This is a genomic window from Mangrovicella endophytica, from assembly GCF_002893625.1.
Taxonomy (GTDB): Bacteria; Pseudomonadota; Alphaproteobacteria; order Rhizobiales; family Rhizobiaceae; genus Mangrovicella; species Mangrovicella endophytica.
This window is the reverse complement of record NZ_PKMZ01000005.1, coordinates 1-57,338: the sequence shown is the minus strand read 5'-3', so window position 1 is coordinate 57,338 and position 57,338 is coordinate 1. Positions and strand designations below refer to the sequence as shown.

Sequence of the window (57,338 nt, the reverse complement as noted above, 5' to 3'; positions counted from 1 at the left end):
GAACGGTCTGCGGTGAGCATGCGCACCGCTTCCAGCATGGAGGCGAGTGGACCCTTGCAGTCGCAGGCGCCGCGGCCGAACAGCTTGCCGTCCCGCGCCGTCAGCGCGAACGGATCGCTGGACCAGCCCTCGCCGGCCGGCACCGTGTCCATATGGGTATTGAAGGCAAAGACCGGCCCTGCCCCGTTCACGAGCCGCGCTTCGACATTGACGCGGCCCGGCTTGTATTCGTCGAGCGCGACCTCCAGCCCCATCTCGCGCAGCCGCGCAGCGACGTAGTGCGCCGCCTCCGTCTCGCGCCCGGGCGGATTTTCGCTGCGGATGGCGATGAGGTCGGCGAGCTCGCGCTTCATGCGCGCGGCATCAGGCATGGAGGTCATGGTCTGGCTCATCTGCGGAAGGACGGAAGATCGGCGTCGCTCAGTGGAGGATCTGGTCGAGGAAGCGCCGCGCCCGGGCATTGACCGTGCCGCCGAAGAAGTCGTCGGCCTTCGCGGTCTCGACGATCTCGCCGGACTCCATGAAGACGATCCGGTCGGCAGCGCGCCGGGCAAAACCCATCTCGTGAGTGACGACGATGCTGGTCATCCCCTCCGCCGAGAGTTCGGCCATGACGTCCAGCACCTCACGGATCATCTCGGGATCGAGCGCCGAGGTCGGCTCGTCATAGAGCATCACCGCCGGTTTCATCGCCAGCGCCCGGGCAATCGCCACGCGCTGCTGCTGGCCGCCGGAGAGTTCGTCCGGATAGGCATCCGCCTTGTCCGGGATATGCACCTTGCCGAGAAGCTCGACCGCCACGTCATGTGCATCGGCGCGCGACATGCCGAGCACCTTCATCGGCGCCAGCATGATGTTCTCGGCCGCCGTCAGGTGCTGGAACAGCTCGAAGTTCTGGAACACCATGCCGATCTCGCGGCGGATCCGCGGCGCATCCTTCATCTCGTGGGTGATGTCCTCGCCGCGAAAGAAGATGCCACCCGTATCGGCCGGCGACAGGAGGTTGATACAGCGCAGCAGCGTCGACTTGCCCGAGCCGGACGGGCCGATCAGCACCACCGTCTCCTTTGCCTGGACGGTGAGCGAGCAGTTCTTCAGGACCTGCAGCGCCCCGAACCTCTTGCTGACGTCGACAACGTTCAGGAGCGGGGCGGCGGCCGGAAACGGTTCAGCTGTCATCGGCGTCTCCGGTTGGGCGGAGTTCATGGAAAGGCTCATCGGGCGTCTGCCGCGGGCGCGAGACGTTCGAGGAGCGGACGCGCCTTGCGGGTGCGGCGGCGCTTGTGGTCGAGCGAGCGCTCGAGCCAGGCCTGCGCGCCCATGAAGATCGTCGTCAGGATGAGGTAGTAGAGGCCGGCCGCTGTCAGCGCCTCGAAGTAGCGGAAGTTGGCGCTCGCCGTCTGGTTGGCGACGAGGAGCAGCTCCTCCACCGCCACGACGGAGACGAGCGCGCTGGTCTTCAGCATGCCGATCATCTGGTTGCCGACCGGCGGCAGGATGATGCGCACCGCCTGCGGCAAGACGATGTGGCGCATGACGCCCGCGCGGGTCAGTCCGAGCGCGAGGCCAGCGGTGCGTTGCCCCGTCTTTACGGCATTGAGGCCCGAGCGCAGGATCTCGGCCATATAGGCGCCCTCGTTGAGCGAGAGGGCGATCACCGCCGACAGGAAGGCCGACAGGCGGATGCCGAAGCTCGGCAGCACGTTGTAGATGAAGATGATCTGGAAGAGGACCGGCGTGCCACGGAACAGCCAGAGATAGGCGAGCGCCACCACCCGGGCTGGCGTGAACCGCGCCTCCTGCAGCAGTGCAATGACGAGGCCGGCCAGGATGCCGAAGACCAGCGACGTCACCGTGATCAGCAGCGTCATCAGCGCGCCGTGAAAGAAGACCGGCGACAGGAGGTAGTCGAGAACGAGCTGTAGCGACATGAAGGCCTCAGCCTGGAGCGGCGGCGGGCGCCTGGATCAGCGAGGCACGGGATTTTCGCCCGCGCCTCGCCGGCTGGATCGATCATTTGAAGATCGAAACGGACTCCGGCAGGTTCCACTTCTTCAGGAGCTCGGCATAGGTGCCGTCGGCGACAACATCCTTGATGGCGGCGTTCAAGGCCTCCTGGAGCGCGGCGTCACCCTTGCGGGTGGCGATGCCGATCGAGGTGCTCGACTCGAACTCCTCGCCGACCGTCTCGAACTCATCCGGCAGCTCGTTCAGGAGCTTGGCGACACCCGGCGTTGAATCGTAGATCGCGTCGGCGCGACCCTGGCGGAGCGTCAGCGTGGAATCCTGCGCCGTCGGCAGCGTCATCACCTTGACGCCGTCCTTTCCGGCGGTCTTGCAGCGCTCGTCGTCGGCACGGGCCTGGCTTTCCTGGATGCCGCCGAGCGTCACTGCGACGGTCTTGCCGCACAGCGTGTCGTCGCGGCCGGTGATCTTCGCCGGATTGCCTTTCTGCACCACGACCCGGTTGCCGATCTTCATATACGGCACGAAATCGACCTGCTCGGCCCGCTGTGGGTTCATGTACATGGCGGAGTTGATGACATCGAGCCGGCCGCCCTGCAGCGCCGGGATCAGGCCCTTGAATTCCATGTTCATGGCCTTGGGCTCGGCATTCAGCTTCTTGGCGATGGCACCGATGAAGTCGATGTCGAAGCCGGTCAGCTGTCCGTCCTTCTGGAACTCGAAGGGCGCGAAGGTCGCGGCCACGCCGTAGGTCAGCGCGCCATCCTCGACGAGTCCGCTCTTTGGCAGCTCGGCCGCAGACGCGGTCTGAATCAGCCCCGCCAAGGCGATAGCGCAAATCGATCGTCCAAGCATGCCACTCTCCATCGGAAAATTGATCTTAACTGCTACATCAGTACAATACAGCTAAATGACTGTGTCAATAAGCGGCTAAGCGAGCATCTGCGCAAATTGCAGGCAGACGTGATGACAATCCGCGAAAACTGTGGGCATCATCATCTCTGGGGTCGGATCACGGGGGCCGGACAGCTTCGGAGACGCTGACGGCGCTCGCATTCCTGTTGTATCGGACAGAGACAAGGATACAGGGGGTTCTTGCTGCGATGATCCGAACACCGACGCAGCGCCGTTACATGCTGGCCAATCAAATACTTGATCTGGTGCGCGACGCGCGATTCGAGCCCGGCCATCACCTGCGCGAGCAGGCGCTCGGCGACTTGATGCAGGTGTCACGCACGCCGATCCGCTCCGCGCTGCAGCTGCTGGCGGAACGCGGAATCCTCGAGGGACGGCGCAACCAGGGATTCTTCCTGCGCGCCCGCCCGGAGGAGCTGCATCATATCGACGTCGAAATTCCGTCGACCTCCGATCAGGATCTCTACACCCAGATCGTCCAGGACCGGCTGGCCGGGCGCCTCCCCGCATCCTTCCTTCAGAGCGAGATCGTCCGGCGCTACGACGTCGATCGCGCCGTGCTGCAGCGGACTTTGTCGCGCCTCGTCGACGACGGCCTCCTGCAGCGCAATGCCGGCCGCGGCTTCACCTTCATGCCGACCCTCGATACCGGCATGGGACTGCGTCAAAGCTATGAATTCCGGCAGATGATCGAGCCGGCAGCCATGAAGCTGCCGACCTTCCAGATCGATCGAAGCGCGATGGAGCGGGTCCGCCTACAGCATCTCTATCTGATCTCGCATTCCGACATCGATTCAGTGGATCGCCGTCAGCTCTTCGATACCGACGCCCAGTTCCACGAGATGCTCGCCGAGTTCAGCGGCAATCCCTTCCACCTCCAGGCGGTGCAGCAGCAGAACCGTATGCGCCGGCTCCTGGAGTTCGGCGGCTATGCCAACCGGCGCCGGGTCAAGGACTGGTGCCGTGAGCATCTGGCGATCCTCGACGCCGTAACGGCGGGAGAGGTCGAAAAGGCGGCGACTCTGATGGAGGAGCACCTCGCCAACGCGCTGTCCCTCGCCCCGTCATTGCGCAACGGCAAGCCCAAGAAGGCCGCCACGAAAGCCGCCGAGCCGCCGCCTGCCGGTGGTTAGCCTCTGACCGCGCTCACACCAGCGCGATATGACGGATGATCGAGGCCTTCACGGCATCGATATGCCGGAGCATTGCCTCGGACGCCGCGTGAGGATCGCCCATCTCGAGCGCCACCACGATCTCCAGATGCTCGCGATGAACCGCATCGGCACGTTGCGGCATGCGGCCGAGATTGAAGATGCGCGTGCGCTTGCGCAGGTCGTGGATCATCTGCGCCATCAGCGGATTGCCGGCAGCATCGGCGATGGACTCGTGGACGAGCGCGTCGATCCGGAGCGAATCCTCGGACTGCCGGTCGGATGAGTCCTCATCCGTGACCGAGAGCCGGGCGGACAGCTCCTCTCGCAGCGAGCCTAGAACAGTCGCGTCGATGCGGCCGATCGCCAGCCGCGCTGCCTCCGGCTCCAGGAGGCGGCGGATGTTGAGGATCTGCATATATTCCGGGACGGTCATCTCCCGGACTTCCAGATAGCGGGGGCCGCGCCGCCGCAGCAGGCCATCGCTCTCCAGCATCAGCAGCGCATCGCGCAGCGGCGTACGGGAGACCTCCAGCACATCGGCCAGCCGCCGCTCCGTCAGCACCTCGCCGCTCTTCAGCTGGCCGGAGAAGATCATGTCCTCCAGGCGCCGGTGGACGCTGCGGGCGAGCCGCCGCGGCTCGCCATCGTCGAGGAGACTGTCAGGCTTCGTCACATGCGCTTCCGATCAAGGCATGGGCTCTTCATCATCGGCGGCGATCCGGCGAGCGACGAGTTCGGCCGCCACCAGCAGATCCTCGATGCGCATCGCTTCATCGGGATTGTGGCTGCCATTCTGGTTGCGCACGAACAGAAGTGCGGCCGGAACGCCTTGATTGGCGAAGGTCGCCGTGTCGTGGCCGGCGCCGCTCATCATCTCGATTGTCGGGATCGATGCAGCCCTGGCTGTCGCGGCAAAGCTCTGGCGCAGCACCGGCGATAGAATGGCGGGCTGGCTCTGAGTGCGGGTGCCGAGCTCGAACCGCACGCCGCGGCGCGTCTCGATCTCCGCAACGATGGCGAGGAGCGACTGGTGCAGCCTTTCGACGCAGGCGGGCGAGGAACTGCGCACGTCGAGCGAGAAAGCGACCGCGCCCGGAATGGTGCTGAAGCCGTGCAGCGTCCGATCGGTGCCGACCTCGCCGAGCGTGACCGTCGCCTCCTCGCCGCCGGCCAGCGTCTCCCCCCACAAGCGGTCGAGGGCAGTCACGAGTTCGGCGAGCGCGAAGACGGTATCGCGGCGGTGGGCGCGCGGCACCGCGCCGGAATGGCCCCAGGCGCCGAGGCAACGCGCCTGGCGATAGCGGAAGCTGCCGGCGATCGCCGTCACCAGGCCGACCGGCAGCTTCGCCGCTTCGAGCACCGGCCCCTGCTCGATATGCACCTCGACGAAGGCGTGGATGCGCGCGGGGTCGAGATGGCGTTCGCCCGCAGCGACAGCCTCGGGGCGGAACCCCTCCTCAGACATGAAATCCGCCAGTGTCTGCCCGCTGTCCGAGCGCCTCAGGTGGAGGCTCTCCGGCGGCAGTACGCCAAAGGCGGCACGGCTGCCGAGATAGGACACCGGGAACCAGTTGCTCTCCTCCGCCCGGATCGCCATCACCGTGACGGAGCGTTGCGGATGCAGCCCGGCTGAGATCAGGGCTTCGACCGCCAGGAGCCCGGCGACGACGCCGGCCGCGCCATCATAGTTGCCGCCATGCGGGACGGAATCCAGATGCGATCCGACGATCCAGCCGGGCAGCGCGGGATTGCGTCCCGGCAGCGTCAGATAGAGATTGCCGGCAGCGTCGGTCGAAGCAGCAAGGCCGAGCGCCTCGCCCTCGCGGCGGACGAGCGCATGCGCGAACCGTTCACCCTCGCCATAGGCGGCCCGCGTCACGCCAGGCGCGTCCGCCGTTCGGGCAGCAAGTTCGTCGAGAAGGCGCGTGGCCATCCCGCCGTCGATCTGGATATCGTCGCCCGCCGAAGGGGAAAGTGCCCGGCTCATCACGCGAAGCGCTCGTTGACGAGATGCAGCGGTCGCCGTCCCGCGAGAACGTCGACCACCTGATCGGCTGCCGCACAGGCCATGCGCCGCAGCGCCTCCTCCGTGGAGCCGGCGCTGTGTGGGCTGAGGACGACGTTTTTGAGCGCGGCGAGCGGGGACTGCGGCGACAAAGGTTCGCTCACGAAGACGTCGAGACCGGCCCCGGCGATCTGCCCGGCCGTCAGGGCCTCGGACAGTGCCGCCTCGTCGATGAGCCCGCCGCGTGCGGTATTGATGAGGAAGGCGGACGGCTTCATCAAGCCGAGCTCGCGGGCGCCGATCAGACCGCGTGTCTCGGGCGTCAGCGACAGGTGCAGCGAGACGAAATCGCTGGCGGCGAGAAGCGCGTCGAGGCTCGGGCTGCGCTCGACGCCGGCCGCCGCGAAGTCCTCGTCGCTGCGCCGGGCCGAAAAGCCGATCGTGCGCAGTCCAAGCGCCCGCGCCAGCGCCGCCGTGGCCCGGCCGATCCCGCCGAGACCAACGATGCCGAAGGTCTTGCCGGCAAGTTCGGTGAAATGCGCTTCGTAGCGAAAGGCATGATCGCCTCGCCGCACCGACTGGTCGCCTGCGGGCAGCGCTTTCGCCAGGGCAAAGATGAGGCCGATCGCGTGCTCGGCGACCGACTGTGTGTTGGCGCCGGGTGTGTTGACGACGGGGATGCCCCGCCCTGACGCTGCATCGATCGACACAGCGTCCGTACCGACGCCATGCACTGCGATGACGCGCAGACGCGGCGCCGCGGTGATGGCGGCCGCCGAGAGACCAGCATTGCGCGTGATGACGGCGGTGGCCTCGCCGATCTCGGACGCCACTGTCGCCATGTCGCTGGCGCTGGCCAGGATCGGCCGAATGCCGGCGCTGCGCAGGCGCTCCAGCCCGTCATCATGGATCGGCTGGACGATCAGGCAGATCGGCGCGTCTTCGTTGCTCACTACTCGGTTTATCCTGTCATCGAAGAAGAAGCGCAGCTTCCAAACTCGACATCCGGATGAGGCCAGGTGCCGAATGCGCAGATTGGTATACCAACCAAACAGCCTGTGCCAGCCGGCTCATCCCGGCCGTCATATGCCGGCCGCGCGTCAGGTCCGGGTCTGTGATACCGTGCCGAACGGGGCGACGCCGATGCCGGCATCGGCAAGGCGCTGGCGGATGGTGCGTGCCATAGCCACGGCGCCGGGCGTATCGCCATGGACGCAGATCGTGTCGATGCGAACCTTCATCCGCTGGCCATCGACGGTCTCGACCGCCTGCTCCTCCACCATGCGCAGCGTGCGCACTGCTGCTTCCTCGACATCGTGGATGACGGCGCCCGGCGCCTTGCGGGAGACGAGATTGCCGTTCGCCGCATAGGCGCGGTCGGCATAGACTTCGCGGGCGAGCGGCAGGCCGAGCGCCTCGCCGGCGCGTTCGCATTCAAGCCCCGGCATGACGATGAAGATGAGATCAGGGTCCACCGCCTTGATCGCGCGGGCGACCGCCATGGCGAGATCCGCATCCTCATTGGCGATGTTGCCGAGCGAGCCATGCGTCTTGACGTGCTGCAGCCGCATGCCTTGAGCCTGGGCGAGCGCCTGCAGCGCACCGATCTGGTAGATCATGTGCTTCTCGATATCCTCAGGCTTCTCGCCGAGGATCGGCCGGCGCCCGAACCCCCAGAGGTCGAGGAAGCTCGGATGCGCGCCGACGGCAACGCCCTTCGCCTTGGCGTCGGCCAGCGTCTTGGCCATCACCAGCGGATCGCCCGCATGGAAGCCGCAGGCGATGTTGGCGGAGGTGATGACGTCGAGCATCGCGGCATCGTCGCCGAGTTCGTAGACGCCAAAACTCTCGCCCATGTCGCAGTTGAGATCGATCGTCGTCATGCTATTGATCCTCCTCGATTTTTCAGGCGCCGGCGCAGCCGCTCAGAGATCAAAGGGCTGCGTGACGAGGTCTCCCGCCTCCGCCGCGCGGCAGAGCCGATCGTATTCGGCTTCGGCGACCGGCTCGAAGCGGATGATGTCGCCGCTGCCGAACAGGAAAGTCCGCTCCCCCCGGCCCGGATCGTAGCTGCGCACGGGCGTGCGCCCGAGCAGATGCCAGCCGCTCGGCAGTTCGAGCGGCGGCGACACGGCGGCCTGCCCACCGCCGATCGAGATGCTGCGCGGCGGCGTCTTCATCCGCGGCGTCGTGCGCCGGCTGGTATGAAGCGCTTCCGGCAGGCCGCCGAGATAGGCGAAGCCGGGCGAGAAGCCGATCATGTAAACGCGATACTGCGCGCCCGAATGAAGCCGGATGACCTCTTCCGTCGTGATCTCGTGGAGAGCGGCGACGGTCTCGAGATCCTCGCCGGCCGCGCCGCCATAGAGAACGGGCACGATCCAGCCGCGGCGTGGCAGCGCATCGGCGTCGAGACCGCGCTGGACGAGATCCGCGATGTGCTGCTTCAGCACTGACCGCCGCAGGATCAGCGGCTCGAAGATGACGAGAATCGAGCGGTAGGTCGGGATCGTCTCCCGAACGCCATCGAGGTTCGCGGCAGCGATCGCGGCATCGAGAGCCATGACATCGGCATTGATTGCGGCGTCGATGGTCGTGCCGAACTCGACGACCAGGCCACAATCGCCGGCGTCGAGGAAGCGCGGCATGTCCTCCATGATCCCTGGCGTTCTCCAGACCGTCTTACGCGTCAGCTGCTCCGGCCCGCGAAGATGGCGACGGCACGCTGCTGATGTCAGTCGATATCACGGCAGCGGAGGATGGCAATGCGCAAATTATCGGCAGGTATTGCACAAAAGTTCCTCTTGCATTTCGTTGGTGTACCAAACAACGTTAGCCATCTCTCCGCCTCGGTAGCGCCCGGGGCCATCTCCTCCGCGCGATAGGGAGTATTGCGATGAGTTCGACACCCGCAGCCGCCGGCGAAGTCCTGCTGCCCGCCGCACACGGCGTGGCCCTCGGCGTCGCGGCCGGCACACTGGTCAAGGTGACGAACCCGTACGGAACGCAGGCGATCGACTTCTGGGTCTATAATGCCGCCGATCACTCCGAATTCCTGTCGATGGACAATCTGCGCTCGGTCAACAGCGTGGTGGCCGCGAACCGCGACACCCGTCTCGTCAGCACCCGCCGCCGCACGCTTGTGACGATCGTGGAGGACACCTCCTCCGGAAATCACGACACGCTGCTGTGCCCGTGCAATGCCGCCATCTATGCCGAGCATGGTTGCGAGGGCTATCATCGCAGCTGCTCCGACAATCATCACGAGGCGCTGGGCGCGCTCGGCATCACCGTGCCGACGACTCCGGCCGCTCTCAACCTCTTCATGAGTGTGCGCGTCGAGCCGGACGGCACGATCACCCGTCTCCTGCCCTCGTCGCGCCCGGGCTCGCACATCCTGCTGCGCGCCGAGATGGACATCGTGATGGTGTTCTCCAACTGCCCGCAGGACGTCACCACGATCAACGGTCCTGACCGAACGCCGCGCGATTGCATGCTCGAAGTCATTCCGGCTTCGAAGGCCGCTGCGTGAGCGAGACAAAGCCGCTCCTGTCCATCCGCGAGTTGTCGAAGAGCTTCGGCCCTATCGAGGTACTGAAGAACATCTCGCTCGATGTGCATGCGGGCGAGGTTGTCTCGGTCATCGGGGCGAGCGGTTCCGGCAAGAGCACCTTCCTGCGCTGCATCAACGTCTTGGAGCGGCCGAATTCCGGGTTCCTCGACTTCGATCGCTTCGCCTTCGATTTCCGGCCGGGCAGCCGGGCGGCGCCCAGTGCCGACGACCTGAAGGCGCTGCGCGCGCGCATCGGCATGGTGTTCCAGAGCTACAATCTCTGGCCCCACATGACGGTGCTGGAGAATGTCATCGAGGCACCGATCCGGGTACGCGGCATGCCCCGTGCCGAAGCGGTGGACCTCGCTACCACGCTGCTCGCCCGCATCGGCCTCGCCGAGAAACGCGACAGCTATCCGAACCGCCTCTCCGGCGGGCAGCAGCAGCGCGTCGCCATCGTCCGTGCACTCGCCATGCAGCCGCAGCTCATGCTCTTCGACGAGGTGACGTCGGCGCTGGACCCGGAACTTGTCGGCGAGGTGCTCTCGCTGATGGCCGATCTTGCCGCCGAGGGCATGACGATGCTGCTCGTGACCCACGAGATCGGCTTTGCCCGCGAGGTCTCGACGCGCACTGTCTTCTTCGACCGCGGCGTCATCGGCGAGGATGGCCCGCCCAGCGAGGTCCTGCGCCACCCGAACAGCGAGCGCCTGCGGCAGTTCCTGTCCCGCATCCTGCATGAGGGACTTGCCGCATCGGCGCACGGCGCGGCGGAAGGAGCGACGCCATGACCCTTACGGAATGGTGGGAGTTCTTCCTCCCCTATATTCCCGGCTTCCTCTATGCGTCCTGGCTGGTGCTCGTTCTCACTATCCTGATCATCCTGGTCAGCTGGATCTTCGGCCTCGCCGCCGCCTTGGCCCGGGCGTCCGACATCGCGGTGCTCCGGCAGATCGCGATCTTCTACATCTGGTTCGTGCGCGGCACGCCGGCGCTGATCCAGATCTTCATCATCTATTTCGGCCTGCCGGCGCTAGGTCTGCAGCTATCGCCCTTCACGGCCGGTGTCCTGGCGCTCGGCATCAACAGCGGCGCCTATGTCGCCGAGATCATCCGCGCCGGCCTGTCGGCGATCCCCCGCGGCCAGATGGAATCTTCCATGGCGCTCGGCATGGGCCGCCGGCACATCATGGCGAGGATCATCCTGCCGCAGGTCGTGCGCATCATCCTCCCAGCGATGACGAACGAGGCGATCTCGACCCTGAAGAATACCTCTCTTCTGTCGACCATCACCGTGGTGGAGCTGACGCTCTACGCCCAGACGATCATCGCCACGACCTTCCGCCCCTTCGAATTCTACATCGCCACCGCCCTTCTCTACCTCGTCCTGACGACGCTTCTGACCCGCCTGTCCGCCTGGGCCGAGCGGCGGAACGCCCGTTACGTCTGACACGCCAAGCCTTTGGATCAGCCCATGAGCGTCCTGCCGATCGACTCCCTGGAAACGCCCCGCTTCTGCGGCATCCCGACCTTCATGCGCCTGCCGCAGGCGACCTCACTGGATGGGCTGGACGGGGCGGTGATCGGCCTCTCCTCCGATTCGGGCTCACCCTTCCGCACCGGCGCGCGGTTCGGGCCGAATGCGATGCGCGCCATGTCGATCATGCTGCGGCCGATCAACCCCTATCGCGGCGGCATCAACGTCTTCGAGCGCCTGCGGCTCGCTGATGCCGGCGATGCGGCGGTGGTGCCCGGCTATCAGGAGGAGACGCTGGCGCGGCTGGAGCAGTCCGTCTCGGCCATCGTCGATGCAGGCCTCATCCCCTTCGGCATGGGCGGCGATCACTCGGTGACGCTGGCCGAGCTCCGCGCGGTGGCCAAGCGCCACGGACCGCTCGCCCTCGTCCAGTTCGACAGCCACAGCGACACCTGGGACAAGTATTTCGCCGGAAAGCGCTACAGCGCCGGCACGCCGTTCCGCCGCGCGGTGGAGGAGGCGATCGTCTCGCCCGAACATTCCATCCAGATCGGCCTGCGCGGCTCGCTCTTCACGCCGACCGACATCAGCCAGTCGCTCGACCTCGGCTACGACGTCGTCACAACCGACGCGATGTTCGAGATGGGCATCGCGGCCCTGGCCGATCGGATCGCCGAGCGCACCGCCGGCCGGCCGACCTTCGTCACCTTCGACATGGACTTCGTCGATCCGGCCTATGCGCCAGGCGTCCAGACGCCGGAGGCCGGCGGCCCCAGCGCCCGTGAGACGCTGGCTCTGCTGCGCGCCATGAAGGGCCTCAACCTCGTCGGCTGCGACGTCGTCGAGCTGAACCCGCTCTTCGAAGGGCCCTCGCAGATCACCGCGCTGCTAGCGGCGACCGTGATGGCCGAGCTGATGGCGCTCGTCGCCGAGACGCGCAGCCGCTGACACCTGAGGAAACCGTCCGAGAAGACCGGGACAACCGGCTCATGCCTTCCGTCAACGATCGATCCAGCCAGGAGATCACCATGCGCATGCCGACCTTCGTCCTCGCCGCGGCCGCCGCTCTCGGCCTCCTCGTTCCAACCCTTGGCCTGCCGACGGCCAGCTCCGCTCAGGAGCTCGAGCTGATCCAACCGGGCAAGCTCCTCATCGCCACCGAAGGCACCTATCCGCCCTTCTCCATGCGCGCGCCGAACGGCGAGCTCGACGGGCTGGAGATCCGCGTCGGCAAGGAGATCGCCAGGCGCCTTGGCCTCGAATACTCGCCCGTCATCATCAAGTGGGAAACGCTGCTGATCGGCCTCGCCGCCGACCAGTACGACTTTGCCAGCGACGCCATGGACATCACGCCGGAGCGCCAGAAGGAGGTGACCTTCGCCGATGGCTGGCTCGAGTCCGGCGGCCGCGTCGTGACCAAGAAGGACAGCGACATCAAGAAGTCGGACGATATCAAGGGCCGCACCGTCGGCGTCATCGTCGCCTCGACCTGGGAGAAGCTCGCGCGCGAACGCGGCGCCGAGGTGAAGACCTACAAGGCCGAGTCCGACGCACTGCAGGATCTCGTCAACGGCAATATCGATGCGGTCATCACCGACTCGATCGCGGCTGCCTACGCGATCGAGACGTCCAAGCTGCCGCTGACCATGACCGAGGACTATCTCAGCCACATCCAGAAGGGCTTCCCCTTCAAGAAGGGCAAGCCGAATCTGGTAAAGGCGGTGAACAAGGCGCTCGCCGACATGATCGCCGACGGCACCTACGAGAAGCTCACCGCCGAGATCGTCGGCTACTCCCCGGCTCCCAAAGAGCCGATCCGCAGCCAGTTCTAACGGCGCTGCCGTGCCGGCTCCTCTCCTGTGCCGGCACGGCATCCTAACGGCGGTCGCAGCCTACCCCGGCTGCCGAGCCCTGACATCATGAATACTGTCGACCCACCGCTTCGCACGCTGTTCGCTTCGCCAGGCAAGAGTCTCGGACAGAAGGCCTACGACCTTCTGCTCGACCGGCTGCTGCGCCGCGACATCCCGCCGGGCGCCGTAATCCAGGAGCGCCCGCTCGCCGAGATGCTCGAGATCTCCCGCACTCCGGTGCGCGAGGCGCTGAACCGGCTGGAGAGCGAAGGCTTCATCACCCGCAAGCCCGGCCGCCTGATGGTGGTCAAGGAGTTCTCGACGCGGGAGCTGATCGAGACGCTGCATGTGCGTCAGGTGCTGGAGGTCGAATGCGTCGGCCTTGCCACCGGTCGCGTTCCGGAGGCTGAGCTGGAGAGCGTCGAGGCCGCCATCAGAGCCCTCCTCGCCGGCGACAGGCCGAGCGCCGAGGAGGACTGGAATGTCGACTGCCGCTTCCACACGATGATCGCGACGGCCGGCGGCAACGGCGTTCTGGCCGACCTCATCGCCAATCTCCGCCGCAAGACGCACATGTTCAACCTGCACCAGGTTCCCGAACGATTCGAGATCGGCCACCGCGAGCATCTGGCCATCATCGCGGCACTTCGCGATAAGGACCGCGACGCCGCGCGCGAGGGTATCCGGACGCATATTGAGAATGTCCGCCTCAGCATCATCCGCAAGCTCAGTGATATATAGGATCAGGGAGGACCACCATGGCCGAGAAGATCAGCGAGACGACGCGGGGCGTCTATGTCATCGCCCCGACGCCGTTCACCGATACGGGTGCGGTGGATATGGCGAGCATCGACAGCCTGCTCGACTTCTACGGTGAGAAGGGCGTCACCGGCATCACCATCCTCGGCATCTTGGGCGAAGCCAACAAGCTGACGCCGGACGAGAGCCGGACGATCCTGAACCATGTGATGAAGCGCGTCGGGCGCGACCTGCCGGTCGTCGTCGGCGCCAGCAATCCGGGCACCGACAATCTCGTCCGCTTCGCCAACGAGGCGATGGAGGCGGGCGCCGCCGGCCTGATGATCGCGCCGATCCCCGGTCTCAAGACCGACGATCAGGTCTATGCCTATTTCGAGACCGTGCTGTCGCGGCTCGGGCCGGACATCCCGGTCTGCTATCAGGACTATCCGCAGACGACGACGGTCACGACCTCCGTCAGCGTTCTCGAGCGCCTGATCGACGCCTTCCCCAGCCTCGTGATGCTGAAGCATGAGGAGGGCTCGGGCCTTGGCAAGATCACCAGGCTGCGCGATCGCTCCGACGCCGGCAAAGGCCGGCGGATCAGCATCCTCATCGGCAATGGCGGCCTGTACCTGCCGCAGGAGCTGCGCCGCGGTGTCGACGGCGCGATGACTGGCTTTGCCTACCCTGAGATGCTGGTCGGTTGCGTCGAGCGCTTCTTCGCCGGCGATGCCGACGGCGCAGAGGACCTGTTCGACCTGTATCTGCCGGTTCTGCGACACGAGCAGCAGCTCGGCTTCGGCCTTGCCGTGCGCAAGGAGATCCTGCGCCGCCGCGGCGCCATACGCTGCTCGGACATGCGGCACCCCGGAGCGAAGCTGACGAAGCGCGATCACGAGGAGCTGGACAGCCTCCTCGCCCGGCTGGAAGCCAGGCTGGCGGCCGCTGATTGATGCCGCTGTTTAGGCACAATGCGGCGAGGCGTCCCGCCGCCCGATGAGGATCGAATGACGCGATGAGCGAGGACGTGCTGGCTGTCGTCGAGCCGGGCCTCTCCACGAGCGTGCAGGATTTCGGTCGCCACGGCAGCCAGCGCTACGGCGTCTCGGTTGCCGGTGCGGCCGATCCGATGTCCTTCGCCATCGCCAATCACCTCGTCGGCAACCCAGCCGGCGCGGCGGCGCTGGAGCTGACCATGACCGGCGGCGTCTACGACGTCCTGGCCGACGACCTCGCGATCGCGTTGGCCGGTGCCGACATGCCGATCTCGGTCGGCGACGCGGTCCTGGCGCCCTACCAAACCCATATCCTCGGGCGCGGCGACCGGCTGCGGATCGGCGCCGCGCGCTCGGGCTTGCGCGCCTATCTCGCCATAAGCGGCGGGATCGGCGTCCCCGCTATTCTCGGCAGCCGCTCCACCCATTGGCGCACCGGCCTCGGCGGGCTTGAGGGCCGTATGCTGACGGCCGGCGATCGGCTGCCGGGTCAGCCGCAGGATCTGCCGCCGCGCCGTCGCCTGCTGAAGGACCTGAGGCCTTATTTCGGCGGCTTTATCCCGATCGTCGCAGGTCCGCAGGCCGATGCCTTCGACCCGGCCGCGATGGAGATCCTTGTCCACGGCCGCTATCGCCTGTCGGCGCGCTCCGATCGCATGGGTGCGCTCCTGGACGGTCCGCAGCTGCCATTCCATGACGGCTTCAACATCGTCTCGGACGGCATCGTCGCCGGCAGCATCCAGGTGCCCGGCCACGGCCAGCCGCTGGTGCTTCTCGCCGACCGGCAGACCACCGGTGGCTACCCGAAGATCGCGACGGTGACGACGCCCGGCCTCTGCCGGATCGCCCAGCGCCGGCCGAACGAGCGGATCCGGTTCCAGCTGATGTCGGCCGACGAGGCCGAGGAGCGCTATCGCGCCTGGCGGACCCATCTCGACCGCCTGGCGGACATGCTGATGGCAATCTGACGACGCACCGGCACAAAACGGGAAGGCCGCCGGCATGTCGCCGACGGCCCTTCAGTCTTTCAGCGAGCCGACCGCGTTGCCGCGGCGGCACCTCACATCAGCTTCAGGAGGCTCTCCAGCGACGCCTTGGCGTCACCGTAGAACATCCGCGTATTCTCCTTGAAGAACAGCGGGTTCTCGATGCCGGAATAGCCGGTGCCCTGCCCGCGCTTGGAGACGAACACCTGCTTGGCCTTCCAGACCTCGATCACCGGCATGCCGGCGATCGGGGAGTTCGGATCCTCCTGCGCCGCCGGATTGACGATGTCGTTGGAGCCGATGACGATCGCGACATCCGTCTCCGGGAAGTCCTCGTTGATCTCGTCCATCTCGAGCACGATGTCATAGGGGACCTTGGCCTCGGCCAGCAGCACGTTCATGTGCCCCGGCAGGCGGCCGGCCACCGGATGGATGGCGAAGCGCACCGTCTTGCCCTTCGCCCGCAGCTTGCGCGTGAGCTCGGACACGGCTCCTTGAGCCTGCGCGACCGCCATGCCGTAGCCGGGCACGATGATGACGCTGTCGGCTTCCTCAAGCGCCGCCGAGACACCCTCGGCATCGATGGCGATCTGTTCGCCCGTCACTTCCATTGCCGGGCCCGTCGTGCCGCCGAAGCCGCCGAGGATCACGGAGACGAAGTTGCGGTTCATCGCCCGGCACATGATGTAGGACAGGATGGCACCGGACGAGCCGACGAGTGCGCCGGTGACGATCAGGAGATCGTTCGACAGGGTAAAGCCAATCGCGGCCGCCGCCCAGCCGGAGTAGCTGTTCAGCATCGACACGACCACCGGCATGTCCGCGCCGCCGATCGCCATGATCAGGTGCCAGCCAAGCGCGCCGGCGAGGATCGCCACCACGATCAGCGCCCAGATGCCGGCGCCGTTGAAGTAGAGGATGCCCAGGATCAGCGCGAGGACGAGCCCGGCGACGTTGATCATGTGCCGGTTCGGCAGCGTCAGCGGCTTCGATGCGATGCGGCCAGCGAGCTTGCCATAGGCGACCACGGAGCCGGTGAAAGTCACCGCGCCGATGAAGACGCCGAGGAAGACCTCGACCCGCATGATCGACAGTTCGACCGGCGCCTTATGCGCCAGCGTGGCGGCAAAGCCGGTGAGGACGTCGCTCGTGCCGGCGGCCTGCGCGGCCAAAACGCGGCCGGCCTCGATGTCGGCGTTGAAGCCGATGAAGACGGCCGCCAGGCCGACGAAGCTGTGCAGCGCCGCCACCAGCTCCGGCATCTGCGTCATCTGCACCTTGCCGGCGAGATAGCCGCCGACGAGCGCGCCGATGATGATCATCGGCAGGATCAGCCAGTGGGCCGAGACGCCGGGCGCGAGGATGGTCGCGAGGACCGCCAGCGCCATGCCGACGATGCCGTACCAGACGGCCCGCTTGGCGCTTTCCTGATTGGAGAGACCCCCGAGGGAGAGGATGAAGAGAACGGCAGCCGTGATGTACGCCGCCGTGACCAGTCCGATGCTCATCGATCGATCCCCGGGACTCAGCTTTTCTGGAACATCTTCAGCATCCGGCGGGTCACCATGAAGCCGCCGAAGATGTTGATCGATGCGATGAGGATGGCGATGGCGGCGAGCGCGGCCACGACCGCGCTGGTGGAGCCGACCTGCAGGATGGCGCCGAGGATGATGATGGAGGAGACCGCGTTGGTCACCGCCATCAGCGGCGTGTGGAGAGCGTGGCTGACGTTCCAGATGACGTGATAACCGACGAAGCAGGACAGCGCGAAGACGACGAAGTGCTGCAGGAAGCTGACCGGCGCCACCGAGCCGATGAGGAGGAGCAGCACGGCGCCGAGCCCCAGCAGCGCCATCTGGCGCTGGCCGTTCTTGCGCGCAAGCGCAGCTTCACGGACCGCCTTCTGCTCGGCCGTCTCCTCGACGACCTTGCGCGGCGCCTGTTTGGCGATCGCCTGGATCTTCGGCGGCGGCGGCGGGAAGGTGACGGCGGCGTCCTTCGTCACCGTCGCGCCGCGAATGACGTCGTCTTCCATGTTGACGACCGGCATGCCGTCCTTGGCCGGCGTCAGGTCGTCCATCATGTGGCGGATATTGGTGGCGTAGAGCGTGGAGGCCTGGGTCGCCATCCGGCTGGGGAAGTCGGTATAGCCGACGATCTTCACGCCGTTCGGCGTTTCGATCGCCTGGTCCGGGACGGTGAGGTCGCAGTTGCCGCCGCGCTCGGCGGCGAGATCGACGACGACCGAGCCCGGCTTCATCGCCGCCACCATGTCGGCGAGCCAGAGCTTCGGCGCGTCGCGGCCGGGGATCAGCGCCGTGGTGATGACGATGTCGATCTCCGGCGCCAGCTCCCGGAACTTTTCCAGCTGCTTCTCGCGGAACTCAGGTGACGACGGCGCGGCATAGCCGCCGGTCGTGGCGCCGTCCTGCTGCTGTTCCTTGAAGTCGAGATAGACGAACTGGGCGCCCATCGACTCGATCTGCTCGGCAACCTCAGGGCGCACGTCGAAGGCATAGGTGATCGCGCCAAGCGAGGTCGCCGTGCCGATCGCGGCCAGGCCGGCGACGCCGGCGCCGATCACCAGCACCTTGGCCGGCGGCACCTTGCCGGCGGCGGTGATCTGGCCGGTGAAGAACCGGTCGAAATTGTTGCCGGCCTCGATCACCGCACGGTAGCCGGCGATGTTGGCCATGGAGGAGAGCGCGTCCATCTTCTGGGCACGGGAGATGCGCGGCACCATGTCCATGGCGAGCGCGGTGACGCCCTTGGCGCGCAGCTGTTCCAGTAGATCGGCGTTCTGCGCGGGGTAGAGGAAGCTGATCAGGATCTGCCCCTCGCGCGCCTGCGCCACCTCGTCCTGGCTGGGTGCCCGGACCTTGGCGACGATGTCGGCCTCTCTCCACAGATCGGCGGCCGTCGGCACGACGGTGACGCCGGCCGTGCGATAGGCCTCGTCGGAGAAGCGCGCCCGCTCGCCGGCGCCGGACTGGATCAGGCACTCATAGCCGAGCTTGATCAGCCGCGCCGCGCTGTCCGGCGTCATGGCCACCCGGTTCTCGCCCGGATATGTCTCCTGAGGAGCGCCAATCTTCATGCGCGATAGTCTCCCTGCTCATGGCAAAGCGAGCGGAGCGGCGTCGCCTCCCGTCCACTCGCGGCCGGATCATGATGAATCGCCGGCGTCTCGCCAAGGGGCGGCGAATCGCCGGTCGGTTCCTCTCCGTCAGCTCTTTTCGGGCACTGGCTGCAAAAAGGCAAAGTCGCAGCCTTCGTCGGCCTGCAGCACCGCCTCGGCATAGACCTTGTCATAGCCGCGCCGCTCGGCGACGGGCTTCACTTCGGGACGCCAGGCCTGTCGCCGGCGCTCCAGTTCCTCGTTCGAAACGAGGAGCTCGATCGTTTTTGCCTTGACGGACAGGCGGATGCGGTCGCCGTTGCGCACCAGTGCCAGCGGACCACCGACCGCCGATTCCGGCGCGATGTGGAGGACGATCGTGCCGAAGGCCGTGCCGGACATGCGCGCATCGGAGATGCGGATCATGTCCTTGACGCCCTTGGTCGACAGCTTCTTCGGGATCGGCAGGTAGCCGGCCTCCGGCATGCCGGAGTCGCTCTTCGGTCCGGCATTCTGCAAGACCAGGATGTCGTCGGCCTCGACGTCGAGGTCGGGATCGTCGATCCGCGCCGCGAGATCCGCGAGCGAGGAGAAGACCACCGCCCGTCCCTCGGTCTCGAAGAGATTCTTGTCGGCCGCGGAGCGCTTAAGGATGGCGCCGCGCGGCGCCAGGTTGCCGAACAGCGCCACCAGTCCGCCCTCCGGCTCCAGCGGCGTTCCGGCCGAGGCGATCACCGTGCGGTCTACCCAAGCGGCCTCGTCCGCCTCCAGCCGCTCGCCGAGCGTCTGGCCGGTCACCGTCATGCAGTCGAGATGGAGGAGCGGCTTCAGCTCGCGCAACACGGCACCGACGCCGCCGGCGAAGAAGAAGTCCTCCATGTAATGCGCGCCGACGGGCTTCAGGTTCACCAGGACCGGCGTCTCGTCCGACAGCCTGTTCAGTCGCTCCAGCGACAACGGCACGCCGACGCGGCCGGCAATCGCGGCAAGATGAATGACGGCGTTGGTGGAGCCGCCGAGGGCCAGAAGGATGCGCACGGCATTCTCCACGGCCTTCTCCGTGATGATCTCGCTCGGCCGGATCGGCTTGTGGATCATCGCCGCGGCGGCGAGGCCCGTCGCTTCGGCGGCACGCAGCCGATCGGCATGGACGGCCGGGATTGCCGCGGTTCCCGGCAGCGACATGCCAAGCGTCTCGGCGATGCAGGCCATGGTCGAGGCCGTGCCCATCACCGCGCAGGTGCCGGAGGTCGTGGCGAGCCGCCCCTCGATGTCTTCGATGGTTTCCCGCTGGATCTCGCCGGCGCGGTACTTGCCCCAGAAGCGCCGGCAGTCGGTGCAGGCGCCAAGCCGCTCCGTGCCGTAGCGCGAGGTCATCATCGGCCCGGCAACGATCTGGATCGCAGGGATATCGGCGGAGGCCGCGCCCATCAGCTGGGCCGGCACGGTCTTGTCGCAGCCGCCCATCAGCACCACCGCGTCCATCGGCTGGGCGCGGATCATCTCCTCCGTGTCCATCGACATGAGGTTGCGGAACTTCAGGCTGGTGGGGCTGAGGAAGACCTCGCCGAGCGAGATCGTCGGAAACTCCAACGGCAGGCCGCCGCCGAGAAGGACCCCACGCTTCACCGCCTCCACCATCTCGGGAAAATGGCGGTGGCAGTTATTGAAGCCCGAATAGGTATTGGCGATGCCGACAATCGGCTTCTTCAGGACGTCCCGGCTGTAGCCCATCGATGCCGCGAAGGAATTGCGGAGATAGATGGAGAAATCGCGATCGCCGTAGTTGGTCAGTCCCCTCGCGAGGCCGTGCGGCTCGTCGGCTGCCATGATCAGTTCACCTGCGCCTGTAGCTTCATCTTGACGTATTTGGTTTCGAGATAGTCGTCGAGGCCGACCGAGCCGCCCTCGCGACCCATGCCGCTTTCCTTGATGCCGCCGAACGGCGCTTCCGCCGTCGCCAGCAGCATCTCGTTGACGCCGACCATCCCGACTTCGAGGTCCTCGTAGGCCCGCGTCGCCAGGCTGAGATCGTTTGCAAAGATGTAGCCGGCGAGGCCAAAGGGCAGCGCGTTCGCTCGCTCCATCACCTCGTCATAGCGGCTGAAGGAGGTCAGCGGCGCGACCGGGCCGAACGGCTCCTCCACCATGATGCGGGCATCGTCCGGCACGTTGCCGAGCACGGTCGGCTCGTAGAAGAAGCCGCGATTTCTTCCCGTCGGCACGCGGCCGCCCGTCAATACGGTGGCACCGCGGCCCTTGGCGTCATCGACCAGCTCCTGGATGAATTCGAGGCCGCGCCGATTGGCCATCGGTCCCATCTGGACGCCGTCGTCTAGGCCGCGGCCGACCTTCAGCGCACGCGCAACCTCGGCGAAGCGTGTGGCGAAAGCCTGATACTTCGATTCATGCACATAGAAGCGCGTCGGCGAGATGCAGACTTGGCCGCAGTTGCGGAACTTGGCCGCCGCGCAGGCTTCCGCGACCTTTTCCGCATCGACGTCGCCGAAGACCAGCACCGGCCCATGGCCGCCGAGTTCCATCGAGACCTTCTTCACCCCGTCGGCGGCCAGATGCAGGATCTGCTTGCCCACTGGCACCGATCCGGTGACCGACACCTTGCGCACGATCGGCGAGGCGATCAGGCGCCTGGCAATGGCAGCGGAATCACCGGTGAGGTAGTTGACGACACCGCTTGGGATGCCGGCATCGTGACAAGCTTGGACCAGCGCGGCGCAGGAGCCCGGCGCCTCCCCCGCCGGCTTGATGATGATGGCGCAGCCGGCGCCGAGCGCAGCGGCGATTTTGCGCGCGGGCAGCAGCGCCGGGAAGTTCCAGGCGGAGAAGGCGGCAACGACGCCGACGGGCTGGCGGATCACCGCCATCCGGCTATCACTGGCGCGCCCCTCGATGATCTGGCCGTAGATCCGCTTGGTTTCCTCCGAATACCATTCGAACTGGTCGGCCGCGGCGAGCGTCTCCCCCCGCGCTTCGGGCAGCGGCTTGCCGGTTTCCAGCGACATGACGGTCGCGATCGTCTCGACCCGTTCGCGGATGAGGTCGGCAGCGCGGCGGATCAGCTTGGCGCGCTCCCAGGTGCCGGTGCGGCGCCAGATCTGAAATCCGCGCTCGGCCGCGCTCAAGGCGGCGTCGATATCGGCTTCCGTCGCCGCGGCGATGGTGCCGATCGCGTCTTCCGTTGCCGGGTCGAGGACCGTCCGCGTGGCCTTGTTCGCGGCAGCGCGCCAGGCGCCGTCGATGAAGAGATCGAGGTCGTGATACATCTTGGATCGCCTCAGATGCTTTGTTCGAGGTAGCGGGCCTGGACGTCGTCCACCCAGTTCCCGACGTTCCACGAGCCGTAGGCGCCCATCTCGGAGATGGTCTCTCGGCCGGAATAAACGGGGATGTGCACGAGCGAGAGGCCTTTGTAGGCATGCGCCTCGGCGAGCGCGCGTTCGAGCTCCCCGGTGCTGGTCCCGCCCCAGATCGCCTTGACCCCGGCGACCGCGCCGGCCAGCGCGACATAGTCGACGGCAACGGAATCACTGGTGGCGAATTCGACGCCGTATTGCGCGTATTGCAGCCCGGTGATCGCCGCCATGCGGCGGTTGTCGAACAGCGCGATCGTGGCGTGGACGCCATGTTCGACGGCGTCGATCAGCACCTGCGGGTTCATCATGAAGGAGCCGTCGCCGGTGAAAGCGATGGCGAAGCGCGGGCTGTCCGCCGCCGCGGCACCGACGAGGGCCGAGACGGCAAAGCCCATATAGGAGGCGCCGGTCTCGGTGATCGTCTCGCCGGGCGCCTCGTCCTCGACGAGCTGGAAGCCGTTGGCCTGGACGTCGCCGGCGTCGAAGAACTTCGTCGCACCGACGCTCTTGGCGAAAGCGGCGACCGTGTGGATGGCGGCGGGCTGCGTCAGCACCGGCCGCTTCCACACCGGGTCGTGCAGCGGCGCGGCGCCGATGCGCGACGCCTTGAATGCGGTCCACTTGGCCTTGTGCTCGGCGCAGTCGGAAAGCCAGGCTTGCCGGTCGCTGACGATATCGCCTGCCCCATTGAGCCGGCCCAGCAGCCGCTCGATCACCGCCGAAATGTCGCCCGGCAGCGCCACCGTGTTGGCGTAGTGCGCGACGTCTGCAAGATCGCCGTTGATGTTGATGACGGCCCTGGCATTCGGATAGCCGACGCCCGAGCAGTCCGCCTGGCAGACGCCGCGCGAGCCGATGAAGACGACGAGTTCGGCCTTCTCCATAGCGTGGTTGCCGCTGATCGAGCCTTTCGATCCCCCGACATGCATGTTCTGCGGATGTCGGTCGGGCAGGACGCCGGTCGAGCCGGGCGACAGGACCACGGCCGCGCCGATCATCTCGGCGAGCCGGCGCACGGCCTGCGCATGACCCCGCGTGCCGCCGCCCGCCTTGATCACGATCTTCCCGTGTTGGCGGATCAGCGCCAGCGCTTCGTCGTAGGCCGCATCCTCGGCGGGCGCCAAGCGCGGCACCGCCAATCGGCCTGGCAGCGTCGCGACGTTCACCTGGGTGACCGCCGGCTGCGTGTTGATCGGCAAGAGGATGAAGAAGGGCCCGGCCTTGTACGGGTGGTGGACGCAGGCCGTGCCGCGGCGCATGCATTCGCGCAGGGCTTCGGGTGTGTGCAGCGTATAGGATTGCCCGAGCGTTGCCGCCAGCTGCCCGTAGAGTCCCTGACCCGGCTTCGGGATCTGCTGCATGTTGTAGCCTTCGCCGCGCGTCGTCTCGTCGCCATAGATGTGATAGACGCCGACGCCGTTGGACGCGGCCGCGAGCGAGCCGGCCATCGCCTGCAGACCGCCGGGGCCGATCGAGGTCACCACCGCCGGCGTCTCGCCATAGGCCCAGGCGAAGGCGGTCGCGGCATGCGCCATCTCCACCTCGTTGCGGCAGTTCACCACCCGCACAGCACCCTCCTCGCTGTAGATGCGCAGGATGTTGCCGAGATCGGTGGAGCCGTGTCCGAAGATGGCGAAGTAGCGGGACACGCCTTGTTTCAGGAGGCCGATGACGAGCGCCTCCGAAAGCGTGACGGTGAGAACCGTCCCGTCCGCCGCCCCGGACAGCGCACGCTGCACGTCTCTGCCTGCGCCAGCCAGAAGACGGGCCCGGTCGCGGATCTCGGCATCCGGATCGCGGTGTTTGGGATTGTCGAGCATGGCTTTCTCTCGTTTCGTCAGGCCGACGGATGATGACGAGCCGGGCACAAGGCAGTCCGTGTTCCAGACAGCGCCCGCCGTTGATGGGCTGGCCGAGCCAAGTGTTCGGCGGCAGATCGCAGGCACAAGCCCGGCAGGCCAGCCGAGCATGCGGCAGGTTCAGGCCGGGCGCGCTTCCCCCGCCGATCGGCTCCGGATGGAGCCGACAACGTGGAAGGCGACAATCAACAGGGCAAAGCCGAAGAAGACCAAAGCCGTCGGCGACTGTGAGAAGATCGACAGACTGCCTTCCGACATGATCATCGCGGTGCGGAACTCACGCTCCATCGTCGGCCCCAGCACCAGTCCAAGCAGGATCGGCGTCAACGGTATCCGGCATTTCTGCAGGACGTAGCCGAAGAAGCCGATGACGATCATCGCGCCGACGTCGAAGAAGGAATTGCGGATCGAGAAGGACCCGACAACGCACATGACGCTGATGATGAGGGCAAGGATCTGGTGCGGCACGCGCAGCGCCTGCACGAAGAGTCTCACACCCAGCAACTGCAGAATGGTGACGAGGACGTAGGAGAGTGCGAACAGGAAGTAGACGGTGTAGATGACGTCCGGCCTCTCGGTGAAGAGCAGCGGGCCAGGCTGGATGCCATGGATCAGGAAGCCGCCGAGGATGATCGCGGTGGCCGGGTCACCCGGAATGCCGAGACCGAGCATCGGGATCATGGCGCCGCCGGTGACCGCGTTGTTGGCGGTCTCGGGAGCGATCACGCCGCCCATGTCGCCCTTGCCCCACGTCTCGGGGTGTTTCGCCAGGCGCTTCTCCTGCGAGTAGGCAAGGAAGGCAGCGATGGGCCCGCCGGTGCCCGGGATGGCGCCGACTATCGTTCCCAGCAGACTGGAGCGTAGGATGTTCCAGCGATAGCTGAACAGGAAGCGGAGCGTCGGCAGTTGTACCTTGATCGAGCTCGTATCGATCTTCATCTGATGCCCCGCCCGGTGACCGGCCAGCGTCTCCACGACCTGGGGGATGGCGAAGAGGCCGATCATCGCGACGAGGAGATCGATGCCCTGCAGAAGCTGCACCGAACCGAACGTCATGCGAGGTACGCCGTCGATCGGATCCTGACCGATGGTCATCGCCATAAGGCCGAGCGCGCCGCCGATCATCCCGCGGACCATGGAGCGTTCCGCAAGTCCGCAGATCGTCGACATGCCGAAGATCACAAGAGCGAAGATCTCGGCCGGTCCGAAGCTCAGGGCTACCTGGGCCAGCAAGTTCACGGCGAACAGCATGATGACGAGGCTGAACAGGCCTCCAAGCGTGGAAACGATGGTGGCCGTCGCGATCGTCAGGCTGGCTTTCCCGGCACGCGTGAGCGCATGGCCGTCGGCTACAGATGCAGCCGAGGATGGCGTCCCCGGCACTCCGATCAGAATGGCCGCGACGGTCCCGCCACTGGCGCCCCCGATATAGGTCGATAGGAGCATGGCGATCGCCGCCGTCGGCTGAAGCGCGAAGGTGATCGGCAGCACCAGGGCAAGCGCCATGGTGAAGGTCAGGCCGGGAATTGCTCCAAAGACGAGACCGAAGGCTGAGCCGAACAGCGCCGCGATCAGGACGTCGACGGACGTTCCGGCCGACAATGCGGTGAGGACTGGTTCCATTTTACACCCCCAGACCCAGCATGCCAGTCGGCAGATAGACGCCCAGAAGGTGGCCCATCAGGTACCAGACCCCAACGCCGAGCCCGAGAGCGACTGCTCCGGTCGTGACCAGAGAGCGGCTGCCGAGAACGAAGTAGTTGAAGGTGGCTACAAGCAACACCGTCGCCAGCATGAAGCCGAGTACCTGCATCGCCACGAAATAGATGATGAGGAAGCCGAAGGTCGCCGCTGCTCCCCACATCTCGTCGCGTGTCGAGACCTTTGCAGGTTCGTCGACGGCATCGCTCGGTGCCGGCGGCGGCAGCGTGTCTCGCCGGCGAAATGTGCCCGCAATCAGGACCACCGCGAGAATGGCCAGTAGGATGCCAAGCCCCGTCGGGAAGGTTCTAGGCCCGAAGGCTGACCCCGAATAGCCGCTCGGAATGACATACTCGCTGCCGATGATCCATGCGATCGCCACCAGCAGTATCACCAGGCCGGTCCACCGATCGCGAAGTGCGGGCGTAGTCATCGATCTGCCCTCATTGGTTTTTCAGACCGAGCTGATCCATGAGCGACGCGATGGTGCTGTCGTCGGACTCAATCTGCTGACCGAACTCCGATGCCGGAAGAAAGGCAGGCGTGAAACCGAGATTGTGGGCGGCTTTCTTGAACTCCTCGGAGTCCGTTGCGGCTTTTGCAGCGGCCTCGAGCTTGGCGATCACCTCCGGCGGCGTGTTGGCGGGAGCGGCAAGGCCGCGCCACATGGTTACGTCAAGCCCTTCAGCCCCGGCCTCGGCGCAGGTCGGCGTGTCGATAGGACCCGCGGTCTTCTTCGCACCCGTTTGACAGAGCACCTTCAGCGCTCCGCTCTGGACGTGCGGCACAAACTGGCTCGGCCACTGTGCGGCGACGTCGATGCGTCCGGCCAGCAACTCCGCCGGTGCACGACCCTCGCCGTAGGGGATATAGACCACCTTCATCCCGAGCTTGTCGAACAGGGCGGCCGCCGTCAGGTGGGTAAAGGAACCGAGCCCGGAGATGCCGACCTTCAGAGGCCGGCCGGTGGCCTTCACCTTTTCCACCATGTCCTGCAGCGAGTCCCACCCCGACTGCGAGCGGACCGCAACCACCGGAACTTCCATGCCGATGCGCGCGATCGGCTGGAAGGCATCGTAGCCGAAAGGCAGATTGCCCTGATAATGGACGGTGGAGATCGAATTCGAATTCCAGACGATGTTGTAGCCGTCCGGCGCCGTATCCTTGACGTAGCTGTAGCCGATCGCGCCGCCGCCGCCGGGACGGCTGACCGCTACCACCGGCGAGCCGAGCTGCTTCGACATCTGGTCGGCAAGAACCTGCCCGATCGTCTGGGCGCTGCCGCCGAACAGTACGGTCATTTCAATCGGCTTTTCCGGGAACTCGGCCCGAGCCGGCGTATGGCCGCTCACCGCGAGCGCGGAAGCAGCAAGCATGACTGTCTTGATGGAAGCGACACGCATTGTTTTCCTCCCCAATTGACGTGCGTCCACGTCGAGCTTCGTCTCGTCCTTCTCTGTCCATCAATCGACGGGCTGCGCCTCCCAACGCAGCACCGCCGACGGAGCGCTATTCGGCCGCCAGGGCCGGTTCGGCGGCGCGCTCGGCCGCTGTCTTGGCTGCGAGCGCCGCGAGAACCTTCTCGGGCGTTGCCGGCAGCGAGGTGATGCGCACGCCGACGGCGTCGTAGATCGCGTTCATGATGGCAGGCGCGGTCGGCACCAGCGCCGGCTCGCCAATACCCTTGGCGCCAAGCGGGCTGCGGGGATCGGGATCCTCGACCAGCCGCGTGTTGATCTGCGGAATGTCGAGCGCCGTCGGCAGGATGTATTTGGCAAAGCCGTGTGTGGAGGTGTGACCCTCCTTCAGCTGATAGTCTTCCATCAGCGCCTGGCCGAGGCCCTGGACGATGCCGCCCTCGATCTGGCCCTCGACGCCGCGCGGATTGATGGCGCGGCCGACGTCGTGCACGGCCCACATGCCGAGCACCTGCACCTCGCCGGTCAGAGTATCGACCTCGACCTCGGCGACCTGGCAGCCAAACACATAGGCCTGCCACGGCGCGCCCGAGCCGTCGACCGGGTCTAGGCCGGTGCCGTGGGCGGTAAAGGAGCCGGAGCCGACAGGCACGACGCCGCGCCGCTTGCAGATAGCCACGGCCTCCTCCATCGGCATGCGCTTGTTGGTGCCCTCGGCCCAGATCTCGCCGTTGAAGGCCTTGAGGCTGGACGCCTCAACACCCCAGTGGCTGGCGATCTCGCCGTCGAGCTTCACGCGGGCATCGCGGCAGGCGATCGCGACGCTATTGCCGATCATGTAGGTCTGGCGCGTCGCCCCGGCATGCGCCGCTTCGGGCGAGCGTGCCGTGTCGTTGTCGCCGATGGTGACGTCCTCAGGTCGGACGCCGAGTTCTTCGGCGGCGATCTGCGCCAGGACGGTCAGGATACCCTCGCCGATCTCGGTAACGCCGGTGACGATCTTCGCCGTGCCGCCGTCATCGAGTTCGGCCCAGGCGCCGGCCCGGTCGATCGTTGCGGTGCGGGCGATGCCGTACCAGGAAGCGGCGACGCCGCGCCCTCTTGCCAGCCGGCCCATCACGCCACCTCCTTCGACTTGTTCTCGACGATCTCGCGGAAGCGGGCGCCGAGCGTGCAGGCATCGCGCACGTCGGGTCCGCCGAGATCGTTGCGGGTCGCGCCGCGGCTGGTCGGCGCGCCGCGCTCCCAGCGCGAGAAGCTCTCGGCAACGTCGAGCACCTGCCCGATCGAGACGTTCTCGAGCCGCTGCCGGGTGTGCGTCAGCGAACCCGGCACCATCATGTTGCGCCGGCGGATCTCGAACGGGTCGAGCCCGAGCTTCTCGGCGCAGATGTCGAGATGGCTTTCAGTGGCGAACTGCGCCTGCATGCCGCCAAAGGTGCGGAAGGCGCCCGACGGCGTGTTGTTGGTGTAGACGCCGATCGTGTCGATCGTGCAGTTCTCGATGTCGTAGGGTCCAAGCGACAGGATGGCGGCCTTGCGCATCACCCCCTCCGTCGACATGCCGTAGGCGCCGCCGTCGGCGAGCATCCGGAACGTGACCGCGGTGATCCGGCCATCCTTGGTCAGGCCCATCTTGTAGGTGACGATGGAAGGATGCCGCTTGGCCGTGGTCGCGATCGACTCCTCGCGCGAATAGATCAGCCGCACCGGCCGCCCGCTCTTCATCGCAGCGAGCGCCAGCATGCCCTGGTAGATCATGTCCTCCTTGCCGCCGAAGCCGCCGCCGACGGGGCTCATGATGAAGCGCACCTTGTTGATCGGCTTGGCGATGATCTCCGCCAGCATGTGCCTGTGATGCGTGATGTTCTGGCTCGGTGAGATCACCGTCACGACCCCGTCGTGGTCGACATAGGCGAGCCCAGCTTCCGGCTCGAGATAGGCGTGCTCGACCTGCTGGGTGGTGTAGGTGTTCTCGACGATGAGGTCGGCTTCGGCAAAGCCCTTGGCGACATCGCCTTTGCGCACCGGGATGTGCTTGACGATGTTGTCCGGCGCATAGTCGTGGATTACTGGCGCGCCCGGCTCCAGCGCCTTTTCCGCATCAAACAGGCCCGGCAGCGGCTCGTAGGCGACGTCGATCAGCGACAGTGCCTGGCGGGCGATCTCCACCGTTTCGGCCGCGACGGCCGCGACGGCCTCGCCGACATAGCGCACCTTCTCGCGCGCCATCACCGGCTGGTCGTGGACGAAGACGCCGAAACCGTCGATGCCGGGCACGTCCGCGGCGGTGACGACGCAGGCGACCCCCTCCAGTGCCTCGGCTCGCGAGGTGTCGATGGACACAATGCGGGCATGCGCATGCGGGCTGCGCAGCACCTGCATGTGAACCATGTCCGGCATGATCATGTCGCCGGCATATTTGAGTTGGCCGGAGACCTTGGATGGCGCGTCGAGACGCCGGACATTGTTGCCGATGAAGCTGTTGCCGGCACTCTCGGCATCGAGCGCCGTCGCCGGGATCTGGCCGTTCAGGATATCGCGGGCAAGCTCGACCGCCTCGAAAATCTTGGTGTAGCCGGTGCAGCGGCAGATATTGCCGCCGAGCCGCTCCTTGATCTCCTCGATATCGGCGAAGGGGTTGGCGCGCAGGGCTGAGGTTGCCGCCATCACCATGCCGGGAATGCAGTAGCCGCACTGGCTCGCGCCGGTCTTGTGGAAGGCCCGCTGCAGCACGGTCAGTTCGCCGCGCGGGGCCAGCCCCTCGACAGTCTGGATCTCGGCGCCCTCCGCCTTGGCGGTCGGCATCAGGCAGGACTTCACCAGCTTGCCGTCGACGAAGACCGAGCAGGTGCCGCATTCGCCGGCACCGCAGCCTTCCTTGGCGCCGGTCAGATGCAGCTCCTCGCGCAGGAAGTCGAGGAGCCGGTAATTGCCGTCCATAGGCCGGGAAATCTTGCGGCCGTTGACGGTCATGCTGAGCTTGCGGTCAGACACGTTGTCAGACATGGGCTTCCTCCCTGTCGGCATCGGTCGGCATCGGCGCGCCGCAGGCGACGAGTGCATCCTCGATCGCCGCCGCCACGAAGCCCGAGACGACGCGCTTGCGGTATTCCACCATGGAGCGAGAGGCGACGCGGTCCGCCGGGATTGCGCCGGCCTCGGCGACGAGCCGCCGCGTGATTGGCTGCCCGTTCAGCATCGCCTCGATATCGGTGAGACGCACCGGCACCGGGCCGACGCCGCCGATCGCGAGCCGCACGTCCTCAAAGCGCGTGCCGCTCGGGTCGGTCTTCACCAGCGCCGCGGCCGACACCTTGGAGATCACCAGCGACCGGCGCTGCCCGACCTTCTGGAACGAGCCGCCATAGCCGCGCATCGATTCCACCGTCACGGCGGTGATCAGCTCGCCCGGCGCCAGGGCCGACTTGCCCGGCCCCTGGATGAAATCGTCGAGCCGCAGGCTGCGCCGTGCGACCTCCCTACCCTCCAACCGGGCCAGTTCGACCATGCCGTTCATTGCGAGCAGCGGCGGCACGCCGTCGGCGGCCGGCGAGGCATTGGCGATGTTGCCGGCAAGCGTCGCCTGCTCGCGGACCTGATCATCGGCGAACCAGATCGCGCAATGCGGCATGCAGGGAAGATGCTCGCGCAGCGTCGCATCCTCCAGGAAGTCCTGGAAGACGAGGCTGGCATTGAGCCGCACCGTGCCCGGTCCAACCTGGTGACCCTTGAACTCGGCGACCCGGCTGAGATCCACCACGACCGGAAGATGGACGTCGCCGCCCCGCCCTTCCCGCGCATAGGGCACGATGTCGGTCGCGCCGGCGAGCACGCGGCCGCCCGGCGGCAGCGTCGCCACCGCCTCGAGGGCCTCCTTGAGCGTGCCTGGCAGGAGATAGGTGCCGTAGCTCAGCATGGTGACCGCTCCGCCCTTACTCGGCGGCCAGCGCCTGCGCCTGCGCAGGCCGGTTGCGCACCACCACCTTGATGGCATCCTCGACGCGGTCGCGCGCATAGCGCAGCGCTTCGGGCAGATCCTCCATCTGGAAGGTGTGGGTGTGGATCATCGTGGCGTCGAAGCGCTTCTGGCGCATGAAGGCCTCGGCGCGGTGCGTCGCCGACTTGCCCTCGCCGCGGATGCCGTAGACATAGATGTTGTTGCGCACGAGATAGGCGACGTCGATCGGCACCTGCTCGCCCGGGAAGGCCGCAAGGCAGATGCGCCCGCCCCGGTTCAGCATCTTGGCCGCCTCGTTGACGGCGTTCGGCGCGCCGGAGCATTCGACCACGTAGTCGACGCCCTTGCCACCGGTGATCTCGCGAACGGTCTCCACCGGATCGGCGTTGCGCACGTTGATGACGTGGTCGGCACCGAGCCGCCGGCCCATCTCCAGGCGGTTGTCACGCGTACCAGTGAGGATCACCGGCTGGGCACCAAGCGCCTTGGCGACCGCGACACCGAGAAGGCCGATCGGCCCCGGGCCGCTGACGACGACGCTCTCGCCGGCAACGAGCCCGCCGAGCTCGGTGAGGCCGTACATGGCGGTACCGGCGGTCACCACCAGCGTCGCCTCCTCATCGCTCATGGAATCGGCGACATGGACCAGCGTGTTGATGTTATTGACCTGGTATTCGCAGAAGCCGCCATCGGTGGTGAAGCCGTTGGCCCGGTGGCCCTTGTCGACGTCGCCGTAGTTCTTCCCGTAGTTGTGGCAGGACGTATACATGCCCTGCCGGCAGCGCTTGCACTGGCCGCAGCCGGCGTGAATCTCGACGGTGACGCGCTCGCCGATCTTGTACTCGTCGACGCCCTGCCCGAGCGCGACGACGGTGCCCATATATTCGTGGCCCGGCGTGAAGTTCTTGTTGAACGGCAGGCCGCCATGAATCTGCGCCGGTGGGCCATGCTTGATGATCTCGAGATCCGTCGCGCAGATCGCCACGGCGTCGATGCGCACCAGCACCTCGGCCTTCTTCGGCACCGGCACCGGCTTGTCGATCAGCGTCAGCTCACCTGGATCGCCGAGCACCCAGGCCTTCATCGTGTCGGGGATCGGGTACTGCGGATCGGTCTTGACGCTTTCGGGCATGGCCATCGGATGTTTCCTCGACGTTATCGTTGTTGGCAGCGGGCGGCTCAGGAGCGGCCGACACGCAGGCGGTAGGACAGCGTTCGGGCGCAGCCGGTGACCGCACGGGCGACATGCTGCCGGTATTCGACGCTCGCCCGGCTTTTCGGCACCGAAACGCTGATCGAGGCGATCACCGCACCGGTACCGTCGCGCAGCGCCGCGCCGATGCAGATCACCTCATTCTCCAGTTCCTCCTCGTCGACGGCGTAGCCGCGGCGGCGGACGAGGCGCAGATCCTCCATGAGGCTCGACAGCGTCGTGATCGTCTTCTCGGTGAAGGCCGCCAGGCCGTTCTCCGAGACGACACGCGCCATCTCCGTTTCCGGCAGCCAGGCGAGGATCGCCTTGCCGGTTGCGGTGGCGTGGGCCGCCCGCATCTTCTTGATCTCGTCCGCCTCGACATGCGTCGGCATCAGCGAGGCGAAGCGCAGCTGCGTGATCAGCGACGATCCCCGCAGGACCGCCAGTTGCACGCTCTCGCGCAGCGAGGTGTTGAGCGCCTCGAGATCGCCGCGTACGAAGTCGACGAGATCGAAGGCGCGACCAGCGCGCTCGGCAAGCTCCCCGACCTTGCCGCTCATCATGTAGCCCCGGCGCCCGGCATGGATGACGTAGCCGCGGGCGACCAGCGTCGAGACCAGGTGGTGGCACGTCGATGTATTCAGGCCGGCCGCCGCAGCAAGTTCGTTCAGGAGAACCGGCTTGTCCCGCAAGGACAGGATCTCCAGCAGGCTGAGCGCACGGTCGACGGACTGGATCAGCCGGCTGTCGCGGCCGACGAACTCTACGGAATTCTGATCGTCTATTGTGTTTTCGCCGCGAATGACCGCGCCAGCGTCTTGCTTTTTCGACAAGTGCCGTCTCCTCCCAGAGAACATCTGAAGATTAGCGAGCGGCTTGGAATGATGTCAAACTAGAATTGATATGATCGAACGCCGTTTCACGATGTGAGAATAAAGTGTCATCAGCTGCGGAACTTGCAACCCGCTGATATCGGAGCGCCGTCGCTCGCTTCGCAAAGCCGACGCCGTGCGGCGCCTGAACTGCGCAGGGCTGAAGGCAATTCAAGGAATGCGACCATCTGCTACCGAAGGGGTGTGAAAGTCGGCGCTTGCAGTGCAGCAAGGACGGTCCATAATCCCTTGATCGGTCTTCGCCAGGGAATTTCGACCATGACGCATCCGCCCCGTCGCCTCGTTTCAGCAGCACTGCTGTCAGCCGCGCTCCTCCTTTCGGCCGGGTCCGCCGGTGCCGAGGTGGTGCTCCATCGTGGCAATGGCGGCGAACCGCAGACGCTCGACCAGGCCCATACGTCGATCGACGTCGAAGCCAATGTCCTGAAGGACCTCTATGAGGGCCTGACGATCTACGACGCCGCCGGCAAGATCATCCCGGGTGCTGCCGAAAGCTGGACCGTTTCGGACGATGGCACCGTCTACACCTTCAAGATCCGCGATGCCGCCAAGTGGTCGAACGGCGAGCCCGTCACGGCGGAGGACTTCGTCTTCTCCTTCCGGCGCGTCGAGGACCCGAAGGAGGCTGCCGGCTATGCGAACCTCCTCTACCCCCTGAAGAACGCCGAGGCGATCAACACCAAAGGCATGGCCATCGACCAGCTGGGCGCGAAGGCGGTCGACGCCAAGACGCTTGAGCTGACGCTGGAGCGCCCGACGCCGTATCTGTTGGAGCTTCTGGCGCACCAGTCCGCCTTGCCGGTCAACAAGGCGAGCGTCGAGAAGAACGGTGCAGACTTCGTCAAGCCGGGCACGATGATCTCGAACGGCGCCTTCAAGCTGACCGAGAATGTCGCCAACGACCACATCACCGCCGTCAAGAACGAGAACTACTGGGACGCCGCCAGTGTGAAGTTGGACAAGGTGATCTTCTATCCGCTGGAAGATCAGGCCGCCGCGGTGCGCCGCTTCCAGGCGGGCGAGCTCGACGTGAACTACTACTTCCCGACCGACCAGACCGACTATCTGCGCCAGCAGCTGGGCGACCAGGTGCACATGACCCCATCGCTGGCAAGCTACTACTACACCTTCGATACGCGCACCGAGCCGTTCAACGACGTGCGCGTGCGCAAGGCGCTGGCGATGGCGATCGATCGCGACTTCCTGTCCGAGGAGGTGTTCCAGGGTGGCCAGCTGCCGCTCTACAGCGCCGTGCCGCCGGGCATCGCGAGCTACGGCGAGCCGGAGAAGGTCTCCTACGCCGAGACGGACCAGCTCGACCGGGAGGACGAGGCCAAGCGTCTCCTGAAGGAGGCCGGCTATGGCGAGGGCGGCAAGCCGCTGAAGATCGACATCCGCTACAACACGAACGCCAATCACGAGAAGGTCGCCACCGCGGTCGCCGATAACTGGAAAGCGCTCGGCGCCACCGTCACCCTGACCAATCTCGACGTGAAGTCGCATTACGCCTACCTGCAGGAAGGCGGCGCTTACGGTGCCGCGCGCTGCGGCTGGACGGCCGACTACGCCGATGCGGAGAGCTTCCTCGGCCTCAACATCTCGACCAACAAGACCTTCAACTACGCGCACTGGAAGAACGAGAAGTACGACGCGCTGATGGCGCAGTCCTATGCCGAGACCGACCAGGCCAAGCGCGCGGCGCTTCTGCACGAAGCCGAGAAGATTCTGCTTGCGGAGGAGCCGGTTACCAGCCTGATGATCTATGCCTCGCCCTGGCTCGTCTCGAGCAAGGTGAAGGGCTGGCAGGACAACGCGGTCAACGACCACCTCTCGAAGTTCCTCAGCAAGGAATAGGCGGGTCGCCCCGCTCCGGCCACCTGGCCGGGGCGGCGCCGTCGAAAGGTCTGAAACCCTGCTACGCTTTGTTCTCCGCCGCCTCGCCAGCGCATTGCCGACGCTGTTCGCCGTCGTCACCATCTCCTTCTTCCTGATCCGCTTTGCGCCCGGCGGACCGTTCAGCCTCGAACGTCCGCTGCCGCCGCAGATCATGGAAAACATGATCCGTGCCTATCGGCTCGACCTGCCGCTGTGGCGCCAGTATCTCGACTATCTCTGGAACGTCGCGCACGGCGATTTCGGCCCCAGTTACATCTATCGCGACTTCTCCGTCGGCCAGCTGATGATGCAAAGCCTGCCCTATTCGCTGCAGCTCGGCACCTATGCGCTGATCCTCGCCGTTCTCGGTGGCGTCGCCGCCGGCGTCGTGGCGGCGCTCCGCCAGAACGGCATCGTCGATTATCTCGTGATGAGCGTCGCAACAGTCGGCGTCACGGTGCCGAATTTCGTCGTCGGGCCGGTGCTGTCGCTGGTCTTTGCCGTGCTCCTGTCCTGGCTGCCGGCCGGCGGCTGGGGCGACGGCTCCGCCCGTTTCCTGCTGCTACCGACCATCGCCCTGGCGCTGCCGCAGCTCGCCGTCTTTGCCCGCCTGACGCGCGGCTCGATGATCGAGGCGTTGCGGGCCGACCATATCCGCACCGCGCGGGCCTACGGCCTGTCGCGGCGAGCCGTCGTCGTCACCCACGCCATGCGCGGGGCGCTGCTGCCGATCGTTTCTTACCTCGCGCCCTGCGCCGCGGCGCTCCTCACCGGCTCGGTGGTGATCGAGGAGATCTTCGGCATCCCCGGCGTCGGACGTTACTTCGTGCAAGGGGCGCTGAACCGCGACTACACGCTGGTGATGGGCACGGTGGTGCTGATCGCCGTCTTCATCGTCGTCCTCAACCTCGTCGTCGACATCCTCTACGCCCAGCTCGATCCGAGGATCCGGCATGACTGACTTCACCTCGCCGGCGCCAGCGCCGGACCCGGGACCGCTGCCGGGTGACCTGCCCGCCCCGGCGGAGGGCGAGCGCGGCCGCAGCCTCTTCCGCCTGGCCCTGCGGCGGCTCGTCCGCAACCGTGCCGCCATGGCCGGGCTCTTCGTTCTCCTTCTGGTGACGCTCTTCTCCTTTGCCGGGCCGCATCTCGTCGGCCACCGCTACGATCAGATCTTCACCTCCTATGTCGCGGTGCCGCCGAGCCTTGAGCCGCGGCCGAGCGACGAGCACTTGCAGGACGTCATCGAGACGGCGGCCCGGCGCGGCCGCGTCACCGTCGGCGACTTCACCGTCTCCGGCGGCAGCTTCACCGCGACGCTGAATTCCGAGAAGACGATCGATCCCCGCGCGACCCGCTACATCGACCGCACCGACGAGTTCGAGGGAACGACCGTGACGGCCACGGAAGAGGACGGCCGCCGCCTGCGCATCGCCGGCACGGTGGCACGCGAGTACTTCCCCTTCGGTACCGATTCCAGCGGCCGCGACCTCCTCGTCCGCGTCATGATCGGCGGCCAGATCTCGCTCCTCGTCGGCGTGCTTGCGAGCCTCGTCAGCCTTGTCATCGGCGTTACCTACGGCGCGATCTCGGGCTATCTCGGCGGGCGGGTGGACGACGTGATGATGCGCTTCGTCGAGATCCTCTACTCCCTCCCCTTCGTCTTCATGGTGATCATGCTGGTGGTCTTCTTCGGCCGCAGCTTCGTCCTGATCTTCCTCGTCATCGGCGCGACGGAGTGGCTGGACATGGCGCGCATCGTGCGCGGCCAGACGCTGTCGCTGAAGCGGCGCGAATTCGTCGAGGCGGCCGTCGCCATGGGCCTGTCCGACTGGCAGATCATCCGCAGACACATCATCCCCAACACGATCGGCCCCGTCGTCGTCTTCGTCACCATCGTGGTGCCGAAGGTGATGCTCCTCGAAAGCTTCCTGTCCTTCCTCGGCCTCGGCGTGCAGGCGCCGCTGACGAGCTGGGGCGCACTGATCTCCGACGGCACGACGACGATGCAGGCGGCGCCCTGGATGCTGATCTTCCCGTCGCTCTTCTTCGTCGCGACCCTGTTCTCGCTGAACTTCCTCGGCGATGGTCTGCGCGACGCGCTCGATCCGAGGGACCGCTAAGATGGCCGCCGACGCCATCCTGTCGATCCGCGACCTCCGCGTCGTCTTCGATACAGAGGACGGGCCGCTGGAGGCGGTGAAGGGAATCGACCTCGACGTTGAAGCCGGCGAGACGCTGGCGCTCGTCGGCGAATCCGGCTCCGGCAAGAGCCAGACCATGATGGCCGTTATGGGCCTTCTTGCCGGCAACGGCCGCGCCAGCGGCTCGGCGCGTTATCGCGGCGAGGAGTTGCTCGGCCTCTCGCCATCGGCCCTCAACCGCTTTCGCGGCGCGAAGATCACGATGATCTTCCAGGAGCCGATGACTTCCCTCGACCCGCTCTACACGGTCGGGCGGCAGATCGCTGAGGTGGTCCGCCGCCATCGCCGCGTCAGTGGTCGGGCGGCGCATACCCGCGCGGTCGAGCTGCTGACGCTCGTCGGCATTCCGGAGCCGGAGCGCCGGGTCGACTCCTACCCGCATGAACTCTCCGGCGGGCAGCGCCAGCGCGTCATGATCGCCATGGCGCTCGCCAATGATCCCGATCTTCTGATCGCCGACGAGCCGACCACCGCCCTTGACGTCACCGTGCAGGCGCAGATCCTGGAGCTGTTGCGCGACCTGCAGCAGCGCTTGGGCATGGCGATCCTACTGATCACCCACGATCTCGGCATCGTGCGCCGCTTCGCCGGCCGGGTTGCGGTGATGCGGCGCGGCGAGATCGTCGAGACGGGGAGCGCCGAGGCCGTGTTCACCCGGCCGAGCCATGCCTATACGCGCATGCTGATCGACTCCGAGCCGCACGGCACGAAAACCCCACCCCCCTCCACGGCGCCGGCCGTGCTGGAGGCGCGGAACGTGTCTGTCGACTTCGCGCTGCGCTCTCGCGGCTTCTTTGCCCGGGGGGCCGGAACGATGCGCGCCGTCCACGGCGCCTCGCTTCGGCTGAAGGCCGGCGAAACGATCGGCATCGTCGGCGAGTCCGGCTCCGGCAAGTCGACGTTGGGCCGAGCCATCCTGCGGCTGCTGCCGAGCGAGGGCACCGTGCGTCTCGACGGCCGCGACATCTCCGCCCTCGGGCGCTCCGGCATGCGGCCGCTGCGCCGGCAGTTGCAGCTCGTCTTCCAGGACCCGTACGGCTCGCTGTCGCCGCGCCTCACTGTCAGCGCCATCGTCACCGAGGGGCTGCTGGTGCATGAGCCCGGGCTGACGTCGGCGGAGCGCCATCGCCGCGCCGGCGAGGCGCTCACGGAAGTCGGGCTCGATCCCGCTGCCCGCAACCGCTACCCCCACGAGTTCTCCGGTGGCCAGCGCCAGCGTATCGCCATTGCCCGCGCGGTCGCCATCCGGCCGAAGGTGCTCGTCCTTGACGAGCCGACCTCGGCGCTCGACCGCTCTATCCAGGTGCAGATCGTCGAGCTTCTGCGTCGCCTCCAGGCCGAGCACGGCCTCTCCTACGTCTTCATCAGCCACGACCTCGCCGTCGTGCGGGCGCTGTCGGACTATATCCTGGTGATGAAGAGCGGCAGGGTCGTCGAGGAAGGTCCCACGGCGGAGATCTTCGAGGCGCCGCGCGAGGACTATACGCGCACTCTCATCGCGGCCGCCTTCCTGACGACGCTTGGCACCGCGGCGGAGGCACGCCCGCAAGCGAGCGGCGATACGCCCGAACGGTAATGGTTGCCTCTTCAATGCCTTGTGGCAAAATGTGCGTCATCATGCGCAAAGTTGCCTCACTGGCATGACATGTCCTATGGGAACGGCGTTCCCGATTGGACGCCTTCCAAACAGCTCCGGATCACGCCATGCCAGCTTATCGCTCCCGTACGACCACCCATGGCCGCAACATGGCCGGCGCGCGCGGTCTCTGGCGCGCCACCGGCATGAAGGATTCGGACTTCGGCAAGCCGATCATCGCGGTCGTCAACTCCTTCACGCAGTTCGTGCCGGGCCACGTGCACCTGAAGGATCTTGGTCAGCTGGTGGCACGCGAGATCGAGAAGGCCGGCGGCGTCGCCAAGGAGTTCAACACGATCGCCGTCGATGACGGCATCGCGATGGGCCATGACGGCATGCTCTACTCGCTGCCCTCGCGCGAGCTGATCGCCGACAGCGTCGAATACATGGTCAATGCCCACTGCGCCGACGCCATGGTCTGCATCTCCAACTGCGACAAGATCACGCCGGGCATGCTGATGGCGTCGCTGCGCCTCAACATCCCGACCGTCTTCGTGTCCGGCGGCCCGATGGAAGCCGGCAAGGTGGTCTGGGCCGATCAGGAAAAGAAGCTGGACCTCGTCGATGCCATGGTCGCGGCCGCCGACGAGCGCGTCTCCGACGAGGAGATCGCGGTGATCGAGCGCTCGGCCTGCCCGACCTGCGGCTCATGCTCGGGCATGTTCACCGCCAATTCGATGAACTGCCTCACCGAAGCGCTCGGCCTGTCGCTGCCCGGTAACGGCTCGACGCTGGCGACTCATGCGGACCGCAAGCGCCTCTTCGTCGAGGCCGGCCATCTCGTCGTCGACCTCGCGCAGCGCTACTACGAGCAGAACGACGAGGGCGTCCTGCCGCGCAACATCGCGAGCTTCGCCGCCTTCGAGAACGCCATGACGCTCGACATCGCCATGGGTGGCTCGACCAACACCGTCCTGCATCTCCTCGCCGCCGCGCACGAGGCCGAGATCGACTTCACCATGGCCGACATCGACCGCCTGTCGCGGCGCGTGCCGGTGCTCTGCAAGGTCGCGCCGGCCATCGCCAACATCCACATGGAGGATGTTCACCGGGCCGGCGGCATCATGGGCATCCTCGGCGAGCTCGACCGCGCCGGCCTGATCGACACGTCAGTGAAGTCGGTCCACGCCGAGTCGCTCGGCGATGCGCTGGAGCGCTGGGACGTCAAGCGCACGTCCAGCCAGAGCGTCCACGACTTCTTCCGCGCCGCGCCGGGCGGCGTGCCGACGCAGGTCGCCTTCAGCCAGGAGCGGCGCTTCGACGATCTCGACGCCAACCGCGAGACCGGCGTCATCCGTGATCTCGACCATGCCTATTCCAAGGATGGTGGCCTTGCCGTGCTCTACGGCAACCTCGCCGAGGATGGCTGCATCGTGAAGACGGCGGGCGTCGACGAGTCGATCCTGACCTTCACCGGTCGAGCCAAGGTCTTCGAGAGCCAGGATGCGGCAGTGCATGGCATCCTCAACGGCGGCATCACGCCGGGCGATATCGTGCTTATCCGCTATGAGGGACCGCGCGGCGGCCCGGGCATGCAGGAGATGCTTTACCCGACGAGCTACCTGAAGTCGAAAGGGCTCGGAAAGGCCTGCGCGCTGGTCACCGACGGGCGCTTCTCCGGCGGGTCCTCCGGCCTATCGATCGGCCACGTCTCGCCGGAAGCGGCCGAAGGCGGCACGATCGGCCTCGTGCGCGACGGCGACCGGATCGACATCGATATCTCCAACCGCCGCATAGAGCTGGTGGTGGACGATGCCGAACTGGCGGCACGCCGGCAGGCGCAGGATGAGGCCGGCTGGCACCCTGTGGCGCCGCGCAAGCGCAAGGTTTCGACCGCGCTGAAAGCCTATGCGGCCATGGCGACGAGCGCCGCCAAGGGCGCCGTGCGCAAGGTCTGAGCAATCGGACCGACGCAGGATCGGAGCGGCAGCCGGTATTGACCGGCTGTTTCGCTTGACCCGTTCCTGCAACGCTCTCGCGATCACGTGATCGGTAGCCGGCGCAAGTTTCGCCGGCTACCCACTTATCCGCTGTTGCAGCTGAGCCATATCCGCTCGGACGTCTGCCGCCCGTGCAGGCCTGTCCGACCTGCGGAGCGTCATGAGTTCGAGTTCGCTGCCCCAGTGGCACCCCGTCGTCGCGGTTCCCGCGCGTGACGAAGAGAAGCGCCTGCCGATCCTGATCGAGGCGCTGGGCCGGCAGACCTGGCTCGCCGCTGGCAACGGCCCGCTTCCGCTCACGATCATCCTCAACAACTGCACGGACGCGTCGGCTGCCGTCGCACGCGCCGCGGCTCGGCGCTTTCCGGCGATCCAGCTCGACCTCGTCGAGATCGACTTCCCCGCCGAGGTCGCCCATGTCGGTTCGGCGCGCCGGCTCGCTATGGAACGCGCCCTGACCACGGTGAGCGACCGGGCTCGCGTCGTGATCCTGACCACCGATGCGGACGCCGCGCCACATCCGGACTGGATCGAGGCCAATCTCGCGGCGATTGCGCGGGGCGCCGATCTCGTGGGCGGGCATCTGTTCGGCGACCGCGCCGAGGAGGCGCAGCTTGGCCCGGCCGTGCTGCGCCGCGCTGCCATGCAGTTGCGCTACGATCGGCTCGCCGACCGCCTGGCGTCGTTGCTCGACCCGCTGCCTCACGATCCCTGGCCGCGGCACCGCGATCATACCGGCGGGAGCCTCGCCGTACGGGGCGACGTCTATTGTGCCGTCGGCGGCCTGCCAGCGGAGCCCTCTGGCGAGGATATCGCTTTCGCCTCGGTGGTACGCGGCGCCGGCTACCATCTCCGCCATGCCCCGGATGTGAAGGTCACGGTGTCCGCCCGCCTCGCCGGCCGTGCGCCCGGTGGCATGGCCGACTGCCTGAAGGAGTGGATGCGCGCCGAGGCGGATGGCCGACCGCTTCTCGTGGAGACGCCGGCTTCGCTGGAGAGGCGCTTGCGGCAGCGTCGCCTGCTGCGCCAGCTTGGGCTGGCCGGCGATCAAGCAGCCATTGCCGAGGCAGCATCCATAGTGGGACACCCGGTCGGGCTCTTCTACGCACCGGATGGAAGCCCACTCCCGGCAACGCGGCTGATCGAACAGCTGACGCCGGAGCACCCGGACGCGCCACCCTTGATGCATGCGGATGGCGCGATCGTCGATCTCGAGCTGATGATCGCCGCGCTGGAGGGCCGCTCCGTTGCGGCATGAGCGGCCCGGTCATGGCTCCGACGCCGCGCTGATCGCGCTTCTCGACGCGGAAGGAGCGGAGTGCGACCGCGACGGCGCTTTCCCGGAACGGGCTTTTGCGGCTTTGCGGTCCCGCGGCCTGCTGGCGCAGCTGCCGCTCGCGCCTGGCGAGAACCACCGGCTCCTCAGGCTTCTGGCCATGATCGGGCGCGGCGACCTCTCGACGGGACGCATCTTCGAGGGGCACGTCAACGCATGTCTCCTGATCGACAGCTACGGCAGCGCCGACCAACGGGAGACCTATCGCCGGATCGCCCGCGAGGGCGGCATTCTCGGCGTCTGGAACACCGACCTGCCCGATGATCCGTTGCGGCTGGATGACGGCCGGCTGCAGGGCCGAAAGTCCTTTGCCTCGGGCGTCGACGGGCTCAGCCATGCCCTCGTCACCGTGCCGTCGGCGGAGGGCCGCATGATGATCATCGTGCCGCTCGCCGGGCTGCCTGTCGATCGCGCCTGGTGGCAGCCGATGGGGATGCGCGCCTCCGGCAGCCATGTGGTCGACTTCAGCGGCCTCCAGATCGAGCCGGACTGGATCATCGGCAAGCCCGACGACTATATCCGCCAGCCCTGGTTCTCGGCGGGCGCCGCCCGCTTTGCGGCCGTACAGGTCGGCGGCATGCATGCGGTCCTCGACATCGCCGTCCGGCATCTCGCCGGCACCGGCCGGGCCAAGGATCCCTACCAGGCGCACCGCCTTGCGAGGATGGGGATCGCCGTCGAGACCGTTTATCTGTGGCTGGAGCGGTCGGCGCGAAGCTGGGCTGCCGCGGCTGAGGGCACAGCGCAAGGGGCCGCGGCGATCGCGACGGCCAATGCCACGCGCTGCGCCGTCGAGGCCGCGGCGCTGAGCGTGCTGGAGGAGGCCGAGCGCGGCGTCGGCGCCGCCGGGCTGATCCAGCCGCATCCGCTGGAGCGGCGCATGCGTGACCTCAGGACCTATCTGCGCCAGCCGAACCCGGACGGCGCGCTGGCCGGCCTCGGCGCGGCGATTGCTGATGGCCTCTGGGCGCCCGGCGGAGACGATGCTCGGCCCAGCGTCGCCGTCGATGACGTGCCGTCCCGATGACGGACCTGCCGATCGCAACAGGCACGGTATCCATCCAGTCGGACGAGATCCGGGCGCGGCGCATCCTCGTCGTCGCACCGCACCCGGACGACGAATCCCTCGGCTGCGGCGGCTTGATCCATGAGCTGGCACGGCGTGGCGCCCGCTTTCACATCCTGTTCGTCACCGATGGCGGTGCCTCGCACCTGAACTCGGCCAGTTGGCCGCGTCAGCGCCTCGCCGCCGCGCGCGAAAGCGAGGCGCTGGAGGCGTTGCGCCGGCTCGGCGTCGATGATCACGACGCTACCTTCCTGCACCTGCCCGACGCCGCCATGCCGCGACCGGACAGCACCGCAGGTATGGCCGCCTCCGCGGAAACGACGGCAGTGCTGGGCAGCTTCTTGCCCGACCTCGTGTTGCTGCCGTGGCGGCGCGACCCGCATTGCGACCATCGCGACAGCTGGCACCTCGTCACCAGTGCGATCGCCGCCACGGACAGGCCCGTCACCGTCTGGGAATATGCGATCTGGCTCGACGAGATCGGCGCACCGGAAGATCGTCCACGTGCCGGCGAAATGGACGCATTCGACTTCGTCCTTCCGGAAGCCGCCGTCGCCGCTAAGCGGCATGCCGTCGCGGCGCATCGCACGCAGACCGGCGAGATCATCACCGACGATCCCACCGCCTTCCGCCTGACGCCGGAAACGATCGACCGACTGTGCGGTTCTCGGGAGCGCTATTGGCGGCCAAGCGCCAACGAGGATCGGCCGGACGGCGTTCGATGAGGCGCGCCATCGACCCCTCCGGCTTCGAGGCGAAGTTCCGCGGCGACATCGATCCCTGGAACTATCGTGCTAGCCCGTTCGAGGCCTATAAACGGCGGGTGCTGCTGCGCGCCTGCGGCGACCGTCTCTACGGCCGCGGCCTTGAGCTTGCCTGCGCCATTGGCGAAACCTCGCGGTTGCTCTCGGAACGATGCCTGCGCCTTCTCGCCAATGACTCGGCGCCGACTGCCATCCGCGAGGCGAAACGTCAGCCCCTTGGCCGTCGTCCGATCGACTATGCCGTCGCTGAGCTGCCGGATGAGATGCCGCGCGGGCCTTTCGACCTCATCGTCGCCTCCGAGATTGCCTACTATCTCAAACCGCGCGACCTCGCCCGGCTGCTGCAAAGAGTGACTGCCGCGCTGGCGCCGGGCGGCCGTCTGGTCGCTCTGCATCATCTGAAGCCCTTCGACGACGCGGCGCAGCTTCCAGCTTTGGCGCAGCGGCGCATCCGGCAGGCCTGCGGCGTGCGGATGCACCTCGTCTTCCTCGAGCGTCACGCGCGTTTCGAAGCCGTGGCTTATGAGAAGCCAAGGCGCGCCTGACCGAAACCCGTGCTAAAGACCCGCCTCACCCAAGCGAGACCGGCTCGCTGCGCATGGAGATGTCGAGATGAGCCAGACGGCTGAAACGCCCCGCCTTCCCTATCGACCCTGCGTTGGCGTCATGGTGCTGAACCGGGAGGGCCTCGTCTGGGCCGGCCACCGGCTGGTTGCTCCCAAGGGCGAGTTGGACGGCGCCACCAAGCTCTGGCAGATGCCGCAGGGCGGAATCGACGAAGGCGAAGAGCCGCTGCCGGCGGCGCTGCGGGAGCTCTACGAGGAAACCGGCATGCGCTCCGTCTCGCTGCTCGCCGAGGCTCCGGACTGGATCGCCTATGATCTGCCGCCGGACCTCGTCGGCATCGCGCTGAAGGGCCGCTATCGCGGGCAGATGCAGCGGTGGTTCGCCTTCCGCTTTGAGGGCGACGAGTCCGAGATCCAGATCAACCCGCCCCCGGGTGGCCATACGGCCGAGTTTGACGAGTGGGCGTGGAAGCCGATGGAGGAGCTCGTCGATCTGATCGTGCCGTTCAAGCGGCCCGTTTACGAGAAGGTCGTCGAAGCGTTCCGGCCGCTCGTGGCCTGAGCGACTGCTTCATAGCCTCGGCCGGCGCGGGCCATTCGCCGCGCCGCGTGGGCCACTACTGCCGCTCCGGGTCGTAGGCGAGCGCCGAGATCGGCACGATCTCGATGCCGCGTCCGCGCGCCTCGTTGATCCAGGCGGCGATTGTCGCAACGGAGACGTCGAAGGCGGACGCTGTGCCGATTGCCGTGCCCCTGGCGCGCGCCACCCGCTCCAGCGTGTCGAGCTGCTGGCGGATATCGCTTTCCTCCTGGCTGCCGTCGAGGAGAATGTCGGACACTGCGATCGGAACGCCATCCAAGGTTGCACTGTCCTTGGCCAGCGAGCGCGACGAGCTTCCGTCGTCGAGGTAAAGCAGCCCGCGTCGGCCGATCTCACCGAGGAGGCCGTTCATCGCCGCGCGGTCGGCAGTGAGCTTGGCGCCCATATAGTTCATGACGCCGACATAGTTGGTCATGCGTGCCAGCGAGGCGTAGAGATCGTTGAAATGTCCCGCTGCGGCGTCTGCGGCCGTCAGCGTGTTCGGCGATGGCGAGACGTCGGGATAGCCGACCGGTTCCAGCGGCGCCTGCAGCAGCAGTTCATGCCCGCCGCGGCGGGCATCCTGCATCCAGCGTCCGAGGCTGTTGCCGGTGGGCGAGAAGGCCAGCGTCACCGCATCCGGCAGCGAGCGGATGGCGTTCTGGGTTCCGGTCTGGCTGATGCCAAGGCCGCCGACGACAATGGCGATGCGGGTGCCGAGAGCGCCCGAGGACGGCATGGAATAGACGTCGAGCGGCCGGCGGCCGTCGGCCGCGCGCACCGGCAGCGGTCCATACTGGCTGTTTTCGGTGAGATCGGGTTCTGGCAGATGCGCCACTGACGGCGATTGGCGCATCGCTGCAGGATCAGCGACGGTGTAGGAGGCGGCAAGATCGGTGCCGGACGCGACGAACGCATCCTGCGGCGCTGCGGCGAGCGGCGCGGTGGCGCGCTGCACGGTCGGCAGCGCCGGCCCCTTCTGCACGGCCAGCTGCGTCTGAGCAGGCACCGCAAGAGGTGCCTTCGCAGGCGTTTCGACGCTGGCAACGCGGAACTGCGGCTGCACCAGGGCCGTCGTCAGCGAGCCGCCGCAGATGATGGCGACGCTGGCAAGCGCCAGGGCTCGCGATCCGGTCAGAACCGGGCGCCGCGCTGGCTTGGCTATGATGTCGAGGCCGAGAGGCCGGTAGATGTCCCCCTGCATGGGATCGTCCTACACGGCGAGCCTTGCCCGGGCCTCGCGGCGCGCCGGCCCGCGCATCATGCAGGGCCGCTGAAACGAAAAGGGCCCGGCGCGAGATACGCCGGGCCCTTGGTAAAGATCGTCCGGTTGGGAGCGCAGCCTCAGTTGGCGGCGCTGTCCGACTTCGGCGGGAAGGACGCGTCGGTTTTCACGCCGCGCAGAAGGTCCAGCGCATACTGGAGCTGCAGGTCGTCCTTCTTCTCGGACGGCACGTAGTCCAGCGAGCCGGAGCCCTCCTCGGTTTCCTCGTTGCCGGTGATATGGCCACGCAGCGAGGATTCGCCCCGCACCACCTCGTCCTCGCTGTCGAGACCCATCTGCTTTTTGATCTCGTCCGGCAGCGGCTGCTGCACGACGATGTCCGGGTCGATGCCGCGACCCTGAATGGAGCGGCCGGACGGCGTGTAGTAGAGCGCCGTCGTCAGCCGCAGGGCGCCGTTGGAGCCGAGCGGGATGATGGTCTGCACCGAGCCTTTGCCGAAGGAGCGCGAGCCGACAACCGTGGCGCGGCGCTGGTCCTGCAGCGCGCCGGCAACGATCTCGGAGGCCGAGGCCGAGCCGCCATTGACGAGCACCACCAGCGGCTTGCCGTCGATGTCGTCGCCGCTGCGGGCATTGTAGCGGCGCGTTTCTTCCGGGTTGCGACCGCGGGTCGAGACGATCTCGCCATTCTGCAGGAAGGCGTCGGAGACGCTCACCGCCTCGTCGAGCAGGCCGCCCGGATTGCGCCGGAGGTCGAGCACGTAGCCCTTCAGCTTGTCCTTGCCCACAGTCTTCTCGATGTCGGCGATCGCCTCTTCCATGCCGACGGTGGTCTGCTCGTTGAACTTCAAGAGCTTGATATAGCCGACGTCGTTCTCGACCGTGTGGCGAACCGAGGGGACCTTGATCTCGTCGCGCACGATCGAAAGGCGCACCGGCTTCGTCGCGCCTTCGCGCACGATGGTGAGGCTGACGGTCGTGCCGATCTCGCCCTTCATCTTCTCCACGGCGTCGGCGAGCGTCAGGCCGCGCACCTGCTCGCCGTTGATCTCGGCGATGAGGTCGCCGGCAAGCACGCCGGCCTTGTCGGCGGGCGTGCCCTCGAAGGGCGACACCACCTTGACCAGCTCGTTCTCCATGGTGACCTCGATGCCGAGGCCGCCGAACTCACCGCGCGTTTCCGTGCGCATGTCCGCCGCTTCCTTGGCGTTCATGTAGCTGGAATGCGGGTCGAGCGAGGTCAGCATGCCGTTGATGGCGGTCTCGACCAGCTTCTGGTCGTCCGGCTTGTCCACGTACTGAGCGCGGACGCGCTCGAACACGTCGCCGAAGATCGCCAGCTGGCGGTAGGTGTCGGACCCGGCCGCGTTGGCGACACCACCGGTCTGGCCCGCCACGACGGACATCGCGGAGGCTCCCATCAGGGCGCCGGCGGCGAGTATCGAAAGCTTACGAATCATTCCTCGTCCTTCCAGATGGTGCCACCGCCCACCAGGGGGCCGGATCCACCGGTTTCCCGTCTTTTCGAAACTCGACATACAGCCTCGGCTCGGCAGCGCCGAACTCAGCTCCGCCTGCGCTGGCCAGCCTGCGCGCTCCCATCGAGGCAACCGGCTCACCGGACATCACGAACTGGCCGACTTCGACATCGGTCCGGCTCATGCCCGCCAACACGACATGATATCCGTCGCCCGCGTTCAGGATCAAGAGTTGTCCGAAGGAGCGGAACGGTCCTGCATAAAGGACGCGGCCATCGGCCGGAGCGGTGACGATGTCGCCGTCATGGGCCGCGAAGGTCGCGCCTTCGGCCACGATCCCGATATCGTCGGCCTTCCCGAAGCCGGTCCGAAGTTCGCCTGACACGGGAGGTGTCAAACGGCCCTTCAATGTCGAAAATGCGGCGGATGGCTCCAGCATCGTGGCGTCACGGCGAAGTGAATCGAGATCATACTGCGGCCGTTCCGGCTTTTCGGGCACCAACGCTGCAACCTGAACCTCGCTCTCCGGTGGCGTTGCCGCCGGCGCGATCTCGGGTGTTGGCGGCATATCATCGCCCGCTTTCGCTTCCCGCGCCGCATTCGCCTCGGCCGTGCGGCGGTTTGCCTCCGCCGCCAGTTTGTCCGCCTTGGCGCGCTCGGCTGCGGCGACTTTCGCCGCGGCATCCTCGGCCGCGCGGGCGCTGTCCATTTCGCTTTCCAGCGAAGCGATCAGTTCCTTCAGCGTGGTGGCCTTGGCAGCGAGCTCAGCGGCGCGGCGCTGCTCCGCCTCGCGCCGACCGCGGTTGTCCGCCTCCAGCTTCTCCTTCTCCGCAAAGAGGCGTGCCAGGCGCTCCTCCTCCTCGCGCTGTTCGCCAAGCTGGGCGGCGAAGCGGTCCTTCTCCGCGACGATCTCGCGCTTCACGTCGAGGAAGCGCTTCAGGTCCGCCATCAGCGTCTCGGTCTCGCGGCGGATCGACGGGACAACGGCGCCGAGCAGGATGGCGCTACGCACCGAACCCAGCGCATCCTCCGGCTTCACCAGAAGTGCCGGGGGCGGCTTGCGGCCCATGCGCTCCAGCGCACCCAGCACCTCGGCAAGCAGACCGCGACGCTCGCGCAGCGAGGCCTTGATGGTTGATTCTTCGCCGACGAGCCCGTCGATGCGCCCCTGCGTGTCCGCGATCTGCGCGCTGATGCTCTTCTGCTTCGTCGCCGCCGCGATCATCGCGCCGCGGATGCGATCACGATCGGCAGCGAGCGCGACGATCTCGGCGTCGAGCGAGCGCACTGTCTCCTCGCTCAGCGAGATGCTGGCGGCGATCGAGGCGAGGTCGTCGGCGGTCTTGCGCCGTTCGTTCTCCAGGATAGTGGAGCGAGCGACGGCGGGCGAAGCAGTTCCGGCAGGCAAACCGACAGCAGCGGACGGCGGCTCGACGGCGCCGGCTGGCAGGTCCGCAGCCAAGACAAACGCGATCAGCAGCGGCAGCCGCGACAGCGCTCGCCCTGGCATCCTCAGGCTTCGTCCTGTGGAACCCCTCAACAGCCCCTCGCGCCACGCGCCGTCTGCAGCCGCCGCGGCGGCACCCTTGTCTTCGGCAAGAATAGGATCAGCGTCTTAACAACCGATCAACCATGTGGCCGGCCGCCCCTCGCCCGACCGTCTGCACGCCCACCGTGGCGTTCTGATGACCACCACCATGTCGTCCTCAGGAGCGGTGGTAGGGATGCCCCGCCAAGATCGTCGCCGCGCGGTAGAGCTGCTCGGCGAGGAGGATCCGGGCGATCTGGTGCGGAAACGTCATGCGCCCGAGCGACAATGTCAGCGCCGCGCGTGCGCGAAAGGCCGGATCGTGACCGTCCGGCCCGCCGATCGCCAGCATCAGGTCGCGTGCACCCTCGTCGCGCTGGCGCGCCAGGAAGGTGGCGAACTCGTCCGAGGACAGCGTGCGTCCGGTCTCGTCAAGCACGATGAGGACCCCGCGCTCCGGCAGGAGCGATCCGAGCCGCGCCGCCTCGTCCGCCTTGCGCTCCGCCGCTCCCTGAGCCCGCGATTCTGGGAGTTCGCTGAGGCCGGCATAGTCGAGGCCGAGCGCAGGTCCGCTCTTGGCAAAGCGGGAGAGATACCGGTCCGCCAGTTCGCGTTCCGGGCCGGCCTTCATCTTTCCGACGGCCGCGAGCGTCAGCCGCATCGCCGCAGCTCAGCGGCGCGGGGTGCGCTGCGTACCGTCACTAGCGCACGACCATCAATGGACGGTCGTGTCGCCGCTTCCCTCGCCCACGGACCACATCTTCTCGATATTGTAGAAGCTGCGGACCTCGGGGCGGAAGATGTGGACGATGATGTCGCCCGTGTCGATCAGCACCCAGTCGCCGTTCTGCAGGCCTTCGATCTTGCAGGAGCCGTAGCCGGCATCCTTCAGGTCGCGCAGGAGATGCTCGGCGACTGCGGTGACATGGCGATGCGAGCGCCCGGAGGCGATCACCATGAAGTCGGCCAGAGCCGACTTACCGTGCATGTCGATGGAGACGATGTCCTCGCCCTTGGAGTCGTCGAGACTCGCTAGAACGAGATCGATGGCGTTCCGTCCGACCGTCTGGTCGCTGGCGGGCGCGTCGGAAGGAGCCGTCTGGAAGACCTCCTTCGCTTCAGCCGCATGTCTCAGTGTCGTTGTCCCTTTCAGGCGCTAGAGCCGGGGCACCCCGGCGGGATGCCTCCGAGACTAAAGATAGGCAGTGTTCCGTGTCTGTTTCAAGACGATGCGCCGCCGGCTCGCAATCGCGTCGACGACAGCATGGAGCGCGGGCCATGCAGGAACACCCAGGCCGGCGCCGGGCGCCGCGGCAGCGAAGCGGCGGCAGCCTCGGCCACACGGCTGCGTCCAAACGTCACTGCGGTGGGCGATGAAAGGAGCGCCAGGGTCGAGCCCGGGCGATCGACCACGGCGACCGGCATATGCTCCACGATCCAGCGCCAGTCGCGCCACCGGTGAAAGGATGCCAGGCTGTCGGCGCCCATGATCCAGACGAAGTCGACTTCGGGGCGGCGGCGTAGCACAAGCGCCAAGGTCTCGGCGGTGTAGCGGATGCGGTGCGCCGCCTCGAAGGCGGTGACATCGATGCGCCGATTGCCGACCAGCCGCCGCGAAGCCGCCAACCGCTCGCCCAGCGGCTTGAGAGCGCCATGGTCCTTCAGCGGGTTGCCGGGCGTCACCATCCACCAGAGCCGATCGAGGCGCAGCCGCCGGATCGCCGTCTCGGCGACAAGGAGATGGCCCGCATGGGGCGGGTTGAACGAGCCGCCGAAAAGGCCGACGCGCATGCCGGCTTCGGTATGCGGCAGCCGCAGCGCCGCCGGATCGACGTCAGGATCCGGCGCGGTCTCGATGCTCACGGGCGCGTCTGGCCGCTGCCGTGGACGCGGTAGTTGAAGCTAGTGAGCTGCTCGACGCCGACCGGCCCCCGCGCATGCATTTTGCCCGTGGCGATGCCGATCTCGCCGCCGAAGCCGAACTCGCCGCCATCGGCAAACTGCGTCGACGCATTATGGAGGAGGATCGCCGAATCGATCCCGCTGAGGAAGCGCCGGGCCACGGCCTCGTCCGCTGTCACCACCGCTTCGGTGTGGTGAGAGGAATAGTGCTCGATATGGGCAATGGCGCCCTCGACGCCCTCGACCACGGCAACGGAGATGATGGCGTCGAGATACTCGGTGCGCCAATCGGCTTCGCTCGCGGGCACGGCCCAGGGCGCCCGTGCCAGCACCGCTGCGTCGCCGCGGATTTCGCAGCCGCGCGCCCGCAGCGCCTCCAGGATCGGCAGCAGCAGCCGGTCCGCGCCCGACTCATCCACGAGCAGCGTTTCGGCCGAGCCGCAGATGCCGGTGCGGCGCAGCTTGGAATTGACGACGATGTCGATGGCCATGGCGAGATCGGCCGCCTTGTCCACATAGACGTGGCAGAGGCCCTCCAGATGCGCAAAGACAGGCACCCGTGCCTCGGCCTGCACCCGCTCCACCAGCGAGCGGCCGCCGCGCGGCACGATCACGTCGATGGCCCCATCGAGCCCGCCCAGCATCATGCCGACGGCGGCACGGTCGCCCGGCGGCACGATCTGGATGGCGTTGCGGTCGAGCCCCGCCTTGGCGAGCCCTGATTGGAGCGCCGCATGGATCGCCGCGGTGGAGCGCGCCGAATCCGAGCCGCCCCTGAGGATCGCGGCATTGCCAGCCTTCAGGCACAGCGCACCGGCGTCGGCGGTCACGTTCGGACGGCTCTCATAGATCACCCCGATGACGCCGAGCGGCGTACGCACCCGCTCGATACGTAGGCCGTTCGGCCGCTCCCAGGCGGCGGTCACGGCACCGACGGGATCTGCCAGCGCGGCGACCGCCCGCAGCCCCTCGGCCATGGCGCGGATGCGCCCCTCATCCAGCATCAGCCGGTCCAGAAACGCGGCGGCGACGCCGTTCGCCTGCGCGCGGGCGACGTCCTCGGCATTGGCCGCGAGGATCGCGCCGCTTTCGGCCTCGAGCGCATCGGCCATGAAGGCGAGCGCGGCGTTCTTGGCCTCGGCCGGCGTCTGCGCCAGCATCCGTGCCGCGCGCCTCGCCTGCCGCCCGATGAGGTTCATCGCCGCTTCCAGCGACTGCGTCTCGTTCACCCGGTCGAGCATCGCCTCAGTCCCTCACAGCTGGCTGGCGGCGGAGCCGCCGGCATCCTGCAGATGTCGCTCCAGCACGAGATCGTCGCGATGGATCATCGCGGCACGCGTCCCTTCGCCGAGCAGCGCCTCGATCGCATCCGAGCGCTTGCCGGCGATCAGCCTGGCCTCTGCGGCGTCATAGGCGACGAGGCCCCGCGCGACCTCCCGGCCCGAGCCGTCGAGGACGAGGATCGTGTCGCCGCGCGAGAAGTCGCCGTCCACCGTCCGCACACCCGCTGCGAGCAGGCTCTTGCCGGCGGTCAGCGCCTTGACCGCGCCGTCGTCGACGACGAGCCGTCCGACGGCGTTCAGATGCCCGGCGATCCAGCGCTTGCGAGACGTTACCGGATTGCCTGCGGCCAGGAACAGCGTCTGCCGCTCGCCGCGATCGATGGCATCGAGCGGGTTCAGGCGGTTGCCGGCGCTGATGATCATCGCGGCACCGGCCGACGTGGCGATCTTGCCGGCATCGATCTTGGTCTTCATGCCGCCGCGGGAGAGTTCGGAGGCGGCGCCGCCCGCCATCGCCTCGATCTCCGGCGTGATCCGCTCGACCAACGGCAGATGCCGGGCATCCGGAGCGCGCGCCGGCGGCGCTGTATAGAGACCGTCGATGTCGGAGAGGAGGATCAGGAGATCCGCCGTCATCATCGTCGCGACGCGCGCGGCGAGCCGGTCGTTGTCGCCGTAGCGGATTTCGCTCGTCGCCACCGTGTCGTTCTCGTTGATCACGGGAACGGCGCCAAACTGGATCAGCGTGCCGATGGTGGCGCGAGCATTGAGGTAGGGCCGGCGCTTCTCGGTATCACCGAGCGTCAGCAGGATCTGCCCGGCTTCGAGGGAGTGCCGGCCAAGCATCTCGGAATAGGCCCGCGCCAGCGCGATCTGCCCGACTGCGGCCGCCGCCTGGCTTTCCTCCAGCTTCAGCGTGCCGGCCGGCAGCTTCAGAATCTTGCGACCAAGCGCGATGGCACCGGAGGAGACGAGCAGGACCTCCCGCCCCTCTCCAGCGAGCCGTGCGACGTCGGCGCAGAGCGACGCCAGCCACTCGTGACGCAGACCCGTGTCGCGATCGACAAGAAGCGCCGAGCCGATCTTGACGACGATGCGGCCATAGCCGGCGAGCCTGCCCGTCATGCGTCCCCCTCGTCGGCCTCGGACGCCCCGCGCCGGTCATCGTCTTCGCCGTCCTGCGCCCAGCGGCCGGGATCGACGGGCTCCGGCTCCGGCATCATCCCCTCGATCTCGCGCCGCAAGTGGCGCAACGCTTCGGTCATGCCCTCGCGGCTCACCGCCGAGAGCGCCAGCGGCCGGCTGCCGGCGACCTTCTCGAGTTCGCGCAGCTTCGCATCGCGCTCCTCGGGGCTGAGCGTATCGACCTTGGACAGCGCGACGATCTCCGGCTTTTCCTCCAGCCCGCCATCATAGGCTTCGAGCTCCCGCCGCACCGTCACATAGGCGCCGGCGACATCCTCCTCCGTCGCCGAGACGAGGTGCAGGAGGACCCGCGTACGCTCGACATGGCCGAGAAAGCGGTCGCCGATGCCGACGCCTTCATGCGCACCCTCGATGAGGCCGGGAATGTCGGCAAGGACATACTCCGCTCCGTCGACCGTCGCGACACCGAGATTGGGATGCAAGGTCGTGAAGGGGTAGTCCGCAATCTTCGGCCGCGCCGCGGTGACCGAGGCAAGGAAGGTCGACTTGCCGGCATTGGGCAGACCGACGAGGCCGGCATCGGCGATCAGCTTCAGCCGCAGCCAGATCGTCATCTCCTGCCCTTCGAGGCCAGCATTGGCCCTTCGCGGCGCCTGGTTCACCGAGCTCTTGAAATAGGCATTGCCAAAGCCGCCGTTGCCGCCGGCAGCCAGGCGAAAGCGCTGACCGACCTCGGTGAGGTCGCAGATCAGCGTCTCGTTGTCCTCCTCGAAGACCTGCGTCCCCGCCGGCACCTTCAGCGTCACGTCGGCGCCCTTGGCGCCGGTGCGGTTGCGGCCCATGCCGTGCATGCCGGTCTTGGCCTTGTAATGCTGCTGGTAGCGGTAATCGATCAGCGTGTTGAGGCCGGCCACGGCCTCCACGAAGACGTCGCCACCGCGTCCGCCATCACCACCGTCCGGGCCTCCGAACTCGATGAACTTCTCGCGCCGGAACGACACCGAGCCGGCGCCGCCGTCGCCGGAGCGGATATACACCTTGGCCTGATCGAGAAACTTCATCGCTTGGGTCTTTCACTCAGCCGGTGGTGCGGCATTTTCGTCTTAATGCGCCGGCGCCCTAATGCAAACGCTGCGTCCGTCGGCAGATCAGCGTTCTTCGGGGCGCGGCAGGGCCGCAGTGCTCTTGGCGAAGATCACATCCGAACTCGCAATCGGCAGGCCGAGCTTGGAGATCGTCACGTGATTGGCGACCGTCCCGTCCGGCCGTTCGCGCATGACGTGCCGGAAGTGCAGCAGCAGCCTGTTTCCCCCGGGTGCATAGCCATCATAGTCGAGAACGGCGCCATCGGGTGTCAGCCGGCCGTCCACCGGCACAGGATCGCTCAGCGCACCGTCGTCGCCTTCGGTCTGCACCGTGCCGGCGTAGCGCGCCGGCGCGACGCGGCGCAGGTCCCAGCGCTGCAGCCGCTCGCCATCGGCGAAGCGGAAGCGCTCGTCGAGCTGCATCCGGTCACCCTCTGCAACGCCGGTGAAGCGTGCGGTGAAGGTCTCGTGCCAGAAGCCGAGCGTCGCGATGCTGCCGCTGGAGACGCTTGTCCCTGCAAAGAACCGCTCCAGCGCAAACGAGCCCTGCTGCGGCTCCGGCAGGCTGCCGCAGGCTGCGATGAGGAGCACCGCGGTGGTGGCAAAAGCAGCGCGAAAGCCTGCCCGGCCTACAGCGAGTTGCGCGATCCCGAGCCTCATTGCCCGCCCCAGGATTTCAGCGCCTGCCAGGAGCGGCGGTCGAGCTGGTAGCACTCGCAGGCGACGCCGCCTGCGGTGGCCGAGCGGAACATGCCGGTGCCGACGAAGTGGAAGCCGCATTTGCGGATGACGCGGCGCGAGGCCTCGTTGACGACGCGGCAGCGCACCGTGACGCAGTCCTGATCAAGCGTGCCGAAGGCATGGTCGATCACCGCCTGCGCCGCCTCCGTGGCATAGCCCTTGCCGCGGAACGGGGCGCCGACCCAGTAGCCGAGTTCCAGGCGTCTCGGGCCACCATCCGGCTTCAGCCCGCAAATGCCGATGAAGCGCGTGCCGCCATCGGCGACCAGCGCGAAGATGATCTCGTCGCCGTGGTCGCGGATATAGGACCGTGCATCCTCGATGCCGTAGGGGTGCGGAATGCGCGCCGTCATCTCGGCGAGTTGGCGGTCATTGGCAAGCGCGGCGAGCGCCGGCGCGTCCGCCATCACGGGTGGCCGCAGGGTCAGCCGGGCGGATGTCAGCTGCGCCTCTAAGGGCGCAGGCATCGGGTCGTCGATCACCGCATCGGTCCTTTGAATGCGAAAAGGGGAGATGGCGGCCCATCTCCCCTGTTTTCGCTTCGAAGCCGATATTCGGTTCAGATCGAAGCGCCGGGTCGATGGAACGCCGGCGCTTCGAAGCCCCGGGTCACTCTGCGGCTTCGGCTTTCGGCATAATGGAAATGTACGTGCGCCCTCGCGCCTTCTTCTGGAAGGTGACGACGCCCTCGGCGGTGGCGAACAGCGTGTGGTCGCGGCCGATGCCGACATTGACGCCGGGATGCCACTGCGTGCCGCGCTGGCGTACGATGATGTTGCCCGGGATGACGCGCTCGCCACCGAACTTCTTCACGCCGAGGCGCTTGGACTCCGAATCGCGGCCGTTACGGGACGAGCCGCCTGCTTTTTTGTGTGCCATCGTTCAGTCTCCTGAAATCGTGTGGGGCGGGCGGATCAGCCCTCGGCGCCGGTCTCGTCGGTCTTCGGCTTGCGCGCGGCGCGCGGCTTCTTCACCGGCGTGTCAGTCTCGGTCGCGGCATTGGTCTCGGCCTTCACCGTCGCGGGCTTGGCACGCGGGGCGCGCTTCGGCGCCTCGTCGGCGGCAGCGGCCGGCGCTGCGTCGGACACGCTCTCGCCCTCAGTGGCCTTGGCCGGCGCGGCGGTGCGTTCGCGCGACGGCGCCTGGCCGTCCGTCAGGATCTCGCTGATGCGGATCAGCGTCAGGTCCTGGCGATGGCCACGCGAGCGCTTGGAATTCTGGCGGCGGCGCTTCTTGAAGGAGATGACCTTCGGGCCGCGCGTCTGGCCAATGATCTCGGCCGTGACGCTGGCGCCCGATACGAGCGGGGCGCCGATCGAGGTGCCGACCATCAGCACTTCGTTGAAGGTGACGAGGTCGCCGGCCTCACCGGCCACACGCTCGATAGTGAACTGGTCGTCAGCGGCAACGCGGTACTGCTTGCCACCCGTCTTGATGACTGCGAACATCGTATCTCCGTTCGTCCGGCTCTCATGCGCGACAAGCGCCCGGGCCGTCTTCTTGTCAGTTTTTTTGCGGATCTGATCGCACCGAAAGGCAAGGCCCGATCAGACGCCGCACTTAGACGACGGAGCCCTTGACGTCAAGGCAGTCTGCGGCCTGCCGGACCTATGAACGCGCTCGCAGGCAGGCGCGGCGGGCCGCAACTGCAGCCGCCTCCCGCATTCGACGGGCCGCAGCGGGCGCCCTGCGCATCGACACGCGTTTCGTCGAGGCAAAGCCCCGCGATTTGCTCTTGTGCGCGCGCGCATCCCTTTGATATGAGAGCCGCGCGCCCAGAAGGCGCCGACCATGCCATGGCAGGATGCAGACGGCCCCGC

The 57,338-nt window shown here is 67.0% G+C and carries 53 protein-coding genes and 1 pseudogene (1 of these 54 running past the window's edge); 19 read left to right on the top strand and 35 right to left on the bottom strand.

The genetic code is table 11. From position 1 onward, the window contains the following. The 4 genes from C0R46_RS13060 to C0R46_RS13045 all read right to left on the bottom strand — a co-directional run. Window positions 1-380, bottom strand: the 5' portion of a protein-coding gene (locus C0R46_RS13060) for a M20 family metallopeptidase (protein ID WP_102960257.1). Its footprint begins 778 nt before the window's first position; the window shows 380 of its 1,158 coding nt (coding positions 1-380); the start codon lies at window positions 378-380; its stop codon lies off the left edge, out of view. Window positions 381-420: 40 nt separating this feature from the next. Beyond that, on the bottom strand, window positions 421-1,179 hold the full coding sequence (locus C0R46_RS13055) for an amino acid ABC transporter ATP-binding protein (protein ID WP_102960256.1): 759 nt from the start codon (window positions 1,177-1,179) through the stop codon (window positions 421-423). Between the two features lie 35 nt (window positions 1,180-1,214). Beyond that, complete coding sequence (locus C0R46_RS13050; RefSeq protein ID WP_102960090.1) at window positions 1,215-1,931, bottom strand: amino acid ABC transporter permease; 717 nt, start codon at window positions 1,929-1,931, stop codon at window positions 1,215-1,217. Between the two features lie 82 nt (window positions 1,932-2,013). Next, window positions 2,014-2,820: an ABC transporter substrate-binding protein gene (locus C0R46_RS13045; RefSeq protein ID WP_102960089.1), complete on the bottom strand. Its 807-nt coding sequence runs from the start codon at window positions 2,818-2,820 to the stop codon at window positions 2,014-2,016. A gap of 278 nt (window positions 2,821-3,098) precedes the next feature. On the opposite strand from C0R46_RS13045, the gene C0R46_RS13040 reads away from it, so the two are divergent. Next, entirely contained in the window at window positions 3,099-4,013 is a 915-nt protein-coding gene (locus C0R46_RS13040; protein WP_342586512.1) for a GntR family transcriptional regulator, read from the top strand. A 13-nt stretch (window positions 4,014-4,026) separates the two neighbouring features. Here C0R46_RS13040 and C0R46_RS13035 read toward each other — a convergent pair whose 3' ends face one another. From C0R46_RS13035 to pxpB, 5 genes are all read right to left on the bottom strand, one after another. Beyond that, a complete protein-coding gene (locus C0R46_RS13035) occupies window positions 4,027-4,707 on the bottom strand; it encodes a GntR family transcriptional regulator (protein ID WP_102960087.1) in 681 nt (226 codons plus the stop codon). Between the two features lie 12 nt (window positions 4,708-4,719). Continuing rightward, on the bottom strand, window positions 4,720-6,021 hold the full coding sequence (locus C0R46_RS13030) for a Zn-dependent hydrolase (RefSeq protein ID WP_245413569.1): 1,302 nt from the start codon (window positions 6,019-6,021) through the stop codon (window positions 4,720-4,722). Further along, window positions 6,021-6,992, bottom strand: coding sequence for a hydroxyacid dehydrogenase (locus C0R46_RS13025; RefSeq protein ID WP_245413568.1), 972 nt, complete (start codon window positions 6,990-6,992; stop codon window positions 6,021-6,023). The genes C0R46_RS13030 and C0R46_RS13025 overlap by 1 nt, the downstream gene beginning before the upstream one ends. Before the next feature lie 147 nt (window positions 6,993-7,139). Next, window positions 7,140-7,922: a LamB/YcsF family protein gene (locus C0R46_RS13020; RefSeq protein WP_102960086.1), complete on the bottom strand. Its 783-nt coding sequence runs from the start codon at window positions 7,920-7,922 to the stop codon at window positions 7,140-7,142. 42 nt (window positions 7,923-7,964) lie between these two features. Further along, window positions 7,965-8,696 carry a 5-oxoprolinase subunit PxpB gene (gene pxpB, locus C0R46_RS13015; protein WP_102960085.1) on the bottom strand — a complete coding sequence of 244 codons (732 nt, stop codon included), beginning with the start codon at window positions 8,694-8,696 and terminating at the stop codon, window positions 7,965-7,967. 239 nt (window positions 8,697-8,935) lie between these two features. Between pxpB and C0R46_RS13010 the strand changes: the two genes are divergently transcribed. From C0R46_RS13010 to C0R46_RS12975, 8 genes are all read left to right on the top strand, one after another. After that, window positions 8,936-9,571: a DUF1989 domain-containing protein gene (locus C0R46_RS13010; protein WP_102960084.1), complete on the top strand. Its 636-nt coding sequence runs from the start codon at window positions 8,936-8,938 to the stop codon at window positions 9,569-9,571. Continuing rightward, window positions 9,568-10,383, top strand: coding sequence for an amino acid ABC transporter ATP-binding protein (locus tag C0R46_RS13005; RefSeq protein ID WP_102960083.1), 816 nt, complete (start codon window positions 9,568-9,570; stop codon window positions 10,381-10,383). The genes C0R46_RS13010 and C0R46_RS13005 overlap by 4 nt, the downstream gene beginning before the upstream one ends. After that, on the top strand, window positions 10,380-11,042 hold the full coding sequence (locus C0R46_RS13000) for an amino acid ABC transporter permease (RefSeq protein ID WP_102960082.1): 663 nt from the start codon (window positions 10,380-10,382) through the stop codon (window positions 11,040-11,042). The genes C0R46_RS13005 and C0R46_RS13000 overlap by 4 nt, the downstream gene beginning before the upstream one ends. A gap of 24 nt (window positions 11,043-11,066) precedes the next feature. Continuing rightward, a complete protein-coding gene (gene speB, locus C0R46_RS12995; protein ID WP_102960081.1) occupies window positions 11,067-12,017 on the top strand; it encodes an agmatinase in 951 nt (316 codons plus the stop codon). A 41-nt stretch (window positions 12,018-12,058) separates the two neighbouring features. Next, window positions 12,059-12,901 (top strand): transporter substrate-binding domain-containing protein, encoded by an 843-nt coding sequence (locus C0R46_RS12990; protein ID WP_245413567.1) that lies wholly within the window; start codon window positions 12,059-12,061, stop codon window positions 12,899-12,901. Window positions 12,902-12,988: 87 nt separating this feature from the next. Continuing rightward, window positions 12,989-13,663: a GntR family transcriptional regulator gene (locus tag C0R46_RS12985; protein WP_102960080.1), complete on the top strand. Its 675-nt coding sequence runs from the start codon at window positions 12,989-12,991 to the stop codon at window positions 13,661-13,663. Between the two features lie 17 nt (window positions 13,664-13,680). Beyond that, on the top strand, window positions 13,681-14,616 hold the full coding sequence (locus tag C0R46_RS12980) for a dihydrodipicolinate synthase family protein (RefSeq protein ID WP_102960079.1): 936 nt from the start codon (window positions 13,681-13,683) through the stop codon (window positions 14,614-14,616). Window positions 14,617-14,678: 62 nt separating this feature from the next. Continuing rightward, on the top strand, window positions 14,679-15,626 hold the full coding sequence (locus tag C0R46_RS12975; RefSeq protein ID WP_102960078.1) for a 5-oxoprolinase subunit C family protein: 948 nt from the start codon (window positions 14,679-14,681) through the stop codon (window positions 15,624-15,626). 92 nt (window positions 15,627-15,718) lie between these two features. Here the strand turns inward: C0R46_RS12975 and C0R46_RS12970 are convergent, their stop codons facing one another. The 13 genes from C0R46_RS12970 to C0R46_RS12910 form a co-directional block, all read right to left on the bottom strand. Continuing rightward, window positions 15,719-17,152, bottom strand: a complete 1,434-nt coding sequence (locus C0R46_RS12970) for an NAD(P)(+) transhydrogenase (Re/Si-specific) subunit beta (protein WP_102960077.1) — start codon at window positions 17,150-17,152, stop codon at window positions 15,719-15,721. 17 nt (window positions 17,153-17,169) lie between these two features. Further along, complete coding sequence (locus tag C0R46_RS12965; protein WP_102960076.1) at window positions 17,170-18,741, bottom strand: Re/Si-specific NAD(P)(+) transhydrogenase subunit alpha; 1,572 nt, start codon at window positions 18,739-18,741, stop codon at window positions 17,170-17,172. A 129-nt stretch (window positions 18,742-18,870) separates the two neighbouring features. Beyond that, entirely contained in the window at window positions 18,871-20,592 is a 1,722-nt protein-coding gene (locus C0R46_RS12960; protein WP_102960075.1) for a dihydroxy-acid dehydratase, read from the bottom strand. 2 nt (window positions 20,593-20,594) lie between these two features. After that, the gene (locus tag C0R46_RS12955; protein WP_102960074.1) at window positions 20,595-22,046 is read right to left on the bottom strand and encodes an NAD-dependent succinate-semialdehyde dehydrogenase; all 1,452 of its coding nucleotides are present in this window, start codon (window positions 22,044-22,046) and stop codon (window positions 20,595-20,597) included. Window positions 22,047-22,057: 11 nt separating this feature from the next. After that, the gene (locus C0R46_RS12950; protein ID WP_102960073.1) at window positions 22,058-23,956 is read right to left on the bottom strand and encodes a thiamine pyrophosphate-binding protein; all 1,899 of its coding nucleotides are present in this window, start codon (window positions 23,954-23,956) and stop codon (window positions 22,058-22,060) included. 159 nt (window positions 23,957-24,115) lie between these two features. Next, the gene (locus C0R46_RS12945; protein WP_102960072.1) at window positions 24,116-25,618 is read right to left on the bottom strand and encodes a tripartite tricarboxylate transporter permease; all 1,503 of its coding nucleotides are present in this window, start codon (window positions 25,616-25,618) and stop codon (window positions 24,116-24,118) included. Between the two features lies 1 nt (window position 25,619). Then, on the bottom strand, window positions 25,620-26,129 hold the full coding sequence (locus C0R46_RS12940) for a tripartite tricarboxylate transporter TctB family protein (RefSeq protein WP_102960071.1): 510 nt from the start codon (window positions 26,127-26,129) through the stop codon (window positions 25,620-25,622). 10 nt (window positions 26,130-26,139) lie between these two features. Continuing rightward, a complete protein-coding gene (locus C0R46_RS12935) occupies window positions 26,140-27,129 on the bottom strand; it encodes a Bug family tripartite tricarboxylate transporter substrate binding protein (protein ID WP_157944642.1) in 990 nt (329 codons plus the stop codon). A 76-nt stretch (window positions 27,130-27,205) separates the two neighbouring features. Further along, a complete protein-coding gene (locus C0R46_RS21295) occupies window positions 27,206-28,231 on the bottom strand; it encodes a xanthine dehydrogenase family protein molybdopterin-binding subunit (RefSeq protein ID WP_102960069.1) in 1,026 nt (341 codons plus the stop codon). Continuing rightward, window positions 28,231-30,123, bottom strand: coding sequence for a molybdopterin-dependent oxidoreductase (locus tag C0R46_RS21290; RefSeq protein ID WP_102960068.1), 1,893 nt, complete (start codon window positions 30,121-30,123; stop codon window positions 28,231-28,233). Before C0R46_RS21290 ends, C0R46_RS21295 begins: the two co-directional genes overlap by 1 nt. Next, window positions 30,116-31,033 carry an FAD binding domain-containing protein gene (locus C0R46_RS12920; RefSeq protein ID WP_102960067.1) on the bottom strand — a complete coding sequence of 306 codons (918 nt, stop codon included), beginning with the start codon at window positions 31,031-31,033 and terminating at the stop codon, window positions 30,116-30,118. Before C0R46_RS12920 ends, C0R46_RS21290 begins: the two co-directional genes overlap by 8 nt. 16 nt (window positions 31,034-31,049) lie before the next feature. Beyond that, window positions 31,050-32,213, bottom strand: a complete 1,164-nt coding sequence (locus tag C0R46_RS12915; RefSeq protein WP_102960066.1) for a zinc-dependent alcohol dehydrogenase — start codon at window positions 32,211-32,213, stop codon at window positions 31,050-31,052. 41 nt (window positions 32,214-32,254) lie between these two features. Beyond that, window positions 32,255-33,103 carry an IclR family transcriptional regulator gene (locus tag C0R46_RS12910; RefSeq protein WP_198598327.1) on the bottom strand — a complete coding sequence of 283 codons (849 nt, stop codon included), beginning with the start codon at window positions 33,101-33,103 and terminating at the stop codon, window positions 32,255-32,257. A gap of 318 nt (window positions 33,104-33,421) precedes the next feature. Here C0R46_RS12910 and C0R46_RS12905 point away from each other — a divergent pair, with 318 nt between their 5' ends. From C0R46_RS12905 to C0R46_RS12860, 10 genes are all read left to right on the top strand, one after another. Beyond that, entirely contained in the window at window positions 33,422-35,017 is a 1,596-nt protein-coding gene (locus C0R46_RS12905; protein WP_102960064.1) for a peptide ABC transporter substrate-binding protein, read from the top strand. Between the two features lie 58 nt (window positions 35,018-35,075). After that, the gene (gene oppB / locus C0R46_RS12900) at window positions 35,076-35,999 is read left to right on the top strand and encodes an oligopeptide ABC transporter permease OppB (protein WP_102960063.1); all 924 of its coding nucleotides are present in this window, start codon (window positions 35,076-35,078) and stop codon (window positions 35,997-35,999) included. Next, window positions 35,992-37,161, top strand: a complete 1,170-nt coding sequence (locus tag C0R46_RS12895) for an ABC transporter permease (protein WP_102960062.1) — start codon at window positions 35,992-35,994, stop codon at window positions 37,159-37,161. Before oppB ends, C0R46_RS12895 begins: the two co-directional genes overlap by 8 nt. 1 nt (window position 37,162) lies before the next feature. Beyond that, window positions 37,163-38,818, top strand: a complete 1,656-nt coding sequence (locus C0R46_RS12890) for an ABC transporter ATP-binding protein (RefSeq protein ID WP_102960061.1) — start codon at window positions 37,163-37,165, stop codon at window positions 38,816-38,818. 128 nt (window positions 38,819-38,946) lie between these two features. Then, on the top strand, window positions 38,947-40,776 hold the full coding sequence (ilvD, locus tag C0R46_RS12885; protein ID WP_102960060.1) for a dihydroxy-acid dehydratase: 1,830 nt from the start codon (window positions 38,947-38,949) through the stop codon (window positions 40,774-40,776). Between the two features lie 202 nt (window positions 40,777-40,978). Continuing rightward, a complete protein-coding gene (locus C0R46_RS12880; RefSeq protein WP_102960059.1) occupies window positions 40,979-42,076 on the top strand; it encodes a glycosyltransferase family 2 protein in 1,098 nt (365 codons plus the stop codon). Further along, entirely contained in the window at window positions 42,066-43,181 is a 1,116-nt protein-coding gene (locus C0R46_RS12875; protein ID WP_102960058.1) for an acyl-CoA dehydrogenase family protein, read from the top strand. Before C0R46_RS12880 ends, C0R46_RS12875 begins: the two co-directional genes overlap by 11 nt. Next, window positions 43,178-43,945, top strand: coding sequence for a PIG-L deacetylase family protein (locus C0R46_RS12870; RefSeq protein WP_102960057.1), 768 nt, complete (start codon window positions 43,178-43,180; stop codon window positions 43,943-43,945). Before C0R46_RS12875 ends, C0R46_RS12870 begins: the two co-directional genes overlap by 4 nt. Beyond that, window positions 43,942-44,529, top strand: coding sequence for a class I SAM-dependent DNA methyltransferase (locus tag C0R46_RS12865; RefSeq protein ID WP_102960056.1), 588 nt, complete (start codon window positions 43,942-43,944; stop codon window positions 44,527-44,529). Before C0R46_RS12870 ends, C0R46_RS12865 begins: the two co-directional genes overlap by 4 nt. 67 nt (window positions 44,530-44,596) lie before the next feature. Further along, a complete protein-coding gene (locus tag C0R46_RS12860) occupies window positions 44,597-45,112 on the top strand; it encodes an RNA pyrophosphohydrolase (protein WP_102960055.1) in 516 nt (171 codons plus the stop codon). A gap of 55 nt (window positions 45,113-45,167) precedes the next feature. Here the strand turns inward: C0R46_RS12860 and C0R46_RS12855 are convergent, their stop codons facing one another. The 13 genes and pseudogenes from C0R46_RS12855 to rplU all read right to left on the bottom strand — a co-directional run. Beyond that, complete coding sequence (locus C0R46_RS12855; protein ID WP_102960054.1) at window positions 45,168-46,334, bottom strand: divergent polysaccharide deacetylase family protein; 1,167 nt, start codon at window positions 46,332-46,334, stop codon at window positions 45,168-45,170. A 140-nt stretch (window positions 46,335-46,474) separates the two neighbouring features. After that, a complete protein-coding gene (locus C0R46_RS12850) occupies window positions 46,475-47,815 on the bottom strand; it encodes a S41 family peptidase (RefSeq protein WP_102960053.1) in 1,341 nt (446 codons plus the stop codon). Beyond that, on the bottom strand, window positions 47,805-49,343 hold the full coding sequence (locus C0R46_RS12845) for a murein hydrolase activator EnvC family protein (protein ID WP_102960052.1): 1,539 nt from the start codon (window positions 49,341-49,343) through the stop codon (window positions 47,805-47,807). Before C0R46_RS12845 ends, C0R46_RS12850 begins: the two co-directional genes overlap by 11 nt. Window positions 49,344-49,539: 196 nt before the next feature. Then, complete coding sequence (gene rlmH, locus C0R46_RS12840; protein ID WP_102960051.1) at window positions 49,540-50,022, bottom strand: 23S rRNA (pseudouridine(1915)-N(3))-methyltransferase RlmH; 483 nt, start codon at window positions 50,020-50,022, stop codon at window positions 49,540-49,542. A gap of 54 nt (window positions 50,023-50,076) precedes the next feature. Continuing rightward, window positions 50,077-50,514 carry a ribosome silencing factor gene (gene rsfS / locus C0R46_RS12835; RefSeq protein ID WP_102960050.1) on the bottom strand — a complete coding sequence of 146 codons (438 nt, stop codon included), beginning with the start codon at window positions 50,512-50,514 and terminating at the stop codon, window positions 50,077-50,079. A gap of 68 nt (window positions 50,515-50,582) precedes the next feature. Further along, a complete protein-coding gene (locus C0R46_RS12830; protein WP_425349887.1) occupies window positions 50,583-51,218 on the bottom strand; it encodes a nicotinate-nucleotide adenylyltransferase in 636 nt (211 codons plus the stop codon). Between the two features lie 2 nt (window positions 51,219-51,220). Then, a complete protein-coding gene (locus C0R46_RS12825; RefSeq protein ID WP_102960049.1) occupies window positions 51,221-52,504 on the bottom strand; it encodes a glutamate-5-semialdehyde dehydrogenase in 1,284 nt (427 codons plus the stop codon). A gap of 12 nt (window positions 52,505-52,516) precedes the next feature. After that, window positions 52,517-53,671 carry a glutamate 5-kinase gene (gene proB / locus C0R46_RS12820; protein WP_102960048.1) on the bottom strand — a complete coding sequence of 385 codons (1,155 nt, stop codon included), beginning with the start codon at window positions 53,669-53,671 and terminating at the stop codon, window positions 52,517-52,519. After that, complete coding sequence (gene obgE / locus C0R46_RS12815; protein ID WP_102960047.1) at window positions 53,668-54,753, bottom strand: GTPase ObgE; 1,086 nt, start codon at window positions 54,751-54,753, stop codon at window positions 53,668-53,670. Before obgE ends, proB begins: the two co-directional genes overlap by 4 nt. Before the next feature lie 87 nt (window positions 54,754-54,840). Further along, window positions 54,841-55,437, bottom strand: a complete 597-nt coding sequence (locus tag C0R46_RS12810; protein WP_102960046.1) for a DUF3833 family protein — start codon at window positions 55,435-55,437, stop codon at window positions 54,841-54,843. Further along, complete coding sequence (locus C0R46_RS12805) at window positions 55,434-56,000, bottom strand: GNAT family N-acetyltransferase (RefSeq protein ID WP_245413566.1); 567 nt, start codon at window positions 55,998-56,000, stop codon at window positions 55,434-55,436. The genes C0R46_RS12810 and C0R46_RS12805 overlap by 4 nt, the downstream gene beginning before the upstream one ends. Before the next feature lie 127 nt (window positions 56,001-56,127). Continuing rightward, a complete protein-coding gene (rpmA, locus tag C0R46_RS12800) occupies window positions 56,128-56,397 on the bottom strand; it encodes a 50S ribosomal protein L27 (RefSeq protein WP_102960045.1) in 270 nt (89 codons plus the stop codon). 170 nt (window positions 56,398-56,567) lie between these two features. Next, window positions 56,568-56,966 (bottom strand): annotated as a pseudogene (rplU, locus tag C0R46_RS12795) (50S ribosomal protein L21); the annotation flags it as partial. Window positions 56,967-57,338: the final 372 nt, after the last annotated feature.

Coding starts and splice junctions, on each gene's coding strand:
- C0R46_RS13055 (WP_102960256.1), bottom strand. CDS start 1,179: ATGACAGCTGAACCGTTTCCGGCCGCCGCCCCGCTCCTGAACGTTGTC.
- C0R46_RS13050 (WP_102960090.1), bottom strand. CDS start 1,931: ATGTCGCTACAGCTCGTTCTCGACTACCTCCTGTCGCCGGTCTTCTTT.
- C0R46_RS13045 (WP_102960089.1), bottom strand. CDS start 2,820: ATGCTTGGACGATCGATTTGCGCTATCGCCTTGGCGGGGCTGATTCAG.
- C0R46_RS13040 (WP_342586512.1), top strand. CDS start 3,099: ATGCTGGCCAATCAAATACTTGATCTGGTGCGCGACGCGCGATTCGAG.
- C0R46_RS13030 (WP_245413569.1), bottom strand. CDS start 6,021: ATGAGCCGGGCACTTTCCCCTTCGGCGGGCGACGATATCCAGATCGAC.
- C0R46_RS13020 (WP_102960086.1), bottom strand. CDS start 7,922: ATGACGACGATCGATCTCAACTGCGACATGGGCGAGAGTTTTGGCGTC.
- pxpB (WP_102960085.1), bottom strand. CDS start 8,696: ATGGAGGACATGCCGCGCTTCCTCGACGCCGGCGATTGTGGCCTGGTC.
- C0R46_RS13010 (WP_102960084.1), top strand. CDS start 8,936: ATGAGTTCGACACCCGCAGCCGCCGGCGAAGTCCTGCTGCCCGCCGCA.
- C0R46_RS13000 (WP_102960082.1), top strand. CDS start 10,380: ATGACCCTTACGGAATGGTGGGAGTTCTTCCTCCCCTATATTCCCGGC.
- speB (WP_102960081.1), top strand. CDS start 11,067: ATGAGCGTCCTGCCGATCGACTCCCTGGAAACGCCCCGCTTCTGCGGC.
- C0R46_RS12990 (WP_245413567.1), top strand. CDS start 12,059: ATGCCTTCCGTCAACGATCGATCCAGCCAGGAGATCACCATGCGCATG.
- C0R46_RS12985 (WP_102960080.1), top strand. CDS start 12,989: ATGAATACTGTCGACCCACCGCTTCGCACGCTGTTCGCTTCGCCAGGC.
- C0R46_RS12980 (WP_102960079.1), top strand. CDS start 13,681: ATGGCCGAGAAGATCAGCGAGACGACGCGGGGCGTCTATGTCATCGCC.
- C0R46_RS12975 (WP_102960078.1), top strand. CDS start 14,679: ATGAGCGAGGACGTGCTGGCTGTCGTCGAGCCGGGCCTCTCCACGAGC.
- C0R46_RS12970 (WP_102960077.1), bottom strand. CDS start 17,152: ATGAGCATCGGACTGGTCACGGCGGCGTACATCACGGCTGCCGTTCTC.
- C0R46_RS12965 (WP_102960076.1), bottom strand. CDS start 18,741: ATGAAGATTGGCGCTCCTCAGGAGACATATCCGGGCGAGAACCGGGTG.
- C0R46_RS12960 (WP_102960075.1), bottom strand. CDS start 20,592: ATGGCAGCCGACGAGCCGCACGGCCTCGCGAGGGGACTGACCAACTAC.
- C0R46_RS12955 (WP_102960074.1), bottom strand. CDS start 22,046: ATGTATCACGACCTCGATCTCTTCATCGACGGCGCCTGGCGCGCTGCC.
- C0R46_RS12950 (WP_102960073.1), bottom strand. CDS start 23,956: ATGCTCGACAATCCCAAACACCGCGATCCGGATGCCGAGATCCGCGAC.
- C0R46_RS12945 (WP_102960072.1), bottom strand. CDS start 25,618: ATGGAACCAGTCCTCACCGCATTGTCGGCCGGAACGTCCGTCGACGTC.
- C0R46_RS12940 (WP_102960071.1), bottom strand. CDS start 26,129: ATGACTACGCCCGCACTTCGCGATCGGTGGACCGGCCTGGTGATACTG.
- C0R46_RS21295 (WP_102960069.1), bottom strand. CDS start 28,231: ATGGGCCGGCTGGCAAGAGGGCGCGGCGTCGCCGCTTCCTGGTACGGC.
- C0R46_RS21290 (WP_102960068.1), bottom strand. CDS start 30,123: ATGTCTGACAACGTGTCTGACCGCAAGCTCAGCATGACCGTCAACGGC.
- C0R46_RS12920 (WP_102960067.1), bottom strand. CDS start 31,033: ATGCTGAGCTACGGCACCTATCTCCTGCCAGGCACGCTCAAGGAGGCC.
- C0R46_RS12915 (WP_102960066.1), bottom strand. CDS start 32,213: ATGGCCATGCCCGAAAGCGTCAAGACCGATCCGCAGTACCCGATCCCC.
- C0R46_RS12905 (WP_102960064.1), top strand. CDS start 33,422: ATGACGCATCCGCCCCGTCGCCTCGTTTCAGCAGCACTGCTGTCAGCC.
- C0R46_RS12895 (WP_102960062.1), top strand. CDS start 35,992: ATGACTGACTTCACCTCGCCGGCGCCAGCGCCGGACCCGGGACCGCTG.
- C0R46_RS12890 (WP_102960061.1), top strand. CDS start 37,163: ATGGCCGCCGACGCCATCCTGTCGATCCGCGACCTCCGCGTCGTCTTC.
- ilvD (WP_102960060.1), top strand. CDS start 38,947: ATGCCAGCTTATCGCTCCCGTACGACCACCCATGGCCGCAACATGGCC.
- C0R46_RS12880 (WP_102960059.1), top strand. CDS start 40,979: ATGAGTTCGAGTTCGCTGCCCCAGTGGCACCCCGTCGTCGCGGTTCCC.
- C0R46_RS12870 (WP_102960057.1), top strand. CDS start 43,178: ATGACGGACCTGCCGATCGCAACAGGCACGGTATCCATCCAGTCGGAC.
- C0R46_RS12865 (WP_102960056.1), top strand. CDS start 43,942: ATGAGGCGCGCCATCGACCCCTCCGGCTTCGAGGCGAAGTTCCGCGGC.
- C0R46_RS12860 (WP_102960055.1), top strand. CDS start 44,597: ATGAGCCAGACGGCTGAAACGCCCCGCCTTCCCTATCGACCCTGCGTT.
- C0R46_RS12855 (WP_102960054.1), bottom strand. CDS start 46,334: ATGCAGGGGGACATCTACCGGCCTCTCGGCCTCGACATCATAGCCAAG.
- C0R46_RS12850 (WP_102960053.1), bottom strand. CDS start 47,815: ATGATTCGTAAGCTTTCGATACTCGCCGCCGGCGCCCTGATGGGAGCC.
- C0R46_RS12845 (WP_102960052.1), bottom strand. CDS start 49,343: ATGCCAGGGCGAGCGCTGTCGCGGCTGCCGCTGCTGATCGCGTTTGTC.
- rlmH (WP_102960051.1), bottom strand. CDS start 50,022: ATGCGGCTGACGCTCGCGGCCGTCGGAAAGATGAAGGCCGGCCCGGAA.
- C0R46_RS12825 (WP_102960049.1), bottom strand. CDS start 52,504: ATGCTCGACCGGGTGAACGAGACGCAGTCGCTGGAAGCGGCGATGAAC.
- proB (WP_102960048.1), bottom strand. CDS start 53,671: ATGACGGGCAGGCTCGCCGGCTATGGCCGCATCGTCGTCAAGATCGGC.
- obgE (WP_102960047.1), bottom strand. CDS start 54,753: ATGAAGTTTCTCGATCAGGCCAAGGTGTATATCCGCTCCGGCGACGGC.
- C0R46_RS12810 (WP_102960046.1), bottom strand. CDS start 55,437: ATGAGGCTCGGGATCGCGCAACTCGCTGTAGGCCGGGCAGGCTTTCGC.
- rpmA (WP_102960045.1), bottom strand. CDS start 56,397: ATGGCACACAAAAAAGCAGGCGGCTCGTCCCGTAACGGCCGCGATTCG.